A 46,533-nucleotide genomic window follows, 5' to 3' on the forward strand; every position below is an offset into this window, starting at 1 on the left:
ATTTGTCGGCTGATCGCTTTTACATTATAATATATGGTTATCCCGCTGACACACCACCAAAAACAGCGAACAATTATCCTTTTGTTTACCGCATTTTCAGCCGGTGTGCTAAAGGGATGGTCATATTATAATATCACTCTACTGCAACGAGTTTGCCGTCTTCCGTCTTGTAACTGTCGGGCACACCCTCAAATTTCTTGAATGAACGTGTTGCCAGTTCATCGGGGTCGGTGCTGTCCTGAAGCATACCGATGGTCTTAAGGTCACGGGATACGTTTGTCAGTGCTTCCTGACCGCCCTTTACACTGGGTATGAACTGATATGATTTGAGTATCTCTGCATTTGCGGCAGGGTCACCGCTGACATACTCCTTTTCCACCTGAAGTTTTGCTGTTTCATCGGGGTGTTCTGCTACCCATGCGGAGGCTTTAAGGCAAGCATCGGTGAACTTTGCGGCAACATCGGGGTGCTGTTCAGCGAGTTCCTTTGAAACGAAAGTAACACAGCAGTATTCGGAAGCATAAGGCTCGGTCACTGCGGTATCGAGAAGTACATCAAGTCCGAACTCCTTTTCAGCCTGAGTAGCTACGGGGTCGGGGGTGCATATCGCATCGACTGCACCGTTCTGCAAAGCCTGCGGCTGGTCTGTGACACCGAATACCAGAAACTCCACATCTTTGCTCTCGGCAGATATATCAAAGCCTGCTTCATGCAGTGCTCTCTTGGCAGTAACACACTCAGAGCCTGCAAGAGAAGACACACCTATCTTTTTGCCTTTGAGGTCATCAAGAGTCTTTATGCCCGAATCGCTCTTTACCAGCAGCTTTGTGCAGCCTGTGTGCATGCCTGCGGTAACTACCATGTTAAGTCCGTTGTCTATCGGCTGAACGAACTTGCCTACCAGACCAAATCCGCAGTCGATAGTACCTGCGCCCAGCGCAGCCTGAATATCGCCCTTGCCGAAATCCACTCTCTCCCACTTTATGCCTGCTTCATCGAGATAGCCGTTCTCCATAGCGACCTGCAAAGGTGCATGGCACAGAGCGCCCTGTGCTTCGCCTATTTTAAGGACATATTCGCCGTCTTTGCCGCCGTTCTTGTCACCGCTGCTGCCGCAGGCTGTCAATGCTGTCAGCATAAGTACAGATGTGAGAAGCGCGGCTGTTTTTCTTAAATACATAAATATCCTCCTGTTAAATGTTATATTCTACCTCAGGCTCTTTTCCCGCAAAGTCGAGTATCTTCAATATCTCGCTTCTGAGCCTGATAAATTCGGGATTATTTCTGTCACGCGGCTGATGAAGATCAACATCTATGACTTTTTCTATCTTTGCGGGACGAGGTGTCATAACAACTATCTTGTCTGCAAGATAAACAGCTTCATCAACATCATGCGTTACCATTATCATTGTCATATCTTTTTCGGCTTTGATGCGCAGAAGTTCGTCCTGCATGTTCATTCTGGTGAATGCGTCCAGCGCACCGAGAGGTTCGTCCAGCAGGAGCGCTTTGGGGTGTCCGATAAGTGCCCTTGCCAGTGAAGCACGCTGACACATGCCGCCCGAAAGCTGATGGGGATAGGACTTCTCGAAGCCTTTCAGCCCGACAAGTTCCATATACTCGGAAATGTCGGCACTGCGCTCTTTATATAGCTTTCTGACTTTCAGACCGAAAGCGACATTGTCGTATATATTCAGCCAGGGGAACAAGTTCGGGTCCTGGAATACAAGCCCTCTGTCGCAGTCAGGCTTCTTTACCTTCTCATCATCTATGTAAACACTGCCTTCGGTCGGTTTATCGAGTCCCGCGAGGATACGCAGCATGGTCGATTTGCCGCAGCCCGAAGGTCCTATAAGGCAAACGAATTTGCCCTTTTCTATTTCAAGATCAACTCCGCTGAGAGCATTTACAGTTTCGCCCGTAACGGTGTGGAAAGTCTTTTTTACGCCCTCAAATCTGATGCTGCCTACCATTTTATCACACCTTTCTGCCAGCCGAGTACACGGTCACGTATTTTGAAAAGCACTGTTATCACCAGATAGAACATTACCGCGATGACGATCAGTCCCGCATATACATTTGAATAAGCCATCATTTCCTTCTGCCAGTTGACATACCAGCCGATGCCGTACTTGGCACCGATCATTTCGGCTGTCATCAGCGCCACAAACGAGCCGCAGATACCGTTGAACAGACCGAGAAAGATGCTGGGCATCGCAGCGGGCACGCCGATGCGGAATATCTTTTGCAGCTGACCCGCGCCCAGTGTGGAGGATACCTCGAAGTAGGAGTTTTTGACGTTGGCTATGCCGCTGGAGGTAAGCACTACTGTCGGGAACCATACTGATATGCCTATTATAAATGAACTTGCCGATCTTGCTTCCGAGAATACCACCAGAAGTATCGGTATCCATGCAGTTGAAGGGATAGGTCCGAGTATGCGTATCAGCGGATTTATCCAGTATTCGGCAGCTTTGCTGAAACCGATAGCTATGCCCATAAAGAAGCCTATTATCAATCCGCCCGCAACGCCTTTGAGAAGTATTCCCATAGAGAAGCCGATGCACTTTAATATCAGTGACCTGTCCTCAAACAGTGTACCGAACACCCTGTCAAGAGCAGGAAAATACAGTACGGGAAACAGCGCTGTCTTGACTGTGAATATATTTAACAGGTTCAGAAACAGTATCACACCTGCCAGAAAAGGGCCGCGATAAAACACGGGCTTTTCAGCGGCACTGTTATTCCTGTTCTTAAAATAAATTGCTGTCGCAGCTATGAAATATACAGCCACAGCTATTATCAGAAGCACAGCGAAATACGGGTGTTTCGCGGGCTGATGCAGCGGAGAATCCGGAACGGCGAATGCCACTATCTCCGCAGCTGCCAGTGATAAGAGCGGCAGCAGTGGTCTGAGTATCTTCATCGTAAATTACTTCCTTTCGTACAGCGATCCAACTGTTTAAATTCACAGGACACGTTCGCAAGAGCTTGGATATAATCCCAATTTGGCTGTGTATTGTTCCCCCGCCGAAGGCGGGGAAACAATACGAAAGAACAGCCATTTTGTATCATCAGCAATACACATCAAAATTGGGAGTGGATATAAGGGTCTTGTGACCGCATCTTGTCTGAATTTTCAGGCAGATCGCTATATATCTGCTCCGGGTGAGAGTTTTGATCTGTCAAGTTCTTCACCGACAGGTGCATGGAGCAGTTTTTTGTAATAAGCCCTTGCCTGATAAAGAGCGCCTGCGGGATTGTGTGCAAGCATTCTGTCTTTGGTGATAAGTGTTGTTGTAAGACCCTTTGCGTATTTATAGAACAGGCTGTCATGTCCTACACAAAGACCGACCACAACGTTAAGGTCAACCTTTGCTTTTGCGAGAAGTTTAGCCTGCATTATGGGGTTACACATAACGGGACCCGTCACACATGTATACTTCTCGTCAACGCCTATAGTCGTCTTGTTTACAGAGCCTACCTTACAGCTTATGCCGTAGACCTCAAAACCGTTGAGCCTTAATATCTTTGCGAATATCCTGCTCTCTTCAATAAGACCAACACAGGTAGCGATGCCTATCTTCTTGGCACCTATTCGTCTTGCAAACTCGATTATTTCTTCTACTCTTGTATACTTGCCGTAGAACTCTCCCTCTATCTCAGCGGAAGCTATCGAAACTTTCTTATTGATGCGGCTGTTGGTATACAGTGCAACTACCTCGTCTATCTCCTCTTCGGTGAGTTCTGCTGTGGGACAAAACTCAGGGTATTTACCCTTTCTGTTCAGACAATTCATTACGCCGCAGTCTGCGCAGCTTCTGCAAATGTTTTCGTTTGCCATAGTTATCGCTCCTTAGTTATCTTCATAAATTTGATTTTTCCTATCGGAATGATATGATTATAACACCATTCTCAATGAATGTCAAGAGGTTTTTCATACTTTTTCTCTAGGCTTACTAGATTTTTATTTTTCTTACAAATATTTGTAAAAATCAGCCCATTTTTTATACTTTTTTTCGGCAAAAAAGTTCAGAGAGGTCAATTTTATGCAAAGCGACCTCCCTGATAACGATAATTTACTATCAACGTAACGGCTGAAGCTGTATCACTCTGTCAGCCAATGAAAGCAGTTCGCTGTCATGTGTTGCGGCGATGATGCTGACACCCTTATCGTGTACTTCTTTTATCATACTGCGTACTATAGATGCGCTCTCTTCATCAAGGTTAGAAGTGGGTTCATCGGCTATCAGTATGGGGGTATCAGCGAATAATATCCTAGCCAGCATGGTGCGGCGGTACTCCCCTCCCGAAATATCGGAAGGATAAGAGTTAATTACATTATCTATTCCCAGCTTTCGGCACAGCATTTCGGCTTTTGCTCTGTCGGGTGATCTTCCTGCGATACGGGCAGGCAGAATGATATTTTCAAGCACAGTGAGTTCGCCCAGCAGTACACTGCCCTGCATTATATATCCTATCTTTCCCGCCCTGAGCGCTGTGCGTGCGGCAGACGAAAGTTTGAATATATCCTCACCGTCTATAATTACAGTGCCGCTGTCGGGGCGAAGCATGCCGGTTATTATATTCAGCAGTGTGGATTTTCCGCAGCCCGATGCTCCCGAAACACCGATGAAACCGCCTTTTTCAAGGGAGATATCAGTGCTTCTCAACCCGTTGCCGCCGAAGTTTCTTGAAATATTTACGGCTTTTATCATACGTTTTCTCCTGTCAGCATAGCAGGCTCCTGCTTCATTATAGTTATAAATGTAAAGGACAGCGCAGCCGCCAGCATACCTGCATTTATCGCCAGAGTTTTTGCGGCGATACCGAAAGCCTGTCCCGCCGATATCAGCTTGTAGGGCATATCCAGTGCTGTTTTCAGGACATCATGCAGCGGCAGCAGGAATATGAGCGATGCTGCGATACCCAGTACCGTCCCTGCCGCGAACAGCAGAAGATACTCTGTCAAAAACATCATAAGTATCCTGCCCTTGCATGCGCCCACCGAAAGCAGGCTGCCCGCGACTTTTCTGCGCTGCTGTGCGGTCACAGTCACCATAGCAAAAAGCGATACCGATGCTATTATAAGTGCAAACACGTCCATAACGCCGACCATGCCTGTAAGCATGCGTATATTGCCGCGCAGTCCCGAAGTGAGTTCATCAACAGCATAAACTTTCAGTTCCGAGCCGCTGAGTGCCGCATTTATCTGTTCAATAAGCGATGTTATGTCACTGCCTGTGTTCTGTCTTATCAGCATCATTGATAGCAGTCCGTCCCGCTGACCAAACATGTATTTGTACTCAGCTGATGAAGTTATGCTGTCGGCGGCTTCGCAGGTGAGAAAAAGGCTGCTGTCATAGCCCATGCCTGTTTCTTCAAGTATATCTGCAACTCTGAAACTGCGTCCGAAAACATTCACCGATTCGCCTACAGTGAAATTTGATGAAGAACCTGCCAGTATCTCATCAGCTTTAAGTTCGGGTGCTTTGGTGCTCCACTGTTTTACCGAAAAATCAGTCTTTGGGTCATATGCGACTATCTGAAGTCCGCCTGAGGAACAGCAGCTCATCTCAAGCGTTTCAAGATATAGCTGTCGGCTGACATCTATGCCCTGAATATCCTTTATCCCGTCCAGTTCATCTTCGTGGAACAGTATCGTGCAGGCTTTGCCTTTGAAAAGCATATCTTTGGTGCTGTCAAGATACTCCTGCGGGACGATATAAAGGTCTGTGTTTGTCGTACCGTTCAGTTTGTCAGCGCCGCTTCTGATATTGTCGGTAAACAGTCCCGTACCGAATATGCACACGGTCGTCACAAATACAAGAACGAATACTATCGCGCTCCTGAACCTGCTGTATGAGATAACATTCAGCGCATACTTAATCGTTCCCATATGCGTTTTTCCTTCCGACGGATAAGTTCTCAGCAATCACTGATATCAGTGATATGACAAGGAGCAGCAATGCAGTTATCCTTATAGCGGGCATAGTATGGGTGTTGCAGTGCATCATCGCACCGCCGCAGTGCCCCAAAAGCGGTACAAAAAACAGTGCGACGCTTAACATTGCTGATATGAACGGTACAGTCTTGCGTACAGTGTTCTGCTTTATTACAGCGCCGATGATATCAACAGCTATTATCACAGCCAGCACAGCACTTGCTATATATGTCGTTCTCACGCATTTCATCGCCATTTCGCTCCGGCAAGGGTGAAGAAATGTGTTGATACCGATAAGTCCTGCCGCTGAGATGACAGTATTAAGATACATTAATGAGTTTTTTCTTTTCATGGTCGTTCGACTCCTCAACATAATTTACCATAATTTTCATAGGCATATATGGATTATATCATATTATTCCTATCAAGTCAATATGATATGTTAACAAAGAATAATGAGTTATATCCTACATAACTTGTAGGATATAATAAAATCGTCGGTCCCGCCCAACAACCTCCCACCAAAACACAGATCCCCGAGCCGTAGCCCGGGGATCTGTGTTTTGGTGGGTTATTGGGCGGGGACAGTCAAAATCATCATTGCATACATTTTACCACAAAAAGCCCGAAAAGTCCAGCAAAACCGTACCTTTCGGGCATAGAAATATTGTCAACAATGATGTGCTTTTTTTATGTTGGATTTTCAGCATATCGTGCCTGTTTTTGCTGGTTTTATTGCTGTCTTCTGCTCGATCGACAGCCCCTCAAGCAGCCAGCGGAATTCCTGCTTGGTTATCTGTTTTGCTTCGACACGATCACGAGGCCATTTATACTTCCCGTTTTCGAGCCTTTTGTATAGCAGAACAAATCCATCTTCTTCCCAAAGCAGAGCCTTGATGCGATCACAGCGTTTTCTGCAGAAAAGGAACAGACTTTCTGAAAATACATCAAGCTTGAAGTTCTGCTGAACAATTGCTGCAAGTCCATCTATTGCTTTACGCATATCTGTATATCCGCACACGATGTAGATATTCTCAGTGCGGCTTACATCTCCGATCATCTCAGCACTCCCAGCAGACGTTTCAACGTAGTTTCGTTAAAATCATCAGGCAGAAATATTTTTACATCACCTACGGATATTTCTATTTTCTCTGCTGTAATTTCTATATCTGCGGTCGGCTCAACAGACACGATATCATGCTGTTCGATCTTATTACATACCGCCTGACGCACTCGTTTCAGACGGTAGTAATATGTTTTGAGATTGATCCTGTTCTGCTTGCACCAGTCGGTTACAGTAAGACCACTTTCGTTCCGCTGCTGTATCATTTCAACCCATTGTTTCAGCTTAACTTCGTTTTTGATCTTCGTTATCTTATTCATTCTAATCAACTCCGGTTAGACTTTATTAGTTATTTCTAGTTTAGTCTATTTGGAGTTGATTTGGTAGGGTGGGGGCTTTTAGGGTGGGTACTCAACAAGGTTGGTAGCATTCTTCCGCAAATGTTCAGTACCTGACTATAATCACGCCCCCTCTCTAATAAAGACTTGATTTAATTATAATAACATGTTATAATATAATTAATGAATTATAACAAAAGAAGGGGTAAAATAAATGACTATTGAACACGAAAACATTATATATGAGTTAAAACGCAATGGGTCAGTTAAAACTGCAAATATAATAAAATGCCTTTCAAACAAAGCAAAAATTACAATTCCTGACTCAGTATGTGAGCCTTCCACTATCGCAGCAACTCCTTCTGGAGGAAATAATGATTATAAAGTTATCGGAATAACAGCCAATGCGTTTAAAGATTGCGAAAACCTTCATTTGATAGAATTCAAAACCCCATCTAATATTAAATTTATCGGATCAAGTGCTTTTGAAAATTGTATTTCTCTTCAATCGTTTAATATTCCTGCAAATATTAATAAGATCACTCCACGCTGTTTTTTCAATTGTGTAAATCTAAAAGAAATCTCTTCTGATTCAAACATAACACACATTTTTGAATCTGCATTTGAAGGCTGCAAAAAACTAAATACAATCAATAAAATCAAGACTGTAAACCTGCAATTAATCTCAAAAAATGCATTTAAGAATTGCTATAAGCTTTTGGTTGATTCTAAACAAAGATTTGACTCTTTGGAACAGATCCATATTAATGCTTTTGAAAACTGTAGAAAATCTATAATCTTAGGCGATAAGATAGAATACAAGAGCGGAAGCGGATTTGATAATATCCATAATTACACCAACAGATTCTGGAAGTCATCGTCAAAGTTTTCAGCATTATGCGCCTTGTTGACTATCATATTATTTGTTTTTCTTATTTTAGAAAACTTTCATATATACAGTTTTAGATTTTCTAAGCATATTATATTTGTATTATCTACATTGGTGCTTTTTTCATTTACAGCATTGTATTATCAAGGCTTCAAGTATAAACGCAATCAGTATTCATTTACAGCTTCAATGTTTTTTATGTTCCTTGCATTCTTTTTTTTATCAGGGCTATGTACATTGTTCTTCCCAAATGAAAGATTATTCAACAATATTTCTTTGACGAATTATTCTGATGATGGTCATTTTAACGCTTCTTTTGAAACATTAGAACAGAACCCAAATCTTAAAACCGAGTATATCGATAAAATATACTATTCAAATGATATGATGGAAGAACTCTTTGGCAAAAAAGTTAGTGAAAAGCAAAGCCAGCAAATACTTATTAAACAAAACGATGAAGTGTGGGTCAACATAATCAATCCTTTAAATCAGGAAATGATACAAACCGCTAGTCTTGATTTTACTAATGCAAATAAATGCATTAAAATAAAAACGTATAATATGGTCGATCCGTTATATATATCATTTGATGGACAAACCTATGATCAAATGTCTGTTGATAAAGACAACAACTATTATTTCAACATTGATAATAATACTAAGTTCACTATTTCAATACCCGATAAATTAGATCACGTTTGTTATGACCCATGCCTAACTGTTGAACTTTATAAAACAACTAATCTTTCTTTTATCTCATCATCCACAGCAAATATATTATTTTTTATCTTTCTTTTTATATCCGCACTACTTCTGTTGTTAACGCTAATTTCTTTTATTGTCAATATCATCACACTGGCACCTAAAATTGAACAAAACAAAGTTGTATTAAGCCTTATACCATTTTTCGTTGCAATTATAATGGCTGTCTGTCATATTCCATTTGCCGATATATTTAAAGATTTTTCATCAATAATATCGCAATTTTAATAGCTCCGTGCATAGCTTTATTATACTACATAATTTCAACTGTTAAACAGTTCAAGTATACAAAACCATGACCCTGCCGAAACAATATCCCGGCAGGGTCAAATTGTAGAATTTATTCAGAACCTGTCAATAATACCATTGGGTTTGAAATATCTGTATCATTGCGTCGGTTTTTATTTGTCGTTTAGATAAGACCGACTGCTTTCACAATCGTTCTCATCATACACTTTTCTATTGCATTATTTTGCGTTTACACAGAATTTGGGATTGACTCATTTTTCAGGCTTTTCCGTTGTTTTGTAAATATTCAAAAACAGCATCAACAATTGACGGATGCCATGCATCGACATCGACTACTTGACTTCTGTATATGGTGTACTTGACACCCTCTTTGGAAGTAAGCCAATGATCTCCAGAATGAATAAGAATGCCCATTTTCTCTAAAATTAAATTCAAGACATGAACACTTTTAATGTTACAGCCCATTTTCTGAAGTCTCTTAACAACTTCAATCTTATACAGATCTCCTAAAGCATTGTACGGCATACTAACCATTCCTCCTAACAAACATAGCAGGTATTATTTGTCATGAAAACTTACAACATATTCTGACGGAATTATTGCTGTGTCCACCTTTCTTCCGGTATAGAAAAATTCCATCAATTTGGCGAATTCTCGGACTTCTTCATCGGTGTCCTCAACAAATGGTTTTTTATTATGATCGAAGAACGCTTTTGCCTCCTCTATTGTTTGATACGTCGCTTTCAGCTTTGTTGATATCGTTTTCATAGAGTGTTCATACATATTTTCACTACAAAGCATTGGAATTGTAATCAAGTGAGATTTATTATCCTCAACCCATTGAGTTGCTTTTTCAGTCCCGAACTCTTTCAAAATAACTAAAACCAGTTTATCAATCACTGTTTTGTTATTATTGTCAACAGAGTACAAATAGCACAACACCTTGTATCGAATAATAGGAGGAAGTAAGGAAAAGCACCTAACTATCTTATCGTTTGTACCGAAAGAATGTTTTGAGAAAAACTGAATAAATAAGCAAGAAATAAGATCAAGTAAATGATCATGTATCTTGGTATAATCATCTTGTGTTATTTGCGAGCGAACCTTTGAATGTGAACAGGAATTCGCTGCATAATAATCAGTTGTATCATTCTTAACAGCAAGAATACATTTCTTAAAATGGTCTCCGTAAGTAAGGGCTTTTACTTTCTTTAATACTTCCTTGTCGCCGATTGTCAACTGCTCATCTGGCTTAAAATCGATTAGCTTCCTGACTATTATTTCAGAAAGCACCCTCATTTGAGCGATTTTTCCACGGTAAGATGAATCAACATAAAAAATATCATGCAAACAATCCCCAAGAATATAAGCATAATCTTCATCTCTAAAATTACTCATATTACCACCCATTAGGATTTTTTCCTTTATTATACTTCATAAAGAGAAAAAAGTCAAGAGGCTTATTAGAAATTATCAAAATCCGCCTGTCCAGCGACCTCATGCCAGCCATCATATTCATCATTTCCCTTTTCCGTGAACATATCATTCGTAAGCATCAAACCCTCCGCACCTAGCTCACCAAAGTCTAATGAAGTATAATAAACTCCAAGGAACACCATGAAGTAAATTGAATAATCCAAATTGATCGCTGGAATTCATTGGAGTCGATTAGACAAGGAGGTAACAGGTATGGACAAAACAACAGCCATCACAACAATCAAAAAAGAAATGCAGCTTCAGGAATGGTCTGCACAGATCAAAGCGCAGCAGGCAAGCGGTCTGACGATCCGGGAATGGTGCGCAGAAAATAGGATCAAGTTCTGTAAAGCAGATATATCCGCCACAAACGGAACTTTTATGCACAGAACACATATTTCGCTGAGGCTGTGGATAATCACCGCATTCCTCGTTATGAGCAACAAATGCAGCGTTTCCGCTGTTACGTTGATGAGGTCTTTGGGGGTGACCTACAAGACAGCCTGGTACATCCTTCATCGCATCAGAAAAGCTATGAAATGCCGTGAAGAACGCTATTTGCTCGACGGAATCGTTGAACTTGATGACACGTATCTCGGTGCTCCGACTCACGGTAAAAAGCGCGGCAGAGGTACTGAAAAAGTCAAGATGATAGTAGCTTTATCGAAGAACGCAGCAGGAAATCCCGAGTACGTTAAAATGAGAGATGTGCCGAATTTAAATGGCATAACTGTGGGTAGATTTGCCAGGGATAATATCCGCGCTGGCTCGAAGATCGAGAGCGATAACGCCCGAAGTTACAAGAAGCCGCTGGCACAGAAATACTTCCATGTTTTTGAGACTTACGATCCCGAAAGTGGTCAGCTGAACTGGACGCACAAGGTCATTTCAAACTTCAAAGCAATGATCGCGGGAACTTACCACGGAAACGAAAAGATCCACACAGCGTTATATGCTGCCGAATACTGCTACAAATTCAACCGCCGCAAGCTGGGAAATTATGCGTATTTAAGGCTCTTGGCTGCTTTGGTGCAGTGATCTTACTTGTGGTGTATTAAGGGGATAACCATATATTATATTAATCGCTCGTTGATTATCCATAAGAGGGGATGGTATTAATGTATATTTTGGTCAGTTTTGGAAGGCCCGAAATGTTAAGATAAGAAACGCCCTACGGGATACATTTCGTATTACGAAGGGCGTTAAGTCTTATGTCTTATAATAGTATTTACATATCAAATCAGATCGATATGCCGATCACTTTATGGTAACAGTTACAGCATTTTTGATAGCATTTGCTGTATCCCATTTGCCGTTAACTCTTGCTGCGACAGCTACTTTGTAAGTCTTGCCGGGGGTGAGATTCTTAGGAGTTGTGTAGGTGGTGTCAGTGATATTCTGCGTCTGAACTCTCCACTTGCCTGCAAGGTATACAGCTATGCCGTATCTGTCAGCGCCTTCGACCCTGTCCCATGTGAATCTTACCTGACGATATTTCTCACTGTAAGCGACCTTTATGTTTGTCGGATATGTAATCGCTTCATACTGCTTGTAGATGTTTCGGCCGTCGTTTTCGATAACAGCATAATTCCCGCTTCCGCTTACAATGACAGAAGGACGCTTAGCATTTACCCAACCGTTACCTATGGGAAGCTTTGCTTTTTCTGTTATATTACTATATTTCTCGCCAAGAATAAAATCTTTCAGGCTGTAACAACCAACGAACATATCGTTTACAAGTCTGGCATTGCTGGTGTCAAAACTGCTCAAATCAAGCGAGGTCAGAGCGTTACAATCTTTGAACATATAGTTCATTTGTTTAACATTGCTTGTATCAAATCCGCTTAAATCAAGTGAAGTCAGACTTTTACAACCGCTGAATATACCGTCCATATATTTTATCTTGCCTGTATTAAATTCGCTTAAATCAAGTGAGGTCAAAGCGCTACAATTCTTGAACATATAATCCATTTCTGTGACATTGCTTGTATCAAAACTGCTTAAATCGAGTGAAGTCAGACTTTTACACCCGCTGAACATACCTTGCATATATTCAACCTTGCTTGTATCAAAGCCGCTTAGATCAAGAGTGGTTAGTTTCCTGCAATCGCTGAACATTGCACACATATCTGTGACATTGCTCGTATCAAATCCGCTTATATCAATTTCAGCTAAATCATAACAGTATTCAAACATCTGATCCATATGCAGAACACCACTTGTATCGAATCTACTTAAATCAAGTGAGGTCAAACCACTGACAGAAAACATTCCACGCATATTAGTAACATTACTTGTATCAAATCCGCTCAGATCAAGAGAGGTTAGTTTCTTGCAATGATCGAACATTGCACCCATATCTGTGACATTGCTTGTATCAAAGCCGCTTAGATCAAGAGTGGTTAGTTTCCTGCAATCGCTGAACATTGCACACATATCTGTGACATTGCTTGTATCAAAGCCGCTTAGATCAATTTCTGTCAGAGCACTACACTCCCAGAACATATGGCTCATATTTGTGACATTGCTTGTATTGAAGCTACTTAGATCAAGTTTGGTCAGAGCGGCACACCGCCAGAACATAAAGCCCATATTTGTAACATTGCTTGTATCTGCAGCTGAAAGATCAATAGAAGTACAATTATAATATTTTTCAAACAGATTACGACAATTTGCAGGAAAAACAGCACTGTCTTCAGCTATGATTGATTTTACATTATCCTTATAGCCCAATTCCTTTATTTCATCAGCGTCGATTTCTCCCCTGATAGTAAGCACGCCTGTTTCTTCATCGAACGAATAACACTCTGCCTCGGTTACAGCCTCTGCCTGTGCTGTTATGGTCTGCGAAACGACGGGTGCACCATAGCTTGCTGCACCTGCGACCATACATAATGACATTACTGCTGCTAAAATTCTTTTTCTCTGCATAATTATGCCTCCTTTTAATTCAACATTGACAATTATATATCAACGCATATATATTATACCACTTTGCGTTGTAAACGTCAATATTTTCGGCAATTTCTTCCAAGGATTCATTGCTTATATATAATTACAAAAGGATTTTAATATATCTTTTTGTCGGGGTGATAATACACCGATAGAATTAACTTTTCCGTCCAACACATTGTTCTTGTAAAAGCAAAACGGATAGCCATCCGATAATGAAATGCTCCAATTCTTTTTATGTAAATCATGGTTATCCCTTTAACACACCACAGATAATTTACAATGCGGTCCAAATAAACAGACCTCAAAACTCAGAAAATATAGTATAATATTGACAGAAACCGAAGGGAGCTGTCGCTATGTCAAAAAGATTTCCGAAACCTGAGATCACACTTGATGGGATATACTCAAAGTTCGCAGATGAAAGCTTTTGCAAGGATTTTCTTCTTGATATCCGCTTTGAAAAGGGCTTTGCCTGACCGTTTTGCGGTGGCTCTGAGTACCGCAGGATAAGGTCACGCCATCTGCTGCGCTGCAAGTTCTGTAAAGCAGATATATCCGCCACAAACGGAACTTTTATGCACAGAACACATCTTCCGCTGAGGCTGTGGATAATCACCGCATTCCTCGTTATGAGCAACAAATGCAGCGTTTCTGCTGTTACGCTGATGAGGTCTTTGGGAGTGACCTACAAGACTGCATGGTACGTTCTGCACCGCATCAGAAAAGCTATGAAATGCCGTTGTATATACCGCCCACACTGCCACAGCTGCACGGATATTTTGCCACACTTCGCCGTTGACTGCCCACGGGCAGTGCCCGGTAAAATATGATATACTTGATATGGCACATCAATGACGTGACTACATATCAAGGAGGTCTATCATATGGTGGACTACAAAGAAATACTCAGGCTTACCAGTATGGGATACAGCTTGAGACAGACCGCTGCAAGTGTGGGGCATTCTCATCATACTGTCAAGAATGTTCTGGAACTTGCTGCAAAGCACGGAGTGGAATGGCCTATCGATGAGGATGTGACTAATGCCGAACTTGAAAAGCTGTTTTATCCGGAAAGGAGAACAGCCGGAAGTCATTATGCAGAGCCAGATTACGACTACATCCACCGTGAGCTGTCCAAGAAAGGTGTGACGCTCACACTACTCTGGAATGAATACTGTGAGCGTGCCTATGCAAACGGTTAAACACCCTACATGAGCACCCAGTTCGGTGACAAATACCGTCGCTGGGCTCGTGTCACAAAGGCGACCATGCGCGTAACCCACAAGCCCGGGGACACCATGCAGGTGGATTGGGCGGGTGGAACTATTCCGTATTACGATCCGATCACGGGTGAAGAGTACAAAGATTATTTGTTTGTCGCGGCTCTTCCTTGCAGCAGTTATCTCTACGTCGAAGCCTGCACCGACATGAAGCAGGAGAACTGGCTCATGTGCCATGTTCACGCTTACGAATACTTCGGCGGTGTGACTCGTGTTCTTGTTCCGGATAATCTCAAAACCGGAGTGACTGCGAATACTCGCTATGAGACCCAGCTGAACGAAAGCTACCGTGAGCTTGCGGAATACTACGGTACGGCTATTGTTCCTGCCCGTGTCCGTAAGCCCCAGGACAAGGGGCTCGTTGAACGCTCGGTCGGGTTTTCCACAACATGGATAACCGCCGCTTTGCGTGAGCGCAAGTTCTTCTCTTTTGCTGATGTCAGAGATGCTGTTGCAGAACGCCTTGAGATCATCAACACAAAGCCCTTTCAGAAGCGCCCCGGCAGTCGCAGAGATGCCTATCTTTCCGAGGAAAAGGAATTCTTGCTGCCGCTGCCAAAACGCCCCTATGAGCCGTCTGTGTGGAAACAGCAGACAGTCGGGAATGATTATCTCATCAGCGACGGACTCAACAAGTATTCCGTTCCTTTTGACCTTATCGGAGAGCAGGTGCAGATCAGGCTGACCAAAGATCTGGTCGAGGTGTACTTCAAAGGCAGCCGCATGACTTCGCACAAGCGCTTTGAAAAATACAGCGTTCAGCCTGTTGTGAAACCTGAACATATGCCTTCAAATCACCGTGAGTATTTGAACTACAATGCCGATGAGTTCAAAGAGTGGGCAACATCTGTTGGCAAATCGACTGAGGAAGTAGTCAAGTATTTCCTGACCGCTGGCAGCGTTCCCGAACAGGGGTACAAGGCCTGTGTCAGCCTCACGAAACTCGGCAAACGTTACGGCAAGAAGAAACTTGAAGCCGCTTGTGAGCGTATGCTTGCGTTCTCGTCATCACCTTCAATACGCACAATAACAACGCTGTTGAAGAATAGCAAAGAGCCTGACAAGCCCACGGAAAAGACTGATGACAGCAACAAATATGGCATTACCCGCGGTGCCGCCTACTGGAGAAAGGTAGGTGGCAGCAAATGATCAACAACACCATTGAGCGTTTGAGAGCTATGAAGATGAATTCAATGGCTGCCGAGCTTGAACGTCAGCTTGAAGATGCCGACAGCTACAAACAGCTTGGTTTCGAGGATAGACTATCTTTGCTTGTTGATGCCGAATGGAACCGCAGGCAGAACAACAAGCTCGTAAGATACATCAGGAACGCTCATTTCTCCGATGCTAACGCAACCATCGAAGGCATTGAATACATCGAAGACCGGCATCTTGACAAAGGCAAAATGCTGCGCTTTGCGACCTGTAATTATGTTGACGAGGGCAGGCATATTATCCTTATGGGTGCATCGGGCAATGGAAAAACTTACGTCGCCTGCGCTCTCGAAAATGCCGCCTGCCGCAAGTTTAAATCGGTGCGCTACATAAGACTGCCTGAACTGCTTGACGAACTCTCCATTGCAAGAACAAACGGAGAATTTGCTAAAGTCATCAAAGCATACAAAAAGGTAGATCTGCTTATTCTCGACGAATGGCTTATCCGCAAGCTGACTCCGAATGATGCATACAATCTTCTGGAGATCATTGAAGCGAGGATCGAAAAGTCGATGATCTTTTGCACACAGTACCATGCCGAGGGCTGGTACGAACGCATAAATCCCGATCCTGAAAACGACAGTCCGATATCCGATGCGATAATCGACAGGATAATCAATACCGCATATCCGGTAATGATCGATGGTGAAATATCCATGAGAAAACGTCATGGGCTTCCGGAAGGAGCTGAACCGTGATGAATGATTACTGTGCTTTCAGCAAGGATCATAAGTACCTGAAATGGGAAGATTATGAGCTTACCCGCCACGAACTTGAGTAAGCCGACCGCTTGTGTCACGGCAACTGGATCGAGATCCAGCGGCTGTATGTGTATATCGACCTGCTCAAGGCTATTCTTGATAAGAACGATATTGAATATCCGGAGATATAACTTATCTCATTGATTATGTGTCACAAAGAGCCTGTCTGAGTTGATGTCAGGCGGGCTCGCTTTTTTTGCCGGGCAGTGCCCGTGGGCAGTCAGCGGCGAGATGTGGCAAAATATCCGTGCAGCTGTGGCAGTGTGGGCGGTATATACAGCCGTGAAGAACGTTATTTGCTGGACGGGATCGTTGAACTTGACGACACGTATCTCGGTGCTCCGACTCACGGTAAAAAGCGTGGCAGAGGAACTGAAAATGACCGATGTGCCGAATTTGAAGGGCGTTACGGTGGGAAAATTTGCAAGCAAAAATATCCATGAAGGCTCGAAAATCGAGAGCGATAACGCCCGAAGCTACAAAAAGCCGTTAGCTCAAAAGTATTTTCATGTTTTTGAGACTTACGATTCCGAAAGTGGTCAGCTGAACTGGACGCACAAGGTCATTTCAAACTTCAAAGCAATGATCATGGGAACTTACCACGGAAACGAAAAGATCCACACAGCGTTATATGCTGCCGAATACTGTTACAAATTCAACCGTCGTAAGCTGGGAAACAGCGCGTATTTAAGACTTTTGGCTGCTTTGGTGCAGTGATCTTACTTGTGGTGTGTTAAGGGGATAACCATATTATACTTTATTAGACATTGGTGAGCTAGGTGCGGAGGGTTTGATGCTTACTCTTTAGTTATTACTAGTTTAGTCTATTTGGAGTTGATTGGGCAGGGTGGGGGTTGTTGGGCGGGGACGTTCAACCTATACACAAGATCCCCAGAGATAATAGTTGATCGCTATCTCTGGGGATCTTGTTTTATACTCCTGATTATTTTTTCACTGCATCGTTATCCACGCTGCTATCATCCGATAAACATCTGGATCTTATGTACTCGCTCACAGTTTTGCATCCTGACTCAGCGGCTTTATTTCTAAACTTTTCCGCTTCCGCTTCGGTCACTCGGAGGCGGATTACTTGAGTCTTGATAGATGTTGGATCAGATTGCTTGTGTCTGGGCATAAGATTAGCCTCCTTTTGTATTTATATTCCTTTTAATTCTCTCTACGCTCGACAGTTTTGTGTATTAGCTATAGACATAATACTTCTTGATAGCAGATTTTCGGATCCTGGTTCGATGAACTACGGGGACTGCTGTGTAAAAAAATATTGTTCAGATTGGCAATTATCATCCTCATTTGTGCAGCCTTTCATAAAACAAGTTTTTTAGATAATACAGTGTTTCAATGTGCAAGATTAATGCTAATCCAATGTATAAAGTTCCAAATAATATGGCACATAGTATAATTGATATGTACTTATTAACATCAAGGAAATTAGTAATCAAGATATATGGAATAAAAGCAGATATAGTAGAAATTGCTAAAATCTTTAACCCTTCAAATGAAATACTCTTCAAACTAATCCTAATATATTTTTTCAAAAGCAAAAATCTTATACATAGACATATCGCCGCAGATATAGAAGTAGCAAATGCTAGCCCAGCCACTCCAAAGATTTGAACAAACATTAAATCAAATATTATGTTTAATACTATTTCAATTAAGCTAACATTCATTGTGATTTTGGTATCGCCATATCCGTAAAACACATTAGTTACAACAGATGCAATACCTATAAAAAGCATGCCCAAACTATAACCCACAAAAACTTCTGCGGTGATTTCCGTAGCAGATGAATCAAATGCGCCACGCTCAAAAGCAACAGAAACAAGTTGAGACGAAAAAACAAGGCAGAAAATACTGATTGGAATTATACAGAACAATAACGAACTAATTACTTTTGTTAACAGTCTTCTCAAATGTCCTTCTTCCTTATTTGTAATACATTGTATCATGTTTGGATAGACCGCAGTACTTATCGCTGTGGAAATCATTCCACTAAAAACGTTCATCAGCTTATTTCCATAGTTTAAACATGCAACAGCACCGGTGACTGCTCCAGATGCTACCATTTTATCAACCAAGCCATTGATATGAACTATTGCCGCAGTTACAGCAACTGATGGCAAGCCTTTTATCATAGGTAATATTTCCTTGTCCTTAAAGTGGAAATCAAATCGAAACTTCCATTTCCAATTAATGAAAGGTAATTGGATCAAAAGTCTAAAGATACTTCCCACAATCATAGCTATAACTGCAGCATATATATTCAAAAAACGAAAACATATTATCACAAATATAATTTTTGAAATATGAGTGCCAATCTCTCTAATTTGGCTACCTAAAAATTTTTCTCTACTTTGTAGCATGGCACCAACAACTGATGACGCTGCCATCAGCAAGTATGTTGGTGCAGATATCCTTAAATACTCAATAGTAATCTTTCTTTTATCTGAATCAAAACCAGAAGCCATAACCGCCACAAGCGGTTGAGCAAAAACAATTAAGAATATCACTAATGCAATCGATAATACAAAAAACAATGTAATTGAAATATTAGCAATGCGCTCAGCATCGCTTTCTTTCTTTTCAACAAGCATTTTTTTATAAGCAGGCAAAAAAACCTTCCAGATACCTAAGTCCAGTATGGGGTAAAGAATTCCGAAAATACTTGTTGTCATATAGAATGCATCGGCTTGATCTGAAGCTCCTAAAAATGCAGCTAATGTTGCCTCCCATATATATGATAATACCTTAGCCACTATTGAACAACCCAAAATCACACCAACATTTTTAATTATTTTATTATTCATTAATTCATTCACCAACGATATTAATACTCTGTGATTCATCTTCACTCAAACTTAAAATCATTTGTTCAGAGATAACCGAAATAAAAGCAACAATCCCCCAATATACTAGTCTTCTCATAGCAAAGCCCGCTAAACCATATGCATATATGGACACCAATATCGGTAGTAACATCCAATCAGCTTTGAATACTTTTTTAAATAATAGTATTGAGTATTTAAAAAATATAAAACCACCAATTATTCCAGTCGCCGCTAACACCTCAAGATAAGTGTTGTGGAATTCTATCGTCCCATTTCTTCCATGAATTCCTGGACCCAACCCAAATAATGGGCTTTTACCAAATGCAATTGAAAATGTTTTAAAGATTTCTATTCTACCTATTCCGTTTGAATCATCAGCAATCCAATTTATTAACAGACTTGAAAAAGTTCCATAACCTATAATGAGTATCAATAACATAAAACATATCAAAATTGAGTATATATTTTTTTGTCTACCTGGGGCGAAATGACCTATCGAATAAAAAGCAAAAAAAACATAACTTACCACAACCGCTAATAGTCCTGTCGATGATTGCGTTTGAATTAGTAAGAATAAACTAATGGCAATGCCTAATATACAAGTAATCTTATTCCTCGTTCGAAACAACTCTCGTAAAAAAATTGCACAAAGTGAACATAATAGTACTGCTATCTGATGAGGATTCGTTCCTCCTCCCGAGAAACGTATTCCACCATACCATAACGGAGCGCCAAAAAAAATTCGACTAATTAATTTACTATATACATATAGGAATAGATACCAAATCACAGCTGCTTGGGCAAATAAAAACAATATCTTTTCATTATATGGCAAATTGTTTTTTTTCAGTCCTTCATAAACTAAAATCGTGATAACCCCTAAATAGAGCCAAGTTATTAAATCACTAATCCTTAATTCGTTAGGTGCTATCATATATCCCCAAAAAGATCCAGCTCCAAGCGATAATATGAAGAAAATGAAAAACTTTGATATATCACTTCTACTCGAAAAAAAAGTCAATAAATTTTTCATTCCCCATAATAAACACAGTATTTCTCCAGGGCCAACTTTCCAAATACGTAGTCCAGTCATTGGAGCTAAACACAACCCAACAATAAGAATCCAGTCTTTTTTTTGTATCTTTGTAAATCCATAAGATCTATCACTTAATTCGACCTTCATCCTCACTTATATCTCCTTAACTCAAAATCTTCCCCAAATTTAAAGTCCCATTCATCCGGCATAAACTGAACATAACCACTCCAAGGATAAAATGTCAGTTCACCGAAGTAGACCTTACCGTCAACGCAGTATAGATCCACTCTCACATATGGAAAGTCCTCAGACAATTTTTCCGCTACTTTTAGCATTTCCTCCAGCTTTTCTGGCATTGGCACATCAGTTTCTGCTGCTGGGCAATCACTTGTTATATGCAGATTATTCCAGTTTCTGTCATAGAAATTACGCTTATGCCCTATGTATCTATCAACATCTACAATGATATATTTAGCCTTACCATTATAGCAGAATATCTTATAATCATTGATTCCTGCTTTTGGATTCTCTTGATTAATCAATAATTGTTCTACAACTATTCCTGTTTCCATTTCGCCATACGCCCACTCACGACCGCCACTGGTCTTACTTAGTCTGTCTACTGTGTAACGTAGCTTTGATATAACAGATTCTTTTGGTTGTTTAGATTTGTCTGTAACAATTATTACATTAAGACCACCGCCACCATGTTGGGTTTTAATTACAAAGCTATCTGGCAATTCGTTCCAATTGACATCATCCGCCCATTTGTAATGTGCAATTAATGGAATAAGAATGTTCTCCAATCCTTTGCTCTTTACATACTCTCTTACAGTATACTTGTTCACACATTTTTTCATCAAAGGATTACGATAGTATAATTTATACCATTGCAACTTTTCGGTATAGCGTTTTGGATCTGATAAGTGAAGCTTTCTACCCAATTTCAATTTATACTGTATTTTTAACATCGTTTTATCAGGAACAAAACTTAAAAGACGAAGAATCTTTGACCGTGTTCTTCTTCTTTTAAATATTTTCTTATAATCCAGCACGCTTTATCTCCTCCAAATACTTATTCACTACAATTCGACGATCAAACTCATGCTCAACTTTCGCTCTTCCAGCTAACCCCATCTGTTTGCGTTCATCCCAGCTCAATGAAATGAACTTTTCAATCTTCTCAATCAAATCTTGGCTGTCTTGCTGCTTTACAATAAAGCCATTGATACCATCATCAACTATTTCACGACATCCAGGACGATCAGTGGTAATAATAGGACGACCACATGCACAACTTTCTAAAAGAACATTCGACATTCCTTCCGGATAATATGTAGGATGTATTGTACAGGCACTAACTTTATGCATTTTCGGTACATCACTTATCTTACCATGATAGATCACGATACCATCTTTTTGCATCTGCTCAAGAAGTTCTTTATATGCTGTTCCCGCATCTCCACAAATATGGAATCTAGTATTCGGATATTTTTGTCTTATCACTTTAGCTGCATCTATATATTGGTCTATCCCTTTTTCTTTCATTATTCGTGAAATGAACACAAAATCCAATGTATCTGACTGTGGATAATCTAACAAAGGAAATCTCTCAAGATTAACTCCAGAACCCGGAATTAATTCGTATGCCCCACTAATAACTCTATGTTTAAGTAAAAAGTTCATATTTTCAGAGTTTTGAAAAAACACCTTCTGGGCTTTTCTGAATCCTCGCTTTAATAGAAAAAGTAATGGCTTTTGTAATTTACCTGGCTGTTCAATCGCCGTACCCAAACCTGTAATGTTAGCAACATACGGAACGCCCAAACAGGCACAAGCCATGCCCCCATAAATATTAGGCTTCACGGTGTAAGTTAGAACAACTTTAGGTTTGATTTCTTTTATCTTCTTCTTGTAATATCTAATCAACTGTAATTCTTTTATTGGATTAGTTCCATGCCTTTCTATTTCTGTAATGGTAACATGGCAACCCATTGTTTCAAGAACATCTACTCTACCTGTATCTCCAGCAAGTATCTCCACGTTATACATTTTTACTAAACGTTCGAGAAGTTCTCTTCTAAACATATATAATCCATTTGTTACATTACTGATGATAAGTATTGTTTTGTCCATTCATTATATCTCCCAACATGTATTATTAAATCACTGACATATCAAACTCCCTCCACGGTGTTTCAGTATCAATAACAACCATTTCATGCCGTGATCCATTTTGAACCGGAGTTCTCCAATCGCCATATTGTTTATCCAGAACAGACTCATAGTTCTTCGGTACTTTGATCGTCGTATTTTCAAATGGTAAATCAATATACTCCTCATAAAGTGATGCTTCCCACATTAGTGAATCTAAATGCACACGAGAAGAAGTCGCACCCACTATGGATGTGGGCCTATCATCGATCGCACAGGCATTAAGATATGCCCATTTGATATCTCTGATAGTCATTGATTTACTTACACATTTATAATACATTATGTACTTCTCATAGTCTGGGTTTGGTGTTCTATTTCTGTTGATTTGGACTAACGCATCATGTCCTCTGATACATTTCCAGAAAAACATAATAGTTTCCTTTTGAGCAGCCTGATCATCTTTAGACTCCGGAACATAGAATAGCGGAAAAATGTCAATAAAAATACCTTTGTCGTAATTTGAACCGACATTTTCATATTCCCATTTTGTAAAACCAGTTGTATCACTTCTTCTAAGTCTGCTTGCACTGGTTTCTCCGTCCTCTTCATTCAGAAAACTTTGAAAGAAAAACGGATAGGAGCATTCTTTAGGTGCTACCTCCAAAAGTTTTTTATAATCAGCCCACGGAAGAAAAACATCTATATCGTCATCCCAAGGTATAAAGCCCTTATGGCTTGCGGCTCCAAGCAATGTTCCGGATGATGCACAATATCTCAGATCGTATTTATTACAAATTTCCTTTAGTTTAGCCAAAAGATCAAGTTCTACATCCCAGATCTTTTTCAAATCAATATTGCTCAATGCTTTCACCTCATTTCTTTTCTGTATCGCAGGAAAATACAATTTTAGCCCATTCACATACTTCAGTAAACCCTATTTTTTTATGCAACGATCGAGATTCATCAGAGTAATAGAATGAATACACCTCTTTATTCTCATTCAGTAGTCTGTAACAAAGATCTCTCCATATTTCAGAGGCATATCCCATTCTTCTGTAATCCTTATGAACAAGTAGTTCAGCAACTACAGCTATATTGTCAAACTCAGCATTTGTACAAGCGTGAGCAATAACAAAGTTGCCATTCTTAATGACCATGTTACGTGTATATCCTGAACGATTTCTTTCTTTGAGCTGTTGTGCTAGTTCTTCATACTTATATGATCTTCCAATATCCTCATCTTCATATATCAACTGCACTATTTGTCCAAAATCATCATCTTGAGCCATTGTTGATAATCCATTAGGTGCCTTATTGATCGCATTTATCTGTGCCACCCAGCCTTTGGACATCGAAGCAGATCGTAATAAATCCTGAGGCATGGCTTTGTAAATCAGTTCTGCGGTCTGAGCTGTGCAATAAACCATACTAAATCCATGTTTCTCTATAAAAAGTCCTAATTCCGCTGCATTAAAAGAATTATCAAAAGAATACACATGAATACAGGAATAGTATCTCAAAAGAACAGCAACAACCTCTTTATCGTCATTTTCCTGTATAAATACTTCTATTTTATCTGACCCAATGCCGTATTTCCTGAGATCAAGATAAAGATACAAACATTTGGCGTAATCTTCTCCTATATATGAAAGCACCTTGTTTTCGTCTTCTATTGAACACTTTAATATCATTTTAATTACCTCATTCACTCATCCGGAAATCTGATTTCTGAAAACGGCGAGTGTTGTTCACGTCCTTTCGCATCTGGAATTTTCATATAATCTCCGTAGATATACTTTAATACTGTATCGTAATCATGGGAACTGAATAGTTTCTTTCCTTCAAATATATATTCTGTACGATCTGTAAACCACGATTTAGGCATACCATATCGTTCTGAGATAGGATTTTTTTTATAGAGAGTTCCGGTAGCAGGGAATGCAAGACATCTTACCCGGTTTGTGCTGTTTTTTCGACTTTTACGTTCATATGTCTTATATTGAGAAAAAACCACAGAAACAGGGATTCTCGATAATAATGAAAACCATACCTTCCAGAATCCCTTTTCATTATACTTTGCAACTTCGGACCACAGAATTTTTCTAAGGCAGTAACAATGCCAATCTTGAAGTATCTGTCCGAAAAGACTTTGAGGAATGTCATCCATAGGAAAGACATCTACAAAGATCCCTGTCTTGCATTTTAGATGCTCTTGCCCCACACGCACATACTTTGAACCTGTGCGGCGCAATTTTCCATATCCCCATCTGTATTCAGGATCAGTTTCGTGGTCTTGGAAATAACAAATAGAAGGATCCATTTCATTCATATACTTTTTGAATTTTTCATAATCCTTACGCAACATTCCGATATCGGCATCATCATCCCATGGAATATATCCTTTATGACGAACAGCTCCTAAAAGACTTCCTCCGAAGAGAACATAATCAATATTATGTTTGCGACATACTCTGTCAAATTCGACCAGCATGTCTAATTCCACAAGCTGCATTTTCCTAAACTGTTCAGGACTTAACTCTTTTGCTTTGTTCATTATATATACACTTCCTGACTATATAAAAGTGCAATTGCCGCTATAAAACTTTTCGATAATTCCAGCAATGGCACAAGATGTCGATTCTTTTATGAAGAAATTATTCTTTTTACTTTCGACTGCTCTGGCAAATGCTACAATCTCATAACGAATTCCTTCTCCATCAAGCTGATAAAAATAACGTTTATTTTCAGTACTATTCTCAAATCTAACTTCAAAGTAATCCGTTTTCCACCAAGGTGCCGGAACATAAATATAGCCTTTTGATCCTGTAATTACTAATTCTCCTTCTGCTTTAGCAGCCTTTGCAATTTTGGCAGAAGCAACAGCTTTATCAAAAACAAAATCCAATTTTGTAAATCCATCATAGTTTATTTGCTCATCGAGAAGCATAGATGTGATCAATATAGATTTGCAGTTGTCACCAAGCAGTTGAAGGATAGGAAGCATAGCAGTTGGTCCCCAAGCGCAGATACTATTCTGTTTTCTTGACAAGTCCGCCCCAAGTATTGATGCGCCATCTTCTAAACTCGTACATACAAAATCAACGGAAATTATGTTCCCTATTCTTCCGCTTTTTGCCACCCCTAAAAGACGAGAATAAGCTGTTGAGTATGCCGTTTTAATTGCATCTGTTAACACAAGGTTTCTACCTCGCGCCATCTCAAAAAGTTCACTACACTGTTTGAAGGTTAGCGCAATGGGGGATTCACATATTACATGTTTGCCAGCCTCTAATGCTCTTTTGACATCATTATAATGTTGAGATGGATGAGATGCAATATAAACGGCATCTACATTATCTAAATCACCATTACAGTCTATATACTCCACACCATTTACATATTTCATTTCATGAATAAATTTTTTGCTTATATTTCCATCACCAATTGTACCAATGATCAGTTTTCTCTTTTCTGCTCTTAATTCAGAACTTGATATGCCTTGAGTCCTTGGGAGATATACCACTTTACAATACTCATTCAAGTAATCAAAATACCCTTCCCAATCGGAACCGACTGTAAATATATCGACATCAAGACGACGAATATCGTCTATCTTTTGTCCCTCGTATTCCTCAATGATAATCTCGTCTGCAAGACCTGTAGCCTTGACAGCTTCCACACGTTCCATCAATGATTGCTGAAGATTGATCTTTCCTCTTGTTTTGTCATAGTCATCAGATGTTATGCCAACGATGAGATAATCACCAAGTGCTTTAGCCCTCTCAAGCAGTCTGATATGTCCATAATGGAGCATATCATATGTTCCGTATGTAATTACTTTAATCATTTATATTATCCTTCCAAAAGTGATAACTAAGCATCAACTTTTCATTCCAAATTATGTTTTAAAAAACGATTGAGTTTTCCTTCATCGGTATAATCTCTATGTAATAATAATGCACCCGAAATCATCAAAAATAAAGGTACGCCAATTCGACTAAACATATAAACAACAACTTTGAAAAGAGTTAAATATAATGGAATATTATTGAACTCTGAAAAAGAATCTGAGGCAACGTTAAAGCTACGATTAACTGCATGATTACATGTAATTGAAATAATTGCAATTGTTCTCGTAACATCAATATACTCTATTCTGTTCTTGACATTAACTTGACAATTCCTATTGTCAAAATCTTTTTTTGACGTCTTAGAACTAATTTCCACTGCAACCTACTCCTATAAGTATTTCTTTTAGAGCATTTATTAAAGTTGTATTATCCTCATGTGATAGATAACCAATATGACCAACTCGAAAAACAGTATTCTTCAAATCACCACCATTAGGACAGATCCAGATACCATAATGATCTTTAAGCTCTAAGAATATCTCATACGCATCAGCATTAAGCGGATGTATTGAAGTAACACCGTTTGCAGGTGACTCAGACACAAATTCAAAAGGAAGTGCACTAATCTTCTCTCTGAAATCTTGTGCCTGCGCTGCAACACGAGCAATCTCGACATCTACCCCACCTGCCGCTTCAATTTCCTTAAGTCTGGCATTTATCTGTCTAAGAATACCGACAGCAGGAGTAAACGGAGTTTGTCCGCGCTCCATATTCTTGAGAACATCTGCAAGATCGAAATACATTGATTTTACCTTTGCGTTCTGAACACGATCCACTGCCCGGGGTGCAAGAACAATCATGGAAACACCGGGAGGACAAGCAAGTACCTTCTGCGAACCTGTTATCATTATATCTGCACCACAATGTGCCATATCAAATGGATCAGCAAGGAATGCCGAAACACAGTCACACACATAGAACATATTGTTTTTACGGCAAAATTCACCGAGCATTTCCGAATCATAAAGTACACCTGTAGAAGTTTCATCAATATTGACCAGCAATCCGGTATAACCCATGCCATCGTACTCATACAGTTTTTCTTTTGTAAGTTTCTGTCCGTGATTCAGTTTCAGGACATCATGAGGAACATCATGAATCTCGCAAAGTTCTACAAACCGTTGACCAAAGCTGCCGCCATTGATAACCAGAACCCTGTCTTTTTCAGTAAAGCAATTCATCACGACTGCTTCCATAGAACCTGTCGATGAATTAGTCATAAAAGCAACTCTTGAATTCTCGGGCGCTTTTGCAAACTTCAGCATCAGCTTTTCGTTTTCAAACATAAGTTCAGAAAATTCCGATGTTCTGAAATAAGGCACCTGTTCTCCGCCTACTGCACAAACTTCATCGCTGCACATTACGGGTCCTACTGTAAAATTAAGCAATTGTTTTTCCTCCATTTCTAAAGATCATGTTTTTGCACCTATGTGCTCATGAGATGTTTTTCTATCCTGTTTCTTTGGGATCTTCATATAGTCACCATACATAACTGATAAAAACTTATCCCAGCCTCCCATTGCCATGAATGTGTGGTTCTCAAACTGAATATTGACATATTTGTCTAAAATTTCTGATGGATATCGGGCATTCCCAATCCCTTTATAAGATCCATTATATCTGGCTACATTACCTTTCTTGCCATTATTTCCCCATTGAGATACGCTATCATACCATTTTTTCTTTACATTCGCAGGGAAAATTTTACCAAAAATATGAGTAGTAAACAAAAGTACCTTCTTTTGCAGAGAAAACCCATCATATACCACATTCTTCTTAATCATACCCTGTAACAAGCGAAGCAAGAAAACTTGGATTTTTTCTGTTCTTATTCTGTCAGGAACACGATCAAAAACAAATAAGTCAATACATCCTTTTGGTGGAAACACATGCTTGTTTGGATTGTCTTTTCTAGTGATCCGTCTAATCCATAGATCGTAAATTATTTCATATTTTTCCGGCAGCCTTTCAACTGCTTTCAAGAATTTATCAAAATTATCTCGATCTAATGATATATCAATATCATCATCCCAGGGAATAAAACCTTTGTGACGAACCGCACCAAGAAGCGTACCATCACTTAATGAATAATTTATATTGTTATCTCTACAAAATTTGTCTATGTCTATGAGTATGGGTAAAAGGTATTGCTGTTGTTCTAATGTTCCGTATTCATTCTCTATATCCATTCGACCACCTCAATAAATAATTTGAAAGCAACTCCATATTTGACGCCTGATATTGACAAGAATAACTATTCATGGGATCATAATAAACACCATCCTCATTCTTTAACCACACGATCTTCATACCAAGTTGTTGAGGAGCCTGAAAATCCTTAGTTGGATTATCGCCAACATAGATTATCTGATTCATTGGCAGTTTCCACTTCGTCTGCATGATCCTAAATGCTATATCACAAGGTTTCCGAAACTGTATTCCGCCAAGTTCATCCGTTACGATAATATCGTCAACCATATTCTCCAGACCTAATGCCTGAATCTTATTTCTCTGTCCTTTTGAACGGCCATCAGTAATAATGCCTATCTTGATTCCGCTATTTCTCAATTGTGTAATCAATTCGACTACACCGTCATACAAATGAATAGTTGGAATGTGAGAACGGTATATTTCCAGAACAACCGCCTTTTGTTTTTCCTTACCGCACTCTTTCAACAATTCATCGATAGCCTGCTTCCCGCTTTTGAAATAATGCCACAGTTCATTTTCGTATCCACCGCCAAGATAATCCGAAACAGCTTTAAATCCCGACTTCACATATTCTTTCTCTGAGTATAGGGTGTCGTCAAGATCAAAGATAACTCCTTTAATCTGGGTTTCTCCTTCGGTAATACACACCGACTGATCATAGCGGCTGTAAACTGCATTATCAGCTATATCACTAATGTATTCGATTTCTTCTCCCTCAAGCATTCTAAGAATTGCTTCGGCACTTCTCGCTCCTGCTTTCATAGACAATGGCGCACCGCCACCAAATCGAGGATTAATCTCAATAAACCAGTCATTTCCATTTTCATCACGAATAAGCTGTACAGTTATCGGACCACAAGGCTTAAACTTTTCACAAAGTTCCCTTGCTTCTGCAATCATTTTTTCGTCCATACATATTTGCGTTTTAAGAACCTCACCTGCTCTGACCTGAATACGCTCTCTCGGAACAATAGAAACAGGCTTTCCTTTCCAATCGCAAAAGATGTCAATGGTATATTCTATTCCGCTTACGAATGGTTGAACTATGTAATCTTCAACTTGTCCAGCATACATCTCAAGTTCTTCTACATTTTCGACCTTAAAAGTGTTGATTGAACTGCTACCATCTTTGGGCTTTATAAATGCAGGATATCCGGCATGATAGTCCATCCAGTTATTCACCGGAATTGGCGCACATAGTCCGCAATTCACAAAAAACTGAGATGTAAGATTTTTATCTCTACAATTCCGAATCATTTCGGGTGAGCTAATCATCACCCTCGTCCCGATTTTTTCAAACTTTTCTTTGTTTTCACTAAGAACAAGTAAATCTGTATCAATCGTTGGAATAAGAAGATCAATACTATCAGCAAGACATATATCTAACAGATTATTGATGTATTGCTCATCCTTCATTGCAACCACTTTTCTTGTATAATCACAATAGGCAAGTGCCGGAGCTGTTCCAGCTATGTCAGCTCCATATATTTTTAATTCTTTATTTAATACTAATGCTGCACACTTGAATGCCTGTAGCAATTCTATTCGACGTCCTACTCCTGTAAATAGTATTCGCATCATTTTTCCTCAGTTCCTAAGAATTCTCCCATTGTTGCTTCGCCAGCCGCACTTATTCCTTCACGCTTCACAACGGTTTTTATTGTATCAAAAATAATTTTCCAATCGCCCAGGAATGTTACATGGTCAACATATTTCACATCCCATTCAAACTTTTCACCCCATGAAATTGCATTCCTGCCATGTACCTGAGCCAAGCCGGTAAAACCGGGTCGCACTTCATGACGCCTAGCCTGATGTTCATTATAACGATCAAGATATTGTACAAGTAACGGTCGTGGACCGACCACACTCATATCGCCTTTTATCATATTGAATAATTCCGGAAGTTCATCTAATGAAGTAGCCCTTAATTTCTTTCCAAAAGGAGTTAGTCTTGCTGCATCTTGTGAGGGATCAATTACACCACCTTTAGGCGGCAGCATCGTTCTGAACTTATATAGCTTGAACACTTTTTCATTTCGTCCCGGACGATCCTGCGTAAACAATACCGGAGAACCTAGTTTGGTACGAACCAATAATGCTGTCACTGCTAAAACAGGCGAAAGAACAATTAAAGCTCCTGTACTCAGAAAGCAATCAAGAGGCCTTTTGATGAATCTCTCATATATTCCATATGGCTTGTGTACAAACTTAGCACCTTTGTTTTTTATTTCATCTATACGTTCAGAAATAAAAGCAACTACTGACGCAAATGCAGCTAATGCAATAATAATTTCAATAATCTTTAGCACAAACTTCATTTACATTTCTCCCCTCACTGAAAACATCTGTGAATGATCTCAATGATCACGTCCTGCTGTTCTTCCGTCATCGTAATATCAGACGGCAAGCACAGTCCTCTTCGGAAGATATCAGCCCCCACATCGGTCATCGTTCCAGCGATATACGCATTGCTCTGACCTCTGCCGCTGCCGTTGGCAGTAACGAAAGCGTGGTTTCTGTAGATCGGCTGCATGTGCATCGGCTTCCATACAGGACGCCCCTCTGTGTTAAACATAGCCAGAGCATCAAGTATCTCCTGCGGGCTGCTCTTGCCGTTCTCACTCTTATACAGATAATCCTGCTCGCCGCGAACCATAGGAGCCATAGCAGATCCATCGATCAAAGCACATGAAAGCCAGTAATTCGGCGCGCTGTTTTCCGCATCAAACGGATTCATGGTAATAGGCAGATCTTTCAAACCTTCTCTGTACCGCTCATAGATCCTCTGCTTAGCCGCTATATGCTCATCAAGGTACGGGATCTGTCCACGAACCACACCGGCAATAATGTTGCTCATGCGGTAGTTATAGCCAAGTTCCTCATGCTGATACCACGGTGCAGCTTCACGGCTCTGCGTAGACCATTTTCTGATCTTGTCTGCATCGGCTTTTTCCGAACACAGTAGCATGCCTCCGGAACTTCCTGTAATGATCTTATTACCGTTAAAAGATATAACCGCAAAATCACCGAATGTACCTGTTTGCTTACCTTTATAAATGGCACCAAGACTTTCAGCAGCATCTTCAACGATCAAAGCACCGTGTTTGTCAGCGACCGCTTTGATCTCGTCGACCTTACCGGGCGTACCATACAGATGAGCAACAACGATGAGTTTGACCTCCGGATAGACCTCAAATGCTTTTTCTAGCGCTGCGGGATCCATATTCCACGTATCATTCTCTGTGTCAATGAACACGGGCTCGCCACCCTCGTATGTGATCGGGTTGACCGTTGCATCGAAGGTCATATCAGATGCGAATACCTTATGTCCTTCCAGACTGCCATGACCGACCTTCGGGATACCATACAGCTTCTCTGCGGCAAGTCTGATCGCCAGGTGCAGTGCGGCGGTACCGCAGGAAAGTCCCACAGCATAGTTCACACCGATGTACTCTGACATTTGTTTTTCAACTTCATTGATATTCTCACCTGCTGTGGTGATCCAATTCTTATCAAACGCATCCTTCACCCATCTCTGTTCATCGCCGTGCATGGTAGGCGAAGCAAGCCAAATCTTTGATGCAAAAGGTTCAATTCCGTCAAATCTTGTATCATGAGGGTCAAGTTTCATAGTCATTACAAATTCTACTCCTCTATACTATCTATATATACACCCTTGCTTATAGTGTCATTGAAAACATCAACAAGCTGAGGTGATCGATCTATTTATTTACTACTTACAGAAATCATAATACTGTGTTTTTCAGCAAGCTAATATCTGACGCTAACATATTTAGCCGCTTATATCAACCAGCCACCTTATTATAAACAAAAGTTAGCTGCCATTAAAAGAAATGCTGCCATAAGCACCTAAAGTACCTGTCTGCCCTTGTAGGTCGCAACAAGACTCCCATCAGCGCACCGCGTTTGTCACAGACTGCTTTGATCTAATCTGTCTTGCCCAAGGTTTAAGTTCCATTATCCTTCTTACGACCACAATTTATTGCTTTATCTGATACACACCTGAACTTTGTAACAAAAAAATATGAGTGAAGTCAATTTAATGATAAAACCATCAAATTTATATCTCATATGCTTCACCATTTCTGTATCAGTGTATTGAAGTATCTTCACAGAAAAAAATGTCGGGACACAAATATTTAAGGTCAACTGCCTTACTATCATCGGCAAGAAAATGTTACAAACTTCTAAAGACAGCTTTGAACAAAAAATCGTAAATAGGTATCTAAAATTCACTTTTTAAGTATATCACAACTTGTTCACAAAGTCAACAAAGCCCGCGACGTTTCCATTTTTGAATTTGCAATTTCGTCACAAATTACAAAATTGTGTTGTAATTTCACTTCGCTATTGTTTATGTGTAGCTACACTATTTTACTTATTTTTGAAATTATTATGTAAACTATCAAAAAAGCGGCGCGATCAATAAAGTTCCCCTGCCATCACTTCCAATGCGCCATAAAACTTTTCTTATCGTGAAATTGTTATGGGGAATTATCAAATGGGCAAAAAAAATGCAGAGCCGGTATTGCTCTGCATTTGAAGAATATCAAGTTGTTTTATTCAAGATGATTGATAAGAATTCAGTATTCTCAAAATCACCCCAACCAGGTTCTTTTTCTTCACGTCCTACGGGCTTGCCTCTTTCATATTCAAAATGACTTAATGATGCTCTGTCGGGGAATGGGATATTATGTTTTTTTAGAATGGATTCTATGTCCTCGATCAGTTCAGTTACAAGAGGCTCAGCACCCTCAACACAAGAGTCCTCACATATACTGCCAAAATCACTGGGGATCATCAGAACTTGACATAATTCATCAGTACCCTTGCCGTCTGTAATTTCTCTGAACAATGCAGTAATTTCATCGTAGTCATCTTTATCTAAATTCCCTTCATATGAACGCTCATTCGTTTCTTCATAGGTGTCAAATTCAAGTATAAATTCCGGAACAGCTTGAGAGTATATATCCCACGATTCATTCCACCAATGCGTAGTCCATTGCCACATTCTTTTTGAAACAGGTGTCCAGTCACGTTCGGGATAAAGAGTAGTCAAATAACGTTCTATGCACATAAAAATATAACATAGTCTACCAGTCATTGTAATATTATGAAACCCTTTTATATTTGAATCACTCACTATAGTAAATAATCAGAGTTTTCATTTCTCAATTCCTTATCTGACTGATCTCTTCGCCCAGTCAGCGACTTTTCTTTCGGAATTTTCAGCTTCCGCACCGTGTACCGAAAGCCCTGCCTTGACCTCTGCGCCCTTGCAGATATTTTTCAGGTCACGCTCACTTGAACCCATGCCGCTGCCCTCGTTGGTACAGAACGGAATTATCGTCTTGCCCGACAGATCATATTTTTCAAGCAGTGTGAACATACACATCGGCATCGTTCCCCACCAGTTGGGATATCCGACAAAGATAGTGTCGTAGTCTTCAAAGTTTTCGGGATAAGCCTTTATCTCAGGGCGTGCCTTAGCGCGAAGTTCCTGTTTAGCCTCCTCGATGCAGGTCATATAGCTTTCGGAATAGGGCTTTACTGTATCTACCTCAAAAAGGTCGCCGCCAACCGCGTTCTGAATGAACTCTGCGACTCTCTCGGTGTTGCCCTTAGAAATAGTTTTCAGACCGCCGTTCCAGTAATTCTCACCCTTGCGTGAATAGTAAACTATAAGTATATTTGCCATAATGATTACCTCCGTTATTTATTTGGTAATTATAGTTTAGCATAGAATTTAAGATAAATCAATCTGGATTTCAGCGATTGATAATAAGTTTTGCTTATGTATCAATCTAAAAGTAAAGCAATTCTGTATGAAGTAATACTTTTGATCTTTACCGATCAACATAAGAAATGGACAATTACGATGAAGTCGAGTTTTGTGCTGTATCCGTCACAAAAACCGCGAAGCATTTCGTATTTTCATTGGTGAGCAATGTCGATCCTCACATTGTAAGGCTCTGTCTGCGAGCCTTGCACGATCCCAACATACTCGGTATCACTTTTCTTTTCAAAAGACAAGACATTTTTGCCCTCACAATACTCATATCCACGCCGGCATGGAGCGCAGCTTGCACTTGAATAAAATGCCATTATCATCACCTTCCTTCATACTTCCTATCAGACCCCATATATCTCATATTTATCAGCTGTCGATGACTTCGGAACATACCCGCTCTTGTCAAGCACATTAGCCTTGTCAACGATAAACGCACTGTACACTTGTCAATGATCTTGGACACTCAAAATATTGACAGTTACTATAAGATGATGTATAATAAAAAGGTATGGCTATCCGTTCAGCATATCACACCAAATGCTTATATAATGTAAGGATGACCAATTATATGAAAAAAGGAGTCAGGTACAGCTATGAACAAATTTGAAGGGCTTACGCAGGCAGAAGCCGAAAAACGTCTTATTGAAAACGGACGTAACTGTCTGAAAGAAGAGAAGCAGAAAACATTATTGCAGATGTTTCTGGCGCAGATACTAAATTTCACCAATGCGATACTCGGTGCGGCTATCATCATCTCGATCATTTTACATGATTACGGCGAAGCAGTCATCATGCTGGTCATCGTCATTGCCAATGCGGTGATAGGCGTTGTTCAGGAAGGCAAGGCACAGAAGGCACTCGATGCACTAAAGAAAATGTCCGTACTGAAAGCCACTGTTATCCGTGACGGCGAAACAAAAGAAATATCCTCAGAAGAACTTGTTGTGGGCGATATCGTTGTACTCGAAGCAGGCAAGCAAGTCCCTGCCGACCTGAAACTGCTTGAAACAGCACGCCTGATGATGGACGAAAAGGCACTTACGGGAGAATCTGTTCCCGTAGAAAAGGACGAGAATTTCGTCGCTGATGATAAGACAGGTATAGGCGACCGCCTTGACCTTGCCTATATGACCACCGTTGTGACATTCGGACGAGGTATCGGTGAGGTCATCCATACGGGCATGGATACCCAGATAGGCAAGATAGCCGACATGGTAGGTCAGGAAAAAGAAAAGCCCTCCCCTCTCCAGAAAGGCATGGACGAACTCAGCCGTACACTCGGCATAGCGGTCATCATTATCTGCGCTGTCGTATTCCTTATAGGTATCTTACAAGGCAGAGAGGTGCTTGAACTTCTCATGACAGCCGTTTCACTCGCAGTTGCGGCTATCCCTGAGGGTATACCAACTATCGTTACCATCGTGCTTGCTCTCGGTATGCAGAGAATGGCTAAGATAAATGCCATCGTCAAGAATATGCCGGCAGTTGAAACTCTCGGAGCAGTAAGCTACGTTTGCTCCGATAAAACAGGCACGCTTACCCAGAACAAAATGACTGTTGTAAAGGCTTTCGAGAATGGTGAGTACATCGACCTCGATACCCTTGATATTAAGGCGCATGATACGCTCATCAAGGGTCTGATGCTTTGCAACGACGCTTCCATCGCTTCTGACGGCACAGAAGTAGGCGACCCCACCGAAACTGCCCTCGTTGCCTTTGCAAAGCGATACGGCATAGAAAAGTCGGTCACAGAGAAGTCACTCCCCCGTATCAACGAGAAGGCTTTCGACTCTGACAGAAAGCTGATGACCACCGTCCACACCACAGAGGACGGAAAGATAATATCATATACAAAGGGTTCTACCGATGAACTGCTGATGCGCTGTACCCACATAAGGGTGAACGGTACAGTCCGTGAGATAACAAATGAAGATATGGCACTCATTTCAAATGCCATGTCAGAAATGTCCTTTGAGGCTCTGCGTGTGCTTTCGCTCGCAGTACGTGAGGATAACAGAGATGCCGTTGAACAGGGGCTTACCTATATAGGTATGATAGGCATGATAGACCCCGAAAGACCCGAAGTTGTAGAGTCTATCAAGACTTTCAAGCGTGCGGGCATCAAGACTGTAATGATAACAGGCGACCACAAGGATACTGCCCTTGCAATAGCTAAAAAGCTGGGCATTGCAGAAAGACCCGATGAATGTGTGATGGGTCACGAACTTGACGAAATGACCGATGAGGAACTGCGTAACAGAGTTTCGGGTCTTTCGATATTTGCAAGAGTTTCTCCCGAACACAAGGTAAAGATAGTCAAGGCGATACAGGCTAACAACAATATCGCTTCAATGACAGGCGACGGCGTGAACGATGCACCCTCACTCAAGGCGGCTGATGTGGGCGTTGCAATGGGTATCACAGGTACCGACGTTGCTAAGGGCGCCGCCGATATCGTGCTCCAGGACGATAAATTCACCACCATCGAAAAGGCTGTCAAGGAAGGCAGGAACATTTACGAAAATGTCAAGAAGTCTATCCTTTTTGCACTTTCCTCAAATATAAGCGAGGTAGTGGTCATGTTTGCGGCTATCGCTGCGGGCTTTGCTGCACCGCTGAAAGCTGTGCACATACTGTGGGTAAACCTCCTCACCGACTCACTCCCCTGCTTTGCACTTGGTGTTGACCCCAACTCATCATCAGATGTAATGAACAAAAAGCCCCGCAAAAACGGCGAATCCATCTTCGCTGACGGCGGATATTTCAAGGTGGGACTTTACAGCGCTATCATCGCAATTGTGACACTTATCGCTTTCCTGTACACTCCCATAAAAGAACTTTCTGCATCGGGAGCGGGATACAGCCTTAGAAATATTATAGACTGCTTCTCAGACAAGCATATACTGATGCAGTCACAAACACTTGCATTCTGTACACTTGCCGTATCTGAGCTGTTCCATGCGATCGGTATGCGTGATACTGAAACTTCGCTGTTCAAATTCAACCATCTGGATAACAAGATAATGATACTTGCTTTTGTGGTGGGTCTGCTTGGTCAGCTTGCAGTCACCGAGATACCGTTCCTCAGAAATATATTCGGTACAGTTCAGATGACTGTTTCCATGTGGGCAGCAGTGCTGATACTGTCGTTGATGCCGCTTGTTGCACATGAGATAGTCGTACTTGTTAAAAAGGCAAAGAAATAACAAAGATATAAAAGACCCTGAGAGAGGCTAAAAGCTTTTCTCAGGGCTTTTTTCGTTTTTCCCCGCAAACGGTTATTAAAAAAATATGGGGCGCTCAATTATCCTTTTGTTTACCGCATTTTTAGTTGGTGTGCTAAAGGGATTGTCATAAAATAATATCATGATCCAAATGATTTAAGTATACCCGATCTTTGCATTTAGTCCTGAGGCTTTTTTATCTCGGGCATATTTTCAGCGTGCTGTGAGATCAGCTTTTCGAGCCACACCATATCATACCAGCGCCCGAACTTATAGCCGCATTTATGAAATCTACCTGCGAGAACGTAACCCATGTGAGTATGGAAATCCATACTGTTATTATCAAGATATTCGTCCGCCGAATCCGCAGGTACACCTATGCAGGCATAAAGATTTGTTATGCCCATCTGTTTCAGCATAGCTTCAAGTTCCGTATATAAAAGCCTTCCCAGCCCTTGTTTATGGCACGAACGGTGAGTATACACAGTGACCTCAACGGAATAGTCATAAGCTGCCCTGTCCTTGAATACTCCTGCGTAGGCATAGCCTGCGATGACACCGTTTTTCTCTGCGACAATGTAAGGATACCGCATAAGTGTTTGGCTTATGCGCTCCTTGAACTCCGCCAAAGACGGTACATCATATTCAAAAGTTATGGCGGTCTTTTCCACATAATACGCATATATATCCAAAAGTTCTGCCGCATCATCGGGTACGGCTGTGCGGATAGTTATCTCACTTTTCATAAATGTACATCTCCATATCATAGTTTGTGACATTTCCCTTTACCCATAGCGATCCGCCTTAAAATTCAGACAAAATCCATAGATCCGAGCTTTTGCGACCGGATCTTGTGAATTTAAATAGTTGGATCGCTATAATCGGATATGCCCCGCTCAGTGTATCCGAAACTTTCATAAAAGCCTATAAGCGCTTCCTTGCAGGTGAGAGATATATGCTTCCATAAGCCTGTGCGCGACACCTGTGTGTCTGTATTCGGGGTGTACCGCCGGTCCGTAGAGGTCATCGGTGATATACGGCTTATGCGAACAGCTGCCGTTAATCAGCCACATTGCCCTGCCGTCAGCTTCAGCCTTGAAAAACCACTGTGGAAATTCCCTTAGCCTGTATTCAAATGCTTCAAGCGACGCTGCCTTTTCAGGCGGGAATGACAGCACCTCTATCTAATGCAGCTGTCTTGCATCATTTATATCTGCCTGTATTATCCTGATATTTTCCGACATATATGATACCTACCCAAAAGATCGGCTCTTTTTATTTATAATGTATCATCATTCCTTTCAGATGTCAAGCAAAGATAACGTTATCGGAAATACGGATCTCATTCCGCCGACAGCAGATCCTCTGCGTCCCGAAAGTCACGGAGCAGCCTGTCTTTCGGCAAAATAACGTTATCACTCTTTGGAATAAGTTTATATTTTCTTGAAAAATACAATATTTTTAATGCGATGATTTCACTTTTTTTCCTGAGATATTTAACAGTTTGTCATCAAACGTGATTTATCAAAGCCACGAAATGACAACGTTATCTTATTTTTGGATTGATTATATCAAAAATATGTGATATAAGTATATCCAATGAAACAAGCAGCTGACTATAAAGCGATTTTATAAGCATTTATACGTAAAGGAGATAGATCACTTATCATGAGTTCATATATAAAGATAGAAGGTCTGTATAAGTCCTTTAAAAATAAAAAAGAAGAAAACCAAGTCCTCAAGGGCATCGACCTTGATATCGAAAAGGGTGATATCTTCGGTATAGTGGGATTTTCCGGAGCAGGAAAATCCACACTGGTGAGGTGTATAAACCGCCTTGAAGAACCCGACAGAGGAAAGATATTTATCGGAGATACCGAAATAACGGCTCTTAATAAAAAGCAGCTCACCGAAAGGCGTAAAAAGATAGGCATGATATTCCAGCAGTTCAATCTTTTTGATTCTATGACGGTATTTAAGAATATAGCATATCCTTTGAAACTGCTGGGTGTTCCTAAAAAGGATATAGAGATAAAAGTCGATAAGCTGTTGGAACTTGTGGGACTGACGGATAAGAAAAACGCTTATCCCGGTTCGCTTTCGGGCGGACAGAAACAGCGTGTGGGCATAGCAAGGGCACTTGCGAACGACCCCGATGTGCTTCTTTCCGACGAAGCCACAAGCGCACTCGACCCTGTATCTACTCTTTCAATACTTGATCTTCTGGAGCATATCAACAAGGAATTGGGTGTCACTATAATAATGATAACCCACGAGCTTGAAGCAGCAAAGCGGATATGCAACAGGGTGGCAGTTCTGGAAAACGGCGTAATGACCGAAACGGGCAGCACAAGGGAAATCTTCCTCGACCCCAAGAGCAGTACGGGTAAGATATTCCTGGAAGTATACAAAGAGTTCAGGCATGATGATTCATTTATAGGAGGTGAGGGGATTTGAGTTTTTTGAAATTTCCATTTTGGGACGTGGTAAAGCACGCATTCAGCAAGGAGGTCTGGGACGTATTGCTCCCTGCGGTATGGGATACATTATATATGGTCGTGCTGAGCGCAGTGATAACTCTGGTGTTGGGTGTACTGCTCGGGATAGCACTTTCTGTGATAGCAAAGGACGGTGTAAGACCCATACCGGTTCTGAATGAAACAGCAGGCACGATAGTCAACTGTCTGAGGTCACTGCCGCAGATGATAATGATAATCATAACACTGCCTTTGGCACGAATTTTACTGGGACAAAGCTATGGTGTAAATGCTTGTATAATAGCACTTGCCGCAAGCTGTATACCTATGTACGCAAGACTGGTGCAGGGCGCACTTGTCGAGATACCCAAAGGCAAGATAGAAGCCGCAAAGGCAATGGGAAGCAGCTCTGCGACGATAGTATTCAAGGTAATGCTGCCCGAAGCTATACCTTCTATAATAAGAGGTTTCACGGTAGCACTTATAGGTATAATCTCCATGACCGCACTGGCAGGAAGTTTCGGTGCAGGCGGTATCGGTGATATAGCAGTGCGTTTCGGGTTCAACAGATTCTATCACGATATGCTGATCGCATCTGTGCTGGTACTTATAGTCATGGTTGAGATAGCACAGATATTCGGTGACATGATATCAAATCTCATATTGAAAAAAAGACATCTGATATGAATTTTCAAAATATAAACCAAAGGAAAAGTAAAAATGAATTTTAGGAGGAATTTTTTATGAAAAACAACAGACTTTATTTGGCAGCAATAGCAGCGGCGCTTATCTCGGCAGCACTTACAGGCTGCGGCGAAAATGCAAAGGCAGATTCACCCGAGAAGAATAACAATACCAAAACAGCTGACGGCAAGGATCTCACCACCATAACAGCACTGGCAGACCTCACACCCCACAGTGAGATACTTGAATATGTTGAGCCTAAGCTCAACGAGAAGGGATATACCATTGATATAGTAAGCACCGCATCTGATGCTACATGGAATGAAAAGACCCAGAACGGCGAGGTGGATTTCAACTTCACCCAGCATGAACCATACCTTATCGAATGGAACGAGATAAATAACGGAACACTGGTGAATATCGGCGGAGTACACGTTGAGCCCATAGCAGCCTACTCAACAAAATATGATTCAGCAGACGAAGTACCCGATGGTGCAACAGTAGTTCTGCCCGATGATGCTACAAACGAATACAGAGCCCTCCGTATACTTGAACAGCAGGGCTGGATAAAGCTGGGCAATACCGAAAATGCTCGTGCAAGCGTTGCGGATATTGAAGAGTTCATCAAACCCATCGAGATAACCGAACTGGACAGCTATCAGATAAACGCACATATCAACGAGTTTGATGTGTACATCAACAACACCAACAAGGTAATAGAGGCAGGTCTTGATGCAACAAAGTACCTGTTCCGTGAAGGCGAGGATTCACCCTACGCAAATATAATCGTTACAACTCCCGACAAAGCAGACGAACCGGGTCTGAAAGCACTTGTAGAGATACTCCAGTCCGAGGATACAGCAAAGTTCATTCTTGACAAATACAACGGTGCGGTTATACCTGTTACAAAGGTTTCTGAATAAAAGCCAAATACCTCATAAAAAGTTTCGCAAACACAACGTTTGCGAAACTTTTTCCTGTGTTATGTTACAATAGATCATAGACACCAAAAATAGAAAAACAACTCTCAATATGATATAATGTTAAGTGCTATTGCTCCCCCAATTAAACCTTGCCGGAATTAAGACGCATATTTTGTATATGGAGCATGAAAGAGCTGATTTTTGAATGGTTCAGCTGTAATGATTTCAGATGTGAACGCACATTATGCTCCAATACTTCTTCGGCTGCACCCTAAGGCACAGCCGTCTGCTCTCAAATATAAACCATACACTCAAACACAGCTTCTCTCGCCATGTATACGAAGCAGTTTTCCAGACCGAGCATCTTCTCGGCATCACCGATGAGGACAGTTTTCTGATAGCAACTGTCGGTCTGCTTCCGAAGCGCCACCTGACGTGAGATAGCTTCGCTGACTTTCAGTTCCATATCATTAAGATACTGCTTGATCCTGCCCTCATTGACAAGCCTGCGAAGTCTGTCGGGACAATGGCTGTCATAGAAATGGAGATGATACCTGATGAAGTCGGTGTTGAAGGATACGGCTCAGGTGTGACCTGTCCATATTGGAAATACCTGTCTTGGTGCGTGGAGTTGCTCTGGTGACATTGATATTATTTTCCTTGAAATAATCAATGATTTTCAGGAGCGACATATCGGGATTCTGATACAGGTCATACGCCACACGCACCGCCTCGGCATTCTCCGAGGGAACAAGCACCGAGCCAGTCTTGCCGTTAATTGTTCTTCTTTCGGGAGTATATCCGAACTGAACTTTACCGCCCTGATAGAAGCCTGTTTCTCTTGCCTTAGTCTGGAAAGCATCGGCTACACGGGCAGCGATAGTCTCACGCTCAAACTCCGCAAAATTCAGCAGATTGTTTCGCATCATACGCCCCTCTTTTGTCTCCGTATTGAACGGCTCGGACAGGGAGTAGACGGTCACGCCGTAGCGGTCAAGCTCGTCCGTAATGTTAAGATACTCCATCATATTTTTGCTGAAACGGTCATACTTTTTCACGATAATTCTGCTGATAAGCCCCTCACGGGCATCGCTCATCATCTGCATAAATGCGGGGCGGTGCTGAACATCTTTTCCTGATTTTCCATCGTCACAATATACCTGATATTCGCAGTCTCCAACGAACCTGATACATTCCTCCCTCTGTGCGGAAATGAACAGCGAATTGTTGCCCTTATCCTTGTCACAGACGGAGCGACGAACGTAAATTGCCGTGATACCGTTTGTCTGTTTTGTTGATTTTCTCATTGTTGACCTCCAATTGCGTTTGCAATCGGACGGTTGGTTTTACATCTATATCATAGCGCAACCGTCCGAAAATTGCAACAGCGTTCTTGTAACTGTAATCATTTTTCGGCAGATTGCCAGATCATTCAGTTGTTTCCTCTGTTCCATTGCGGCGCATTGCACCGAGGAAAATATCGTACATCTTGCCCCACTTCTGCTGTCTGATAGTATCGTTCACATTGTCGGGATAAGTCACCCTTACTTTAATACCGACAGCTTTTTCTTTCTCGCTGTCTGTCATTTCGGGTTTGGTTAGCAGCATCATCGCATCTTTCAGCTCATGCTGGATCGTGTAAGAATCGCAGTACCAGTTATCGACATTCCGCTTGCAGACGGCAAGCTGAATGTCAAGAGGTCTGCGCCTAAGTGTACCCTCTGTCATACGATTGATACAATCATAATCGTTACCGATATGATAGATATAATCACTCATTCAAAGCCCCCTTTCCGTCAATTACCGCCTGAGTAGCTATGAGGAAAACTGCTGTGCTTGACCGCAGTATCGTCCTGCTTGTCCTTATCGTCCGTGACCGAGGAATTACTGTCCGCATCATCATCGGACTGCTCACCCTCACGGAGCTTTTCAAGCTGTTCATGCTCACGCTCGATTGCAGAGAACAGGTCTTTGCCACTCAGCTTAAACTTGCTTGCAAGAGCCGTCAGGTAGAGCTTGTTGTACTCCTCCATTTCCTTGTCGAGCTGTGCCTGTTCCTCTGCGATCGTTGCCTGTCGCTTAGCGATCTTCTTTTCGAGCTTCGCCAGCTTGTCAGCGATAGAAGTCGTAGCCATATCATCACCACCATTCTGAAATTTTAGTCGAGCTGAACTACTCAGCCCCATACTAAAATTATAGCGCACTTTCGAGGTGAAAGTCTATTCGCAGTGCGCATGAAGCCCAGTGCGCCATAAAACTTTTCTTATCGTGAAAATGTTATGGGGAAAATAAAAAGCTGCGGAGCGTAATGCTTCACAGCTTGTGGGAGTATCAGTATTCGGTTTATTGGAAAAAATGCTATGATAAGTAGGTTTTTTAATAAAAATTACTATGCCCTTGTATTCTTTTCAACTCATCAAAAAAATATTTCAAGGAATGGAGTATGTCGTAAATATACGATGTATCGATCTGCATATCAAATGCTACTGCACATTTATAATTATTGTTCTTATTCTTAAAACTGCCGCTAACGATGATATGTCCTAATTTGTCGAATCTGAATGTCATATCAGTACGATCAAGTGTTCCGTAGTTTTTCAGAATAGCAACGGGATCACTTCCGGGCAAGCATTCATAGGCATTATCCAATTCGACATAAAAATAATACAAATTTCCGATTGTCATATCGATCTCAAATTGACTATCTATCCCACAGCACTTATATGTTACCTCAAATTTTCCGGTCACTCCACCTGCTTGTATTGAATAGTCAGTTTGGTTCTCCTCAAAACATTTGAAAGCGAGAACAAATTGTTCGTCACGATCTCCTATATCAATCAGTTTATAAGGTAATTCAAGAATGCTGTCAATTTCAATTTTTCTAAACATCTTTCCACCGCCTAAAACAATAATCCAACAATATCCTACCAGTTAGATTATATCACATCGTCCCCGAAAAAGCAATCCCATTTCCGAGAAATCCGCCCTCTAAAATCACCGTCATCATCAACAGAAATCCCATGTTGAAACTATGCAAGAGGGAGAATTGCCATGAACAAGCTGTAAACTTTCCAGAGAATCATGAGCAAATCTTCAAATTTCACAGTAGATAAGTAGAGCAACACCATTAAGCTAAGAAAAAGAAATGAACAAAATGTAAATTCCATAAAAACACTTGACAAAATGAAGAAAATCTGAGGTATTATTGATGCGGTATGCAGCCAGCGTGAAAAGTATTTTGCTTCATCGGGAAAGGATTTTACACGCAAAGGTAAATTCATGCCGCAGGATATTTTCAAGTCGATCCTGCTCATGGAAAACAAATCGCTGTCTCACGAATTGCTGCCGTATTTCGAGTATAAAAAAGATACGCCAACACCATCCGCTTTTGTACAGGCTCGTGCAAAAATCAAGCCGGAAGGTTTTGAAGCGTTGTTCGATGGCTTTGTTTCAGAAACTACCGATAATAACGCAAAATACCTGCATAAAGGATACCGTATTTTTGCTGTTGATGGTTCAGATTCCTATTTTCCGAATCCAAACGGCAGGCAGTATAATCTGTTTCATATTGACGCGATGTACGATCTTCTCCGTCGTACATATTCCGATGTTGTTATCAAGAAAAAGCGTACAGAAAACGAAAGAGCAGCATTTATTGTCATGGTCGAGAAACATCGCAGTGATAAAGTGCCGATCATATTTATTGCCGACCGTGGTTATGAAAGCTACAATGATATGGCTCAAGTTACGGAATGCGGACATAAGTTTATGACCCGTGTGAAGGATATTGACAGTCAGGGCATTGCTTCCGATCTTGGATTGCCTGATACCTTTTTTGACAGGAGTTTGGTCTTAAAGCTAACTCGCAGAGGTACAAATGAGATAAAGAAAATGAAAAGAACAGATGTCTGTATCCGGCATATTATGGGCGAATTAGATTACCTTTCAAAAGATTATGACCGCAAAGCTCCGGCACAGTTTTACGAGCTTCCCGTAAGTCAACTGTAAATCAACAAAAAAGAAAGGAAACAACTATGAGCAAAATAGGTTATATCCGTGTTTCCACGGAACATCAGGAGACAGCAAGACAGCAGGAGATCATGTGCGACTATCAGGTTGACCGCATCTTCTCCGAGAAGATTTCAGTGAGCACGCAAAATGCTTTGCAATTTGCTAAAGACCGTCCTCCGCTCAGGGCAAGCCCCAACTATGTGCGTGAGGGCGATACGCTCTATGTGGAGAGCATCAGCCGTCTGGGGCGCTCCACAAAGGACTTGCTGAATATCATCGACACACTCACCGAAAAGGGTGTCA

At 41.1% G+C, this 46,533-nt stretch carries 47 protein-coding genes and 3 pseudogenes; 14 read left to right on the forward strand and 36 right to left on the reverse strand.

Features of this window, described 5'->3' with window-relative positions:
* Nucleotides 1-133: 133 nt before the first annotated feature.
* From CUS_RS02115 to tnpA, 9 genes are all read right to left on the reverse strand, one after another.
* A complete protein-coding gene (locus tag CUS_RS02115; protein WP_002847275.1) occupies nt 134-1,180 on the reverse strand; it encodes an ABC transporter substrate-binding protein in 1,047 nt (348 codons plus the stop codon).
* 13 nt (nt 1,181-1,193) lie between these two features.
* Nucleotides 1,194-1,973, reverse strand: coding sequence for an ABC transporter ATP-binding protein (locus tag CUS_RS02120; protein WP_002847311.1), 780 nt, complete (start codon nt 1,971-1,973; stop codon nt 1,194-1,196).
* Nucleotides 1,967-2,926, reverse strand: coding sequence for an ABC transporter permease (locus CUS_RS02125; protein ID WP_002847295.1), 960 nt, complete (start codon nt 2,924-2,926; stop codon nt 1,967-1,969). Before CUS_RS02125 ends, CUS_RS02120 begins: the two co-directional genes overlap by 7 nt.
* Nucleotides 2,927-3,151: 225 nt before the next feature.
* Nucleotides 3,152-3,844, reverse strand: a complete 693-nt coding sequence (locus tag CUS_RS02130; RefSeq protein WP_002847317.1) for a DUF1847 domain-containing protein — start codon at nt 3,842-3,844, stop codon at nt 3,152-3,154.
* Nucleotides 3,845-4,085: 241 nt separating this feature from the next.
* The gene (locus CUS_RS02135; RefSeq protein ID WP_002847291.1) at nt 4,086-4,718 is read right to left on the reverse strand and encodes an ABC transporter ATP-binding protein; all 633 of its coding nucleotides are present in this window, start codon (nt 4,716-4,718) and stop codon (nt 4,086-4,088) included.
* Nucleotides 4,715-5,899 carry an ABC transporter permease gene (locus CUS_RS02140; protein ID WP_002847302.1) on the reverse strand — a complete coding sequence of 395 codons (1,185 nt, stop codon included), beginning with the start codon at nt 5,897-5,899 and terminating at the stop codon, nt 4,715-4,717. Before CUS_RS02140 ends, CUS_RS02135 begins: the two co-directional genes overlap by 4 nt.
* Complete coding sequence (locus CUS_RS02145) at nt 5,886-6,296, reverse strand: DUF4418 family protein (protein ID WP_002847279.1); 411 nt, start codon at nt 6,294-6,296, stop codon at nt 5,886-5,888. Before CUS_RS02145 ends, CUS_RS02140 begins: the two co-directional genes overlap by 14 nt.
* 351 nt (nt 6,297-6,647) lie before the next feature.
* Nucleotides 6,648-7,004: an IS66 family insertion sequence element accessory protein TnpB gene (gene tnpB, locus CUS_RS02150; RefSeq protein ID WP_002847282.1), complete on the reverse strand. Its 357-nt coding sequence runs from the start codon at nt 7,002-7,004 to the stop codon at nt 6,648-6,650.
* Nucleotides 7,001-7,327, reverse strand: a complete 327-nt coding sequence (tnpA, locus tag CUS_RS02155; protein WP_002847309.1) for an IS66 family insertion sequence element accessory protein TnpA — start codon at nt 7,325-7,327, stop codon at nt 7,001-7,003. Before tnpA ends, tnpB begins: the two co-directional genes overlap by 4 nt.
* Before the next feature lie 232 nt (nt 7,328-7,559).
* Between tnpA and CUS_RS02160 the strand changes: the two genes are divergently transcribed.
* Nucleotides 7,560-9,224, forward strand: a complete 1,665-nt coding sequence (locus CUS_RS02160; RefSeq protein WP_002847299.1) for a leucine-rich repeat domain-containing protein — start codon at nt 7,560-7,562, stop codon at nt 9,222-9,224.
* Nucleotides 9,225-9,503: 279 nt separating this feature from the next.
* Here the strand turns inward: CUS_RS02160 and CUS_RS02165 are convergent, their stop codons facing one another.
* Nucleotides 9,504-9,770 carry a hypothetical protein gene (locus CUS_RS02165; protein ID WP_037276157.1) on the reverse strand — a complete coding sequence of 89 codons (267 nt, stop codon included), beginning with the start codon at nt 9,768-9,770 and terminating at the stop codon, nt 9,504-9,506.
* A 33-nt stretch (nt 9,771-9,803) separates the two neighbouring features.
* Entirely contained in the window at nt 9,804-10,655 is an 852-nt protein-coding gene (locus CUS_RS02170) for a hypothetical protein (RefSeq protein WP_002847296.1), read from the reverse strand.
* Nucleotides 10,656-10,934: 279 nt separating this feature from the next.
* Between CUS_RS02170 and CUS_RS02175 the strand changes: the two genes are divergently transcribed.
* A complete protein-coding gene (locus CUS_RS02175; RefSeq protein WP_002847298.1) occupies nt 10,935-11,759 on the forward strand; it encodes an IS1595 family transposase in 825 nt (274 codons plus the stop codon).
* A 219-nt stretch (nt 11,760-11,978) separates the two neighbouring features.
* On the opposite strand, the gene CUS_RS18425 is transcribed toward CUS_RS02175, so the two are convergent.
* Complete coding sequence (locus CUS_RS18425) at nt 11,979-13,652, reverse strand: BspA family leucine-rich repeat surface protein (protein ID WP_002847306.1); 1,674 nt, start codon at nt 13,650-13,652, stop codon at nt 11,979-11,981.
* A 380-nt stretch (nt 13,653-14,032) separates the two neighbouring features.
* Here CUS_RS18425 and CUS_RS20760 point away from each other — a divergent pair.
* From CUS_RS20760 to CUS_RS02200, 6 genes and pseudogenes are all read left to right on the forward strand, one after another.
* Nucleotides 14,033-14,416: pseudogene (locus CUS_RS20760) on the forward strand (transposase); the annotation flags it as partial.
* A gap of 144 nt (nt 14,417-14,560) precedes the next feature.
* Nucleotides 14,561-14,878 (forward strand): hypothetical protein, encoded by a 318-nt coding sequence (locus CUS_RS20300; RefSeq protein WP_002847270.1) that lies wholly within the window; start codon nt 14,561-14,563, stop codon nt 14,876-14,878.
* Between the two features lie 9 nt (nt 14,879-14,887).
* Nucleotides 14,888-16,105: an IS21 family transposase gene (istA, locus tag CUS_RS02185; RefSeq protein WP_002847300.1), complete on the forward strand. Its 1,218-nt coding sequence runs from the start codon at nt 14,888-14,890 to the stop codon at nt 16,103-16,105.
* Complete coding sequence (locus CUS_RS02190) at nt 16,102-16,869, forward strand: ATP-binding protein (RefSeq protein WP_002847277.1); 768 nt, start codon at nt 16,102-16,104, stop codon at nt 16,867-16,869. Before istA ends, CUS_RS02190 begins: the two co-directional genes overlap by 4 nt.
* Nucleotides 16,869-17,063: pseudogene (locus CUS_RS02195) on the forward strand (mobility-associated LCxxNW protein). The gene CUS_RS02190 and the pseudogene CUS_RS02195 overlap by 1 nt, the downstream one beginning before the upstream one ends.
* 150 nt (nt 17,064-17,213) lie before the next feature.
* Nucleotides 17,214-17,649: pseudogene (locus tag CUS_RS02200) on the forward strand (transposase); the annotation flags it as partial.
* 226 nt (nt 17,650-17,875) lie between these two features.
* Here CUS_RS02200 and CUS_RS20150 read toward each other — a convergent pair.
* The 17 genes from CUS_RS20150 to CUS_RS02285 all read right to left on the reverse strand — a co-directional run bounded on the left by CUS_RS20150 (nt 17,876) and on the right by CUS_RS02285 (nt 34,818).
* Complete coding sequence (locus CUS_RS20150) at nt 17,876-18,067, reverse strand: plasmid mobilization protein (protein WP_037276166.1); 192 nt, start codon at nt 18,065-18,067, stop codon at nt 17,876-17,878.
* Between the two features lie 172 nt (nt 18,068-18,239).
* The gene (murJ, locus tag CUS_RS02210) at nt 18,240-19,760 is read right to left on the reverse strand and encodes a murein biosynthesis integral membrane protein MurJ (protein WP_037276168.1); all 1,521 of its coding nucleotides are present in this window, start codon (nt 19,758-19,760) and stop codon (nt 18,240-18,242) included.
* A 4-nt stretch (nt 19,761-19,764) separates the two neighbouring features.
* Nucleotides 19,765-20,964, reverse strand: a complete 1,200-nt coding sequence (locus CUS_RS02215) for an O-antigen ligase family protein (RefSeq protein ID WP_002847320.1) — start codon at nt 20,962-20,964, stop codon at nt 19,765-19,767.
* A 2-nt stretch (nt 20,965-20,966) separates the two neighbouring features.
* Nucleotides 20,967-21,872 carry an ATP-grasp fold amidoligase family protein gene (locus CUS_RS02220; protein WP_002847280.1) on the reverse strand — a complete coding sequence of 302 codons (906 nt, stop codon included), beginning with the start codon at nt 21,870-21,872 and terminating at the stop codon, nt 20,967-20,969.
* Nucleotides 21,859-22,953 (reverse strand): glycosyltransferase family 4 protein, encoded by a 1,095-nt coding sequence (locus CUS_RS02225; protein WP_002847273.1) that lies wholly within the window; start codon nt 22,951-22,953, stop codon nt 21,859-21,861. Before CUS_RS02225 ends, CUS_RS02220 begins: the two co-directional genes overlap by 14 nt.
* Before the next feature lie 25 nt (nt 22,954-22,978).
* Nucleotides 22,979-23,836 carry a LicD family protein gene (locus tag CUS_RS02230; RefSeq protein WP_002847276.1) on the reverse strand — a complete coding sequence of 286 codons (858 nt, stop codon included), beginning with the start codon at nt 23,834-23,836 and terminating at the stop codon, nt 22,979-22,981.
* A gap of 10 nt (nt 23,837-23,846) precedes the next feature.
* Nucleotides 23,847-24,665: a GNAT family N-acetyltransferase gene (locus CUS_RS02235; RefSeq protein WP_002847315.1), complete on the reverse strand. Its 819-nt coding sequence runs from the start codon at nt 24,663-24,665 to the stop codon at nt 23,847-23,849.
* Between the two features lie 14 nt (nt 24,666-24,679).
* Nucleotides 24,680-25,528, reverse strand: coding sequence for a LicD family protein (locus tag CUS_RS02240; RefSeq protein WP_002847290.1), 849 nt, complete (start codon nt 25,526-25,528; stop codon nt 24,680-24,682).
* Between the two features lie 18 nt (nt 25,529-25,546).
* On the reverse strand, nt 25,547-26,821 hold the full coding sequence (locus CUS_RS02245; RefSeq protein ID WP_002847307.1) for an adenylyltransferase/cytidyltransferase family protein: 1,275 nt from the start codon (nt 26,819-26,821) through the stop codon (nt 25,547-25,549).
* Nucleotides 26,822-26,862: 41 nt separating this feature from the next.
* On the reverse strand, nt 26,863-27,201 hold the full coding sequence (locus CUS_RS02250; RefSeq protein ID WP_037276171.1) for an acyltransferase family protein: 339 nt from the start codon (nt 27,199-27,201) through the stop codon (nt 26,863-26,865).
* Nucleotides 27,191-28,273 (reverse strand): pyridoxal-phosphate-dependent aminotransferase family protein, encoded by a 1,083-nt coding sequence (locus tag CUS_RS02255; RefSeq protein ID WP_002847288.1) that lies wholly within the window; start codon nt 28,271-28,273, stop codon nt 27,191-27,193. The genes CUS_RS02250 and CUS_RS02255 overlap by 11 nt, the downstream gene beginning before the upstream one ends.
* A 24-nt stretch (nt 28,274-28,297) precedes the next feature.
* Nucleotides 28,298-29,074, reverse strand: coding sequence for a LicD family protein (locus CUS_RS02260; protein WP_002847286.1), 777 nt, complete (start codon nt 29,072-29,074; stop codon nt 28,298-28,300).
* Nucleotides 29,058-30,677, reverse strand: coding sequence for an HAD-IA family hydrolase (locus CUS_RS18430; protein WP_227945325.1), 1,620 nt, complete (start codon nt 30,675-30,677; stop codon nt 29,058-29,060). Before CUS_RS18430 ends, CUS_RS02260 begins: the two co-directional genes overlap by 17 nt.
* A complete protein-coding gene (locus CUS_RS02270; protein ID WP_002847303.1) occupies nt 30,674-31,417 on the reverse strand; it encodes a sugar transferase in 744 nt (247 codons plus the stop codon). The genes CUS_RS18430 and CUS_RS02270 overlap by 4 nt, the downstream gene beginning before the upstream one ends.
* A gap of 14 nt (nt 31,418-31,431) precedes the next feature.
* Nucleotides 31,432-32,736 carry a DegT/DnrJ/EryC1/StrS family aminotransferase gene (locus CUS_RS02275; RefSeq protein ID WP_002847297.1) on the reverse strand — a complete coding sequence of 435 codons (1,305 nt, stop codon included), beginning with the start codon at nt 32,734-32,736 and terminating at the stop codon, nt 31,432-31,434.
* A 933-nt stretch (nt 32,737-33,669) separates the two neighbouring features.
* Nucleotides 33,670-34,263: a hypothetical protein gene (locus tag CUS_RS02280; RefSeq protein WP_037276174.1), complete on the reverse strand. Its 594-nt coding sequence runs from the start codon at nt 34,261-34,263 to the stop codon at nt 33,670-33,672.
* 36 nt (nt 34,264-34,299) lie between these two features.
* Nucleotides 34,300-34,818: a flavodoxin gene (locus CUS_RS02285; RefSeq protein ID WP_002847285.1), complete on the reverse strand. Its 519-nt coding sequence runs from the start codon at nt 34,816-34,818 to the stop codon at nt 34,300-34,302.
* Nucleotides 34,819-35,504: 686 nt separating this feature from the next.
* On the opposite strand from CUS_RS02285, the gene CUS_RS02290 reads away from it, so the two are divergent.
* On the forward strand, nt 35,505-38,117 hold the full coding sequence (locus CUS_RS02290; RefSeq protein WP_002847287.1) for a cation-translocating P-type ATPase: 2,613 nt from the start codon (nt 35,505-35,507) through the stop codon (nt 38,115-38,117).
* A 197-nt stretch (nt 38,118-38,314) separates the two neighbouring features.
* On the opposite strand, the gene CUS_RS02295 is transcribed toward CUS_RS02290, so the two are convergent.
* Nucleotides 38,315-38,881: a GNAT family N-acetyltransferase gene (locus CUS_RS02295; RefSeq protein ID WP_002847283.1), complete on the reverse strand. Its 567-nt coding sequence runs from the start codon at nt 38,879-38,881 to the stop codon at nt 38,315-38,317.
* A gap of 168 nt (nt 38,882-39,049) precedes the next feature.
* Nucleotides 39,050-39,313, reverse strand: a complete 264-nt coding sequence (locus CUS_RS02300; RefSeq protein WP_002847305.1) for a GNAT family N-acetyltransferase — start codon at nt 39,311-39,313, stop codon at nt 39,050-39,052.
* A gap of 490 nt (nt 39,314-39,803) precedes the next feature.
* Here CUS_RS02300 and CUS_RS02305 point away from each other — a divergent pair, with 490 nt between their 5' ends.
* Genes CUS_RS02305 through CUS_RS02315 form a run of 3 tightly spaced genes read left to right on the forward strand, consistent with a single transcriptional unit; the run spans nt 39,804 to nt 42,219 of the window.
* Entirely contained in the window at nt 39,804-40,592 is a 789-nt protein-coding gene (locus CUS_RS02305; RefSeq protein ID WP_002847272.1) for a methionine ABC transporter ATP-binding protein, read from the forward strand.
* Nucleotides 40,589-41,299 (forward strand): methionine ABC transporter permease, encoded by a 711-nt coding sequence (locus tag CUS_RS02310; RefSeq protein ID WP_002847304.1) that lies wholly within the window; start codon nt 40,589-40,591, stop codon nt 41,297-41,299. Before CUS_RS02305 ends, CUS_RS02310 begins: the two co-directional genes overlap by 4 nt.
* 56 nt (nt 41,300-41,355) lie before the next feature.
* A complete protein-coding gene (locus CUS_RS02315) occupies nt 41,356-42,219 on the forward strand; it encodes a MetQ/NlpA family ABC transporter substrate-binding protein (RefSeq protein WP_002847316.1) in 864 nt (287 codons plus the stop codon).
* Between the two features lie 292 nt (nt 42,220-42,511).
* Here CUS_RS02315 and CUS_RS20310 read toward each other — a convergent pair whose 3' ends face one another.
* The 5 genes from CUS_RS20310 to CUS_RS02340 all read right to left on the reverse strand — a co-directional run bounded on the left by CUS_RS20310 (nt 42,512) and on the right by CUS_RS02340 (nt 45,108).
* Entirely contained in the window at nt 42,512-42,685 is a 174-nt protein-coding gene (locus CUS_RS20310) for a hypothetical protein (RefSeq protein WP_002847313.1), read from the reverse strand.
* 67 nt (nt 42,686-42,752) lie between these two features.
* The gene (locus tag CUS_RS02325; protein ID WP_002847310.1) at nt 42,753-43,526 is read right to left on the reverse strand and encodes a recombinase family protein; all 774 of its coding nucleotides are present in this window, start codon (nt 43,524-43,526) and stop codon (nt 42,753-42,755) included.
* A 121-nt stretch (nt 43,527-43,647) separates the two neighbouring features.
* Nucleotides 43,648-43,998, reverse strand: a complete 351-nt coding sequence (locus CUS_RS20315; RefSeq protein ID WP_002847301.1) for a hypothetical protein — start codon at nt 43,996-43,998, stop codon at nt 43,648-43,650.
* 17 nt (nt 43,999-44,015) lie between these two features.
* Nucleotides 44,016-44,354 (reverse strand): hypothetical protein, encoded by a 339-nt coding sequence (locus CUS_RS02335; protein ID WP_002847278.1) that lies wholly within the window; start codon nt 44,352-44,354, stop codon nt 44,016-44,018.
* A gap of 241 nt (nt 44,355-44,595) precedes the next feature.
* A complete protein-coding gene (locus CUS_RS02340) occupies nt 44,596-45,108 on the reverse strand; it encodes a hypothetical protein (protein WP_037276179.1) in 513 nt (170 codons plus the stop codon).
* A gap of 390 nt (nt 45,109-45,498) precedes the next feature.
* Here CUS_RS02340 and CUS_RS02345 point away from each other — a divergent pair, with 390 nt between their 5' ends.
* On the forward strand, nt 45,499-46,227 hold the full coding sequence (locus CUS_RS02345; protein ID WP_002847271.1) for a transposase: 729 nt from the start codon (nt 45,499-45,501) through the stop codon (nt 46,225-46,227).
* A gap of 26 nt (nt 46,228-46,253) precedes the next feature.
* A partial coding sequence (locus CUS_RS02350; RefSeq protein WP_002847274.1) for a recombinase family protein occupies nt 46,254-46,533 on the forward strand: 280 nt, incomplete at its 3' end.

The sequence above is a fragment of the Hominimerdicola alba 8 genome (assembly GCF_000178155.2).
GTDB classification, from domain to species: domain Bacteria; phylum Bacillota; class Clostridia; order Oscillospirales; family Ruminococcaceae; genus Hominimerdicola; species Hominimerdicola alba_C.

Bases quoted from the DNA above. Each gene is read 5' to 3' on its own strand.
- CUS_RS02115 (WP_002847275.1), bottom strand. From the start codon at position 1,180: ATGTATTTAAGAAAAACAGCCGCGCTTCTCACATCTGTACTTATGCTG.
- CUS_RS02120 (WP_002847311.1), bottom strand. From the start codon at position 1,973: ATGGTAGGCAGCATCAGATTTGAGGGCGTAAAAAAGACTTTCCACACC.
- CUS_RS02125 (WP_002847295.1), bottom strand. From the start codon at position 2,926: ATGAAGATACTCAGACCACTGCTGCCGCTCTTATCACTGGCAGCTGCG.
- CUS_RS02130 (WP_002847317.1), bottom strand. From the start codon at position 3,844: ATGGCAAACGAAAACATTTGCAGAAGCTGCGCAGACTGCGGCGTAATG.
- CUS_RS02135 (WP_002847291.1), bottom strand. From the start codon at position 4,718: ATGATAAAAGCCGTAAATATTTCAAGAAACTTCGGCGGCAACGGGTTG.
- CUS_RS02140 (WP_002847302.1), bottom strand. From the start codon at position 5,899: ATGGGAACGATTAAGTATGCGCTGAATGTTATCTCATACAGCAGGTTC.
- CUS_RS02145 (WP_002847279.1), bottom strand. From the start codon at position 6,296: ATGAAAAGAAAAAACTCATTAATGTATCTTAATACTGTCATCTCAGCG.
- tnpB (WP_002847282.1), bottom strand. From the start codon at position 7,004: ATGATCGGAGATGTAAGCCGCACTGAGAATATCTACATCGTGTGCGGA.
- tnpA (WP_002847309.1), bottom strand. From the start codon at position 7,327: ATGAATAAGATAACGAAGATCAAAAACGAAGTTAAGCTGAAACAATGG.
- CUS_RS02160 (WP_002847299.1), top strand. From the start codon at position 7,560: ATGACTATTGAACACGAAAACATTATATATGAGTTAAAACGCAATGGG.
- CUS_RS02165 (WP_037276157.1), bottom strand. From the start codon at position 9,770: ATGCCGTACAATGCTTTAGGAGATCTGTATAAGATTGAAGTTGTTAAG.
- CUS_RS02170 (WP_002847296.1), bottom strand. From the start codon at position 10,655: ATGGGTGGTAATATGAGTAATTTTAGAGATGAAGATTATGCTTATATT.
- CUS_RS02175 (WP_002847298.1), top strand. From the start codon at position 10,935: ATGGACAAAACAACAGCCATCACAACAATCAAAAAAGAAATGCAGCTT.
- CUS_RS18425 (WP_002847306.1), bottom strand. From the start codon at position 13,652: ATGCAGAGAAAAAGAATTTTAGCAGCAGTAATGTCATTATGTATGGTC.
- CUS_RS20300 (WP_002847270.1), top strand. From the start codon at position 14,561: ATGGTGGACTACAAAGAAATACTCAGGCTTACCAGTATGGGATACAGC.
- istA (WP_002847300.1), top strand. From the start codon at position 14,888: ATGAGCACCCAGTTCGGTGACAAATACCGTCGCTGGGCTCGTGTCACA.
- CUS_RS02190 (WP_002847277.1), top strand. From the start codon at position 16,102: ATGATCAACAACACCATTGAGCGTTTGAGAGCTATGAAGATGAATTCA.
- CUS_RS20150 (WP_037276166.1), bottom strand. From the start codon at position 18,067: ATGCCCAGACACAAGCAATCTGATCCAACATCTATCAAGACTCAAGTA.
- murJ (WP_037276168.1), bottom strand. From the start codon at position 19,760: ATGAATAATAAAATAATTAAAAATGTTGGTGTGATTTTGGGTTGTTCA.
- CUS_RS02215 (WP_002847320.1), bottom strand. From the start codon at position 20,964: ATGAAGGTCGAATTAAGTGATAGATCTTATGGATTTACAAAGATACAA.
- CUS_RS02225 (WP_002847273.1), bottom strand. From the start codon at position 22,953: ATGGACAAAACAATACTTATCATCAGTAATGTAACAAATGGATTATAT.
- CUS_RS02235 (WP_002847315.1), bottom strand. From the start codon at position 24,665: ATGATATTAAAGTGTTCAATAGAAGACGAAAACAAGGTGCTTTCATAT.
- CUS_RS02240 (WP_002847290.1), bottom strand. From the start codon at position 25,528: ATGAACAAAGCAAAAGAGTTAAGTCCTGAACAGTTTAGGAAAATGCAG.
- CUS_RS02245 (WP_002847307.1), bottom strand. From the start codon at position 26,821: ATGATTAAAGTAATTACATACGGAACATATGATATGCTCCATTATGGA.
- CUS_RS02260 (WP_002847286.1), bottom strand. From the start codon at position 29,074: ATGGATATAGAGAATGAATACGGAACATTAGAACAACAGCAATACCTT.
- CUS_RS18430 (WP_227945325.1), bottom strand. From the start codon at position 30,677: ATGATGCGAATACTATTTACAGGAGTAGGACGTCGAATAGAATTGCTA.
- CUS_RS02270 (WP_002847303.1), bottom strand. From the start codon at position 31,417: ATGAAGTTTGTGCTAAAGATTATTGAAATTATTATTGCATTAGCTGCA.
- CUS_RS02275 (WP_002847297.1), bottom strand. From the start codon at position 32,736: ATGACTATGAAACTTGACCCTCATGATACAAGATTTGACGGAATTGAA.
- CUS_RS02285 (WP_002847285.1), bottom strand. From the start codon at position 34,818: ATGGCAAATATACTTATAGTTTACTATTCACGCAAGGGTGAGAATTAC.
- CUS_RS02290 (WP_002847287.1), top strand. From the start codon at position 35,505: ATGAACAAATTTGAAGGGCTTACGCAGGCAGAAGCCGAAAAACGTCTT.
- CUS_RS02295 (WP_002847283.1), bottom strand. From the start codon at position 38,881: ATGAAAAGTGAGATAACTATCCGCACAGCCGTACCCGATGATGCGGCA.
- CUS_RS02305 (WP_002847272.1), top strand. From the start codon at position 39,804: ATGAGTTCATATATAAAGATAGAAGGTCTGTATAAGTCCTTTAAAAAT.
- CUS_RS02315 (WP_002847316.1), top strand. From the start codon at position 41,356: ATGAAAAACAACAGACTTTATTTGGCAGCAATAGCAGCGGCGCTTATC.
- CUS_RS20310 (WP_002847313.1), bottom strand. From the start codon at position 42,685: ATGGAACTGAAAGTCAGCGAAGCTATCTCACGTCAGGTGGCGCTTCGG.
- CUS_RS02325 (WP_002847310.1), bottom strand. From the start codon at position 43,526: ATGAGAAAATCAACAAAACAGACAAACGGTATCACGGCAATTTACGTT.
- CUS_RS20315 (WP_002847301.1), bottom strand. From the start codon at position 43,998: ATGAGTGATTATATCTATCATATCGGTAACGATTATGATTGTATCAAT.
- CUS_RS02335 (WP_002847278.1), bottom strand. From the start codon at position 44,354: ATGGCTACGACTTCTATCGCTGACAAGCTGGCGAAGCTCGAAAAGAAG.
- CUS_RS02340 (WP_037276179.1), bottom strand. From the start codon at position 45,108: ATGTTTAGAAAAATTGAAATTGACAGCATTCTTGAATTACCTTATAAA.
- CUS_RS02345 (WP_002847271.1), top strand. From the start codon at position 45,499: ATGCCGCAGGATATTTTCAAGTCGATCCTGCTCATGGAAAACAAATCG.